This is a genomic window from Pseudomonas sp. GXZC (genome assembly GCF_026967615.1).
Classification (GTDB): Bacteria; Pseudomonadota; Gammaproteobacteria; order Pseudomonadales; family Pseudomonadaceae; genus Aquipseudomonas; species Aquipseudomonas azotoformans_A.
Genome location: NZ_CP114115.1, coordinates 4,222,419 through 4,277,457, shown reverse-complemented (window position 1 = coordinate 4,277,457; position 55,039 = coordinate 4,222,419). Strand labels below are relative to the sequence as shown.

Annotated in this window: 58 protein-coding genes and 1 pseudogene (1 of these 59 running past the window's edge); 35 read left to right on the top strand and 24 right to left on the bottom strand. The window is 61.6% G+C overall.

Annotated elements, in window-relative coordinates; translation table 11 throughout:
* Positions 1 to 3 carry the start of an AraC family transcriptional regulator gene (locus OZ428_RS19835; RefSeq protein ID WP_269131017.1) on the bottom strand. The gene continues 786 nt to the left of window position 1, outside the view, so only the first 3 of its 789 coding nucleotides appear in the window; it begins with the start codon at positions 1 to 3; its stop codon lies off the left edge, out of view.
* Positions 4 to 89: 86 nt separating this feature from the next.
* Between OZ428_RS19835 and OZ428_RS19830 the strand changes: the two genes are divergently transcribed.
* The 3 genes from OZ428_RS19830 (at position 90) to OZ428_RS19820 (ending at position 2,842) form a co-directional block, all read left to right on the top strand.
* A complete protein-coding gene (locus OZ428_RS19830; protein WP_038846999.1) occupies positions 90 to 1,088 on the top strand; it encodes a bile acid:sodium symporter family protein in 999 nt (332 codons plus the stop codon).
* Positions 1,089 to 1,174: 86 nt separating this feature from the next.
* Positions 1,175 to 1,534 (top strand): type 1 fimbrial protein, encoded by a 360-nt coding sequence (locus OZ428_RS19825; protein ID WP_269131016.1) that lies wholly within the window; start codon positions 1,175 to 1,177, stop codon positions 1,532 to 1,534.
* Between the two features lie 123 nt (positions 1,535 to 1,657).
* Entirely contained in the window at positions 1,658 to 2,842 is a 1,185-nt protein-coding gene (locus OZ428_RS19820) for a sugar transporter (protein ID WP_269131015.1), read from the top strand.
* A 29-nt stretch (positions 2,843 to 2,871) separates the two neighbouring features.
* Here the strand turns inward: OZ428_RS19820 and nadS are convergent, their stop codons facing one another.
* Together nadS and OZ428_RS19810 are read right to left on the bottom strand one after the other, a co-directional pair.
* On the bottom strand, positions 2,872 to 3,159 hold the full coding sequence (gene nadS / locus OZ428_RS19815) for a NadS family protein (RefSeq protein WP_177111810.1): 288 nt from the start codon (positions 3,157 to 3,159) through the stop codon (positions 2,872 to 2,874).
* A gap of 2 nt (positions 3,160 to 3,161) precedes the next feature.
* Positions 3,162 to 3,476 carry a type II toxin-antitoxin system RelE/ParE family toxin gene (locus OZ428_RS19810; RefSeq protein WP_269131014.1) on the bottom strand — a complete coding sequence of 105 codons (315 nt, stop codon included), beginning with the start codon at positions 3,474 to 3,476 and terminating at the stop codon, positions 3,162 to 3,164.
* A gap of 239 nt (positions 3,477 to 3,715) precedes the next feature.
* Between OZ428_RS19810 and aqpZ the strand changes: the two genes are divergently transcribed.
* Positions 3,716 to 4,417, top strand: coding sequence for an aquaporin Z (gene aqpZ / locus OZ428_RS19805; protein WP_206542892.1), 702 nt, complete (start codon positions 3,716 to 3,718; stop codon positions 4,415 to 4,417).
* A gap of 72 nt (positions 4,418 to 4,489) precedes the next feature.
* On the opposite strand, the gene OZ428_RS19800 is transcribed toward aqpZ, so the two are convergent.
* The 4 genes from OZ428_RS19800 to OZ428_RS19785 form a co-directional block, all read right to left on the bottom strand.
* Positions 4,490 to 5,689 carry an NAD(P)/FAD-dependent oxidoreductase gene (locus OZ428_RS19800; RefSeq protein ID WP_269131013.1) on the bottom strand — a complete coding sequence of 400 codons (1,200 nt, stop codon included), beginning with the start codon at positions 5,687 to 5,689 and terminating at the stop codon, positions 4,490 to 4,492.
* Between the two features lie 133 nt (positions 5,690 to 5,822).
* The gene (locus OZ428_RS19795) at positions 5,823 to 6,191 is read right to left on the bottom strand and encodes a response regulator transcription factor (RefSeq protein WP_269131012.1); all 369 of its coding nucleotides are present in this window, start codon (positions 6,189 to 6,191) and stop codon (positions 5,823 to 5,825) included.
* Positions 6,192 to 6,272: 81 nt separating this feature from the next.
* Complete coding sequence (locus tag OZ428_RS19790; protein WP_269131011.1) at positions 6,273 to 6,944, bottom strand: response regulator transcription factor; 672 nt, start codon at positions 6,942 to 6,944, stop codon at positions 6,273 to 6,275.
* A complete protein-coding gene (locus tag OZ428_RS19785) occupies positions 6,941 to 8,479 on the bottom strand; it encodes a sensor histidine kinase (RefSeq protein ID WP_269131010.1) in 1,539 nt (512 codons plus the stop codon). The genes OZ428_RS19790 and OZ428_RS19785 overlap by 4 nt, the downstream gene beginning before the upstream one ends.
* A gap of 419 nt (positions 8,480 to 8,898) precedes the next feature.
* On the opposite strand from OZ428_RS19785, the gene OZ428_RS19780 reads away from it, so the two are divergent.
* Complete coding sequence (locus OZ428_RS19780; protein WP_330911103.1) at positions 8,899 to 9,828, top strand: LysR family transcriptional regulator; 930 nt, start codon at positions 8,899 to 8,901, stop codon at positions 9,826 to 9,828.
* Entirely contained in the window at positions 9,828 to 11,246 is a 1,419-nt protein-coding gene (locus OZ428_RS19775; protein WP_269131009.1) for a mechanosensitive ion channel family protein, read from the top strand. The genes OZ428_RS19780 and OZ428_RS19775 overlap by 1 nt, the downstream gene beginning before the upstream one ends.
* Positions 11,247 to 11,460: 214 nt before the next feature.
* On the opposite strand, the gene OZ428_RS19770 is transcribed toward OZ428_RS19775, so the two are convergent.
* Positions 11,461 to 12,456 carry a GlxA family transcriptional regulator gene (locus OZ428_RS19770; protein ID WP_269131008.1) on the bottom strand — a complete coding sequence of 332 codons (996 nt, stop codon included), beginning with the start codon at positions 12,454 to 12,456 and terminating at the stop codon, positions 11,461 to 11,463.
* Between the two features lie 72 nt (positions 12,457 to 12,528).
* Positions 12,529 to 13,473 (bottom strand): aliphatic sulfonate ABC transporter substrate-binding protein, encoded by a 945-nt coding sequence (locus OZ428_RS19765; RefSeq protein WP_269131007.1) that lies wholly within the window; start codon positions 13,471 to 13,473, stop codon positions 12,529 to 12,531.
* Between the two features lie 245 nt (positions 13,474 to 13,718).
* Here OZ428_RS19765 and OZ428_RS19760 point away from each other — a divergent pair, with 245 nt between their 5' ends.
* The 5 genes from OZ428_RS19760 (at position 13,719) to OZ428_RS19740 (ending at position 19,056) form a co-directional block, all read left to right on the top strand.
* A complete protein-coding gene (locus OZ428_RS19760) occupies positions 13,719 to 14,657 on the top strand; it encodes an aliphatic sulfonate ABC transporter substrate-binding protein (protein WP_269131006.1) in 939 nt (312 codons plus the stop codon).
* A complete protein-coding gene (locus OZ428_RS19755) occupies positions 14,654 to 15,979 on the top strand; it encodes an LLM class flavin-dependent oxidoreductase (protein WP_269131005.1) in 1,326 nt (441 codons plus the stop codon). Before OZ428_RS19760 ends, OZ428_RS19755 begins: the two co-directional genes overlap by 4 nt.
* Before the next feature lie 260 nt (positions 15,980 to 16,239).
* Positions 16,240 to 17,298: an ABC transporter substrate-binding protein gene (locus OZ428_RS19750; protein ID WP_269131004.1), complete on the top strand. Its 1,059-nt coding sequence runs from the start codon at positions 16,240 to 16,242 to the stop codon at positions 17,296 to 17,298.
* Positions 17,285 to 18,274 (top strand): ABC transporter permease, encoded by a 990-nt coding sequence (locus OZ428_RS19745; protein WP_269131003.1) that lies wholly within the window; start codon positions 17,285 to 17,287, stop codon positions 18,272 to 18,274. Before OZ428_RS19750 ends, OZ428_RS19745 begins: the two co-directional genes overlap by 14 nt.
* Complete coding sequence (locus tag OZ428_RS19740; RefSeq protein WP_177112818.1) at positions 18,268 to 19,056, top strand: ABC transporter ATP-binding protein; 789 nt, start codon at positions 18,268 to 18,270, stop codon at positions 19,054 to 19,056. The genes OZ428_RS19745 and OZ428_RS19740 overlap by 7 nt, the downstream gene beginning before the upstream one ends.
* Positions 19,057 to 19,065: 9 nt before the next feature.
* On the opposite strand, the gene OZ428_RS19735 is transcribed toward OZ428_RS19740, so the two are convergent.
* Positions 19,066 to 19,908: an AraC family transcriptional regulator gene (locus tag OZ428_RS19735; RefSeq protein WP_269131002.1), complete on the bottom strand. Its 843-nt coding sequence runs from the start codon at positions 19,906 to 19,908 to the stop codon at positions 19,066 to 19,068.
* A gap of 108 nt (positions 19,909 to 20,016) precedes the next feature.
* On the opposite strand from OZ428_RS19735, the gene OZ428_RS19730 reads away from it, so the two are divergent.
* The 4 genes from OZ428_RS19730 to OZ428_RS19715 all read left to right on the top strand — a co-directional run bounded on the left by OZ428_RS19730 (position 20,017) and on the right by OZ428_RS19715 (position 22,676).
* Positions 20,017 to 20,427 (top strand): hypothetical protein, encoded by a 411-nt coding sequence (locus OZ428_RS19730; RefSeq protein WP_038846960.1) that lies wholly within the window; start codon positions 20,017 to 20,019, stop codon positions 20,425 to 20,427.
* A gap of 157 nt (positions 20,428 to 20,584) precedes the next feature.
* Positions 20,585 to 21,493, top strand: coding sequence for a glutaminase B (gene glsB, locus OZ428_RS19725; RefSeq protein WP_269134204.1), 909 nt, complete (start codon positions 20,585 to 20,587; stop codon positions 21,491 to 21,493).
* A 152-nt stretch (positions 21,494 to 21,645) separates the two neighbouring features.
* Positions 21,646 to 21,936, top strand: coding sequence for a hypothetical protein (locus tag OZ428_RS19720; protein WP_269131001.1), 291 nt, complete (start codon positions 21,646 to 21,648; stop codon positions 21,934 to 21,936).
* A gap of 86 nt (positions 21,937 to 22,022) precedes the next feature.
* Positions 22,023 to 22,676: a zeta toxin family protein gene (locus OZ428_RS19715; protein ID WP_269131000.1), complete on the top strand. Its 654-nt coding sequence runs from the start codon at positions 22,023 to 22,025 to the stop codon at positions 22,674 to 22,676.
* 39 nt (positions 22,677 to 22,715) lie between these two features.
* On the opposite strand, the gene OZ428_RS19710 is transcribed toward OZ428_RS19715, so the two are convergent.
* From OZ428_RS19710 to OZ428_RS19685, 6 genes are all read right to left on the bottom strand, one after another.
* The gene (locus tag OZ428_RS19710) at positions 22,716 to 23,000 is read right to left on the bottom strand and encodes a signal peptidase II (RefSeq protein ID WP_269134203.1); all 285 of its coding nucleotides are present in this window, start codon (positions 22,998 to 23,000) and stop codon (positions 22,716 to 22,718) included.
* Positions 23,001 to 23,148: 148 nt separating this feature from the next.
* Positions 23,149 to 23,934, bottom strand: coding sequence for a methanethiol S-methyltransferase (gene mddA / locus OZ428_RS19705; RefSeq protein WP_269130999.1), 786 nt, complete (start codon positions 23,932 to 23,934; stop codon positions 23,149 to 23,151).
* Positions 23,935 to 24,067: 133 nt separating this feature from the next.
* Entirely contained in the window at positions 24,068 to 25,336 is a 1,269-nt protein-coding gene (locus OZ428_RS19700; RefSeq protein ID WP_269130998.1) for an NAD(P)/FAD-dependent oxidoreductase, read from the bottom strand.
* Positions 25,333 to 26,085 (bottom strand): amino acid ABC transporter ATP-binding protein, encoded by a 753-nt coding sequence (locus OZ428_RS19695; protein ID WP_269130997.1) that lies wholly within the window; start codon positions 26,083 to 26,085, stop codon positions 25,333 to 25,335. Before OZ428_RS19695 ends, OZ428_RS19700 begins: the two co-directional genes overlap by 4 nt.
* The gene (locus tag OZ428_RS19690; RefSeq protein WP_034106261.1) at positions 26,082 to 26,750 is read right to left on the bottom strand and encodes an amino acid ABC transporter permease; all 669 of its coding nucleotides are present in this window, start codon (positions 26,748 to 26,750) and stop codon (positions 26,082 to 26,084) included. Before OZ428_RS19690 ends, OZ428_RS19695 begins: the two co-directional genes overlap by 4 nt.
* On the bottom strand, positions 26,747 to 27,529 hold the full coding sequence (locus OZ428_RS19685) for an ABC transporter substrate-binding protein (RefSeq protein WP_269130996.1): 783 nt from the start codon (positions 27,527 to 27,529) through the stop codon (positions 26,747 to 26,749). The genes OZ428_RS19690 and OZ428_RS19685 overlap by 4 nt, the downstream gene beginning before the upstream one ends.
* 215 nt (positions 27,530 to 27,744) lie before the next feature.
* On the opposite strand from OZ428_RS19685, the gene OZ428_RS19680 reads away from it, so the two are divergent.
* Complete coding sequence (locus OZ428_RS19680; RefSeq protein ID WP_269130995.1) at positions 27,745 to 28,524, top strand: IclR family transcriptional regulator; 780 nt, start codon at positions 27,745 to 27,747, stop codon at positions 28,522 to 28,524.
* Between the two features lie 135 nt (positions 28,525 to 28,659).
* Here OZ428_RS19680 and OZ428_RS19675 read toward each other — a convergent pair whose 3' ends face one another.
* The 3 genes from OZ428_RS19675 to OZ428_RS19665 all read right to left on the bottom strand — a co-directional run bounded on the left by OZ428_RS19675 (position 28,660) and on the right by OZ428_RS19665 (position 31,884).
* The gene (locus OZ428_RS19675; protein ID WP_269130994.1) at positions 28,660 to 28,899 is read right to left on the bottom strand and encodes a DUF6124 family protein; all 240 of its coding nucleotides are present in this window, start codon (positions 28,897 to 28,899) and stop codon (positions 28,660 to 28,662) included.
* 614 nt (positions 28,900 to 29,513) lie between these two features.
* Positions 29,514 to 30,758: a saccharopine dehydrogenase family protein gene (locus OZ428_RS19670; protein ID WP_038846952.1), complete on the bottom strand. Its 1,245-nt coding sequence runs from the start codon at positions 30,756 to 30,758 to the stop codon at positions 29,514 to 29,516.
* 28 nt (positions 30,759 to 30,786) lie between these two features.
* Positions 30,787 to 31,884: a carboxynorspermidine decarboxylase gene (locus OZ428_RS19665; protein WP_028616547.1), complete on the bottom strand. Its 1,098-nt coding sequence runs from the start codon at positions 31,882 to 31,884 to the stop codon at positions 30,787 to 30,789.
* A gap of 397 nt (positions 31,885 to 32,281) precedes the next feature.
* On the opposite strand from OZ428_RS19665, the gene OZ428_RS19660 reads away from it, so the two are divergent.
* From OZ428_RS19660 to OZ428_RS19625, 8 genes and pseudogenes are all read left to right on the top strand, one after another.
* Positions 32,282 to 33,301, top strand: a complete 1,020-nt coding sequence (locus tag OZ428_RS19660; RefSeq protein ID WP_269130993.1) for a LacI family DNA-binding transcriptional regulator — start codon at positions 32,282 to 32,284, stop codon at positions 33,299 to 33,301.
* Positions 33,285 to 34,289: pseudogene (locus OZ428_RS19655) on the top strand (ABC transporter substrate-binding protein). Before OZ428_RS19660 ends, OZ428_RS19655 begins: the two are co-directional and overlap by 17 nt.
* Complete coding sequence (locus tag OZ428_RS19650) at positions 34,290 to 35,108, top strand: ABC transporter permease (RefSeq protein ID WP_269130992.1); 819 nt, start codon at positions 34,290 to 34,292, stop codon at positions 35,106 to 35,108.
* Complete coding sequence (locus tag OZ428_RS19645; RefSeq protein WP_038846943.1) at positions 35,105 to 35,899, top strand: ABC transporter permease; 795 nt, start codon at positions 35,105 to 35,107, stop codon at positions 35,897 to 35,899. The genes OZ428_RS19650 and OZ428_RS19645 overlap by 4 nt, the downstream gene beginning before the upstream one ends.
* Positions 35,896 to 36,927 (top strand): ABC transporter ATP-binding protein, encoded by a 1,032-nt coding sequence (locus OZ428_RS19640; RefSeq protein ID WP_269130991.1) that lies wholly within the window; start codon positions 35,896 to 35,898, stop codon positions 36,925 to 36,927. The genes OZ428_RS19645 and OZ428_RS19640 overlap by 4 nt, the downstream gene beginning before the upstream one ends.
* Positions 36,928 to 36,936: 9 nt before the next feature.
* On the top strand, positions 36,937 to 37,770 hold the full coding sequence (locus tag OZ428_RS19635; protein WP_269130990.1) for a phosphodiesterase: 834 nt from the start codon (positions 36,937 to 36,939) through the stop codon (positions 37,768 to 37,770).
* Positions 37,771 to 37,777: 7 nt separating this feature from the next.
* Positions 37,778 to 39,097: an OprD family porin gene (locus tag OZ428_RS19630; RefSeq protein WP_269130989.1), complete on the top strand. Its 1,320-nt coding sequence runs from the start codon at positions 37,778 to 37,780 to the stop codon at positions 39,095 to 39,097.
* Positions 39,098 to 39,247: 150 nt separating this feature from the next.
* A complete protein-coding gene (locus tag OZ428_RS19625) occupies positions 39,248 to 39,856 on the top strand; it encodes a LysE family translocator (protein WP_269130988.1) in 609 nt (202 codons plus the stop codon).
* A 39-nt stretch (positions 39,857 to 39,895) separates the two neighbouring features.
* On the opposite strand, the gene OZ428_RS19620 is transcribed toward OZ428_RS19625, so the two are convergent.
* Positions 39,896 to 41,050 carry a DUF1624 domain-containing protein gene (locus tag OZ428_RS19620; RefSeq protein WP_269130987.1) on the bottom strand — a complete coding sequence of 385 codons (1,155 nt, stop codon included), beginning with the start codon at positions 41,048 to 41,050 and terminating at the stop codon, positions 39,896 to 39,898.
* Between the two features lie 129 nt (positions 41,051 to 41,179).
* Here OZ428_RS19620 and OZ428_RS19615 point away from each other — a divergent pair, with 129 nt between their 5' ends.
* From OZ428_RS19615 to OZ428_RS19600, 4 genes are all read left to right on the top strand, one after another.
* Positions 41,180 to 41,677 carry a sigma-70 family RNA polymerase sigma factor gene (locus OZ428_RS19615; protein ID WP_033896865.1) on the top strand — a complete coding sequence of 166 codons (498 nt, stop codon included), beginning with the start codon at positions 41,180 to 41,182 and terminating at the stop codon, positions 41,675 to 41,677.
* The gene (locus OZ428_RS19610; protein WP_269130986.1) at positions 41,674 to 42,627 is read left to right on the top strand and encodes a FecR domain-containing protein; all 954 of its coding nucleotides are present in this window, start codon (positions 41,674 to 41,676) and stop codon (positions 42,625 to 42,627) included. Before OZ428_RS19615 ends, OZ428_RS19610 begins: the two co-directional genes overlap by 4 nt.
* Positions 42,628 to 42,716: 89 nt before the next feature.
* On the top strand, positions 42,717 to 45,146 hold the full coding sequence (locus OZ428_RS19605; RefSeq protein ID WP_269130985.1) for a TonB-dependent receptor: 2,430 nt from the start codon (positions 42,717 to 42,719) through the stop codon (positions 45,144 to 45,146).
* A 59-nt stretch (positions 45,147 to 45,205) separates the two neighbouring features.
* Entirely contained in the window at positions 45,206 to 45,754 is a 549-nt protein-coding gene (locus OZ428_RS19600; RefSeq protein ID WP_269130983.1) for a DUF924 family protein, read from the top strand.
* Between the two features lie 3 nt (positions 45,755 to 45,757).
* On the opposite strand, the gene OZ428_RS19595 is transcribed toward OZ428_RS19600, so the two are convergent.
* Positions 45,758 to 46,453, bottom strand: coding sequence for a hypothetical protein (locus tag OZ428_RS19595; RefSeq protein ID WP_269130982.1), 696 nt, complete (start codon positions 46,451 to 46,453; stop codon positions 45,758 to 45,760).
* 177 nt (positions 46,454 to 46,630) lie between these two features.
* Between OZ428_RS19595 and yfcF the strand changes: the two genes are divergently transcribed.
* The 4 genes from yfcF to OZ428_RS19575 all read left to right on the top strand — a co-directional run bounded on the left by yfcF (position 46,631) and on the right by OZ428_RS19575 (position 50,347).
* Entirely contained in the window at positions 46,631 to 47,263 is a 633-nt protein-coding gene (yfcF, locus tag OZ428_RS19590; protein ID WP_269130981.1) for a glutathione transferase, read from the top strand.
* A 111-nt stretch (positions 47,264 to 47,374) separates the two neighbouring features.
* Positions 47,375 to 48,106, top strand: coding sequence for a GntR family transcriptional regulator (locus OZ428_RS19585; protein WP_016977148.1), 732 nt, complete (start codon positions 47,375 to 47,377; stop codon positions 48,104 to 48,106).
* A gap of 98 nt (positions 48,107 to 48,204) precedes the next feature.
* On the top strand, positions 48,205 to 49,485 hold the full coding sequence (locus tag OZ428_RS19580; RefSeq protein WP_269130980.1) for an MFS transporter: 1,281 nt from the start codon (positions 48,205 to 48,207) through the stop codon (positions 49,483 to 49,485).
* A gap of 28 nt (positions 49,486 to 49,513) precedes the next feature.
* Positions 49,514 to 50,347 (top strand): amidohydrolase family protein, encoded by an 834-nt coding sequence (locus tag OZ428_RS19575; RefSeq protein WP_269130979.1) that lies wholly within the window; start codon positions 49,514 to 49,516, stop codon positions 50,345 to 50,347.
* On the opposite strand, the gene OZ428_RS19570 is transcribed toward OZ428_RS19575, so the two are convergent.
* Positions 50,324 to 50,587: a hypothetical protein gene (locus OZ428_RS19570; RefSeq protein ID WP_061448853.1), complete on the bottom strand. Its 264-nt coding sequence runs from the start codon at positions 50,585 to 50,587 to the stop codon at positions 50,324 to 50,326. The genes OZ428_RS19575 and OZ428_RS19570 overlap by 24 nt on opposite strands.
* Before the next feature lie 131 nt (positions 50,588 to 50,718).
* Here OZ428_RS19570 and OZ428_RS19565 point away from each other — a divergent pair, with 131 nt between their 5' ends.
* Together OZ428_RS19565 and OZ428_RS19560 are read left to right on the top strand one after the other, a co-directional pair.
* On the top strand, positions 50,719 to 51,363 hold the full coding sequence (locus OZ428_RS19565) for an ATPase (protein WP_269130978.1): 645 nt from the start codon (positions 50,719 to 50,721) through the stop codon (positions 51,361 to 51,363).
* Between the two features lie 34 nt (positions 51,364 to 51,397).
* Entirely contained in the window at positions 51,398 to 51,739 is a 342-nt protein-coding gene (locus tag OZ428_RS19560) for a hypothetical protein (RefSeq protein WP_269130977.1), read from the top strand.
* A gap of 13 nt (positions 51,740 to 51,752) precedes the next feature.
* On the opposite strand, the gene OZ428_RS19555 is transcribed toward OZ428_RS19560, so the two are convergent.
* Positions 51,753 to 52,499: a creatininase family protein gene (locus OZ428_RS19555; RefSeq protein WP_269130976.1), complete on the bottom strand. Its 747-nt coding sequence runs from the start codon at positions 52,497 to 52,499 to the stop codon at positions 51,753 to 51,755.
* Between the two features lie 28 nt (positions 52,500 to 52,527).
* Entirely contained in the window at positions 52,528 to 53,241 is a 714-nt protein-coding gene (locus OZ428_RS19550; protein ID WP_016977141.1) for a murein L,D-transpeptidase catalytic domain family protein, read from the bottom strand.
* Positions 53,242 to 53,280: 39 nt separating this feature from the next.
* On the opposite strand from OZ428_RS19550, the gene OZ428_RS19545 reads away from it, so the two are divergent.
* The gene (locus OZ428_RS19545; RefSeq protein WP_269130975.1) at positions 53,281 to 54,876 is read left to right on the top strand and encodes a L,D-transpeptidase family protein; all 1,596 of its coding nucleotides are present in this window, start codon (positions 53,281 to 53,283) and stop codon (positions 54,874 to 54,876) included.
* Positions 54,877 to 55,039 lie beyond the last annotated feature (163 nt).

Here is a 55,039-nt window from a genome sequence, read left to right as displayed (position 1 = left end):
CATTTACTGGCTCATTGGCGTTAGTCGGTAACAAGCCGTTACGTTAGAGTCGCGACGACGCTCTTGGCAACCCCCGGAAGATCCTGCTTATGACTCGCCCCCGTTTTCTGCCCGACAACTTCACCCTGACGCTGATCGCCACGGTGATCCTCGCTTCCCTGCTGCCCGCCAGCGGCCAGACCGCCGTGGCCTTCGGCTGGGTCACCAACCTTGCGATTGCGCTGCTGTTCTTCCTGCACGGCGCCAAGCTGTCGCGCCAGGCGATTGTTGCCGGTGCCGGGCACTGGCGCCTGCATTTGTTGGTGTTCAGCCTGACCTTCGTGCTGTTCCCGCTGCTGGGCCTGGCGCTCAAGCCGGTGTTGTCGCCGCTGATCGGCAAAGACCTGTACATGGGCATGCTCTACCTCTGCGCCCTGCCGGCCACGGTGCAATCGGCGATCGCGTTTACGTCGCTGGCGCGGGGCAATATCCCGGCGGCGATTTGCAGTGCGGCGGCGTCCAGCCTGTTCGGGATCTTCCTCACGCCGTTGCTGGTGACCCTGTTGCTCAACGTGCACGGCGAGGGTGGTTCGACCGTCGACGCGATCTTGAAAATCAGCGTGCAATTGCTGCTGCCATTCATCGCCGGGCAAATCGCCCGTCGCTGGATCGGTGAATGGGTCGGCCGCAATAAATCCTGGCTGAAGTTCGTTGATCAGGGCTCGATTCTGCTGGTGGTCTATGGCGCGTTCAGCGAAGCGGTCAACGAAGGCATCTGGCACCAGATCCCGTTGTGGGAGCTGGGTGGGTTGGTGGTGGCGTGCTGCGTGTTGCTCGCCTTGGTGCTGGTGGCCTCGACCGTCCTGGGCAAGGCCTTTGGCTTCAATCAGGAAGACCGCATCACCATCCTGTTCTGTGGTTCGAAGAAGAGCCTGGCAACCGGTGTGCCGATGGCCCAGGTGTTGTTCGCCGGGGCAACCATGGGCGTGTTGATTTTGCCGCTGATGCTGTTCCACCAGATCCAGTTGATGGTCTGCGCGGCGTTGGCCCAGCGTTATGCCAAGCGGCCGGAAAGCATTCCAGAAATGATGGGGCAGGTGGATCCTTGATCTACGTCACAGCCTTTGCCGAATAAGCTCAAGTAAACGTCGGGCCAGACGACTACCTTCTTAACTACCCAAGAAGGAGCGTCGACATGAACGTTAAACGTTTGTCACTGGTTACCGGCGTTCTTGCGGTATGGGCGGGGGCCTGCCTGGCGGCGCCCTCAGGCGTCATTCAATTTCACGGCAGTATTGTCGAGCCCAGTTGTAATACGGTCGCGCCGGGCGGGTCGACGGTGGAACTCAAAGGCTGCCCCCAGGCCCTGCGTGGCAGCCAGTTGGCGGTGCAGCCCGTGCGCACGGTGAAGGCGCTGGGCACTGCGCAGGCTAACGTCAAGTTGGTCGCCGACAGCAGTGATGGGCGCTATTACGACCAACGGTATGTGCTGGTGGACGCCCTCGGCAAGCCCATTCAATCGGGGGCCTACGTGGTCACCCTGAGCGCGCCGTGATGGGGTTGAGGTTGTTTTGAGCCGGATCGGCGTCAACAGCCGCGCCAGAAACCTATAGAATGCTCGGCGGCGGCGCTTGTCCTGGGTGGCCGTCTGATCATCGTCCGAGTACCGCGCCCTTCAATGAGCATTTCAGCCGCAACGCCCCAAGCCAACTGGCAACCGGTCATCGCCCTCGCGTTGGCCGCCTTTGTGTTCAATACCACCGAATTCGTGCCTGTTGGGCTGCTCAGCGCCATCGGTGCCAGCTTCGACATGCCCGTGTCCAGCGTCGGCCTGATGCTCACCATCTACGCCTGGATCGTGTCCCTGACCTCGCTGCCGGTGATGCTGCTGACACGTAACGTCGAACGGCGCAAGCTGCTGATCGTGCTGTTTTGCATGTTTATCGTCAGCCACATTCTCTCCAGTGTCGCCAACAGCTTCGGCCTCCTGATGATCAGCCGCATTGGCATTGCCTTGTCCCACGCCTTGTTCTGGTCGATCACCGCGTCCCTTGCAGTGCGCCTGGCGCCGGAAGGCAAGCAGGTGCAAGCCCTCGGCCTTTTGGCTACCGGTACTTCCCTGGCGATGGTCCTGGGCATTCCACTGGGCCGTCTGCTGGGCGAAGCCATGGGCTGGCGCACCACATTCCTGGTGATCGGCGCATTCGCCGCCGCCCTGGTGTTCTGGCTGGCGCGCACCTTGCCGCTGCTGCCGAGCCAGAATTCTGGCTCCCTACGCAGCCTGCCGCTGCTGTTCAAGCGCCCGGCGCTGGTGGCGTTGTACGTGCTCACCGCCATGACCGTGACCGCGCAGTTCACTGCCTACAGCTACATCGAACCCTTCGTCGAAGGCGTCGCCGGCATGAGCGGCAGCGCGGTCACCCTGATCCTGCTGGTGTTCGGCGGCGCGGGCATCATCGGCTCGCTGCTGTTCAGCCTGGTGCACCGATTCAACCCGCACCTTTTCGTGGTCGGCGCGGTATTCATCCTCGCCGCGTGCCTGGCACTGCTACTGCCGTTGAGTGGCGCAGAATCCTACCTGGTGGTGTTGAGCGTGTTCTGGGGCATGGCGATCATGGGTTTTGGCCTGGCGATGCAATCCAAGGTGCTGGTGCTGGCCCCGGATGCAACCGACGTGGCCATGGCGATGTTTTCCGGTATCTACAACATCGGCATCGGCGGCGGCGCCTTGATGGGCAGTTGGGTCGGCAGCCAGTTTGGCTTTGCCTGGATCGGCGCGGCGGGCGGGTTGCTGGCGGCGCTGGCGTTGATTGGGTATTGCCTGGCGATCCGCCGGTTTGGGCAAGGTGTGTCGCGAGCCTGAGTCAAAAGCCCGCGCCAGCCACCGTTGGGCTAAGGCGCCAATGCATTCAACACATGCACAGGGTCATTGTGGATGGCCCTCAACAGCGCTTTGGCCGGCCCTGTTGGTTCCCGTCGCCCCTGTTCCCAATTACGCAGTGTGCCGATTTGAACATCGATCATCGCCGCGAATTTGGCTTGAGTCAGGCCGGTTGCCTTACGGATTTGTTTGACTTGAAGCGCGTCAACAATAAATTCGCGAGAGGGCTGACGCTCGCCTCGGACTATTTCGTCCATTTGTTGCACGCTTTCCATCAGCTCATCAAAAAATTTGCTCATGGTTATCTCCAGTGTTCGATGACGGCTTTCAAGGCTTTGCGTTCATCGTTTGTCAGATCTTGCTGTTCGTTTTTCGAATAAATCATCAGTAAGGCGATTTTTGACGCAGTGACAAAGTGGTAGTAAATCACCCGCGCACCACCGCGTTTGCCGTGGCCCTTTGAGGCGACACGTATTTTTCGGATGCCACCCGTACCTTCAATCACATCTCCCGCGCTTGGGTTCACCATCAACGCTACCTGCAAGCTCAAATAGGTATCGTGATTCATGAGTTCCGTTACACGCCGGGTAAAAATTGGGGTTTCAATAAAAATCATAGCAAATGTACGCCATTGACTCAGTCGTCGGCAATGCTAGTGCAGTCAGACAGCTGGATCATCTGTTCAGTTGTAAGCGGGTTTTAGATCAAAGACCCCCTATTCATTCTCCAGACGTTAAACGTTCAAAAGCATTAATCCAGACAAGTCTTACACAGCAATTTGATACCCATTGCTACCGTCCCCCACGACCGCCCACGGTCTGTGGTGACGGCACTTGAACAGCAATGGAGTCGATTGTGCAAAAGCGTTTGACCGCCGAGTTTATCGGTACTTTCTGGCTGACGTTTGGCGGCTGTGGCAGCGCCATCCTGGCGGCGGCTTTCCCGGAGCTGGGCATTGGGTTTGTCGGCGTTTCGCTGGCGTTCGGGCTCACGGTGCTGACCATGGCCTATGCGGTGGGCGGTATTTCGGGTGGGCATTTCAACCCGGCGGTGACCTTGGGTTTATGGGCCGGGCGGCGTGTGGCGGGCGGGGATGTGCTGCCGTATATCGCGGCGCAAGTTGCCGGTGCGATGGGCGCGGCGGCCGCCTTGTACCTGATTGCCAATGGGCAGCCGGATTTTACAGTAGGTGGTTTTGCCGCCAACGGTTATGGTCCATTGAGCCCTGGCCACTTCGACATGAAGGCCGCGCTGCTCGCAGAGTTCATCGCCACGTTTTTCTTCTTGTTCATCATCATGCGTGTGACCGCACCGGGCGCGGTACCTGGCTTTGCGCCGATTGCGATTGGCTTGGCGCTGGCGCTTATTCACCTGGTGTTGATCCCGGTGACCAATACCTCGGTGAACCCTGCACGCAGCACCGGGCCGGCGTTGTTTGCCGGGGGCGAGTACCTGGCGCAGCTCTGGCTGTTCTGGCTGGCGCCGATGGTGGGCGGGGTGATGGGGGCCTTGGCGGCGCGTTCGTTGGGTGAGGACGATAAAAAAACGCCCGCCTAAACATCATCGGCGGGCGCTCGGGAGTGACCGGGGCAGCAAGGAGTGAGCTGGCCGGTGTAGGACGTTCGGGGATCAGGCCACCGGGATCAACGGGTCAGCCGCCGCCAGCGCCACCACACGATCAGCGGCCGGTGGGTAGATCCACACGGTGTTGATCTGGTGCTTGAGGTCCTTGGCTTCCTGGCCGACCAGTTTCAGCTGGCGGTCCCAGCCTTCGGTGAACACCGCGCCCCAGGCACCAAGGTCGAGGCAGGTCACGTACTTGGGCTGGCTGTAGGTCATCGGCGCGACGCCGATCAGGTCGGCGGCCACGTTGTTGCCGGCATAACGGCCCAGGGCGATGGCGTGCTGGCAGGACATGCCGGCGAAGTTGCCCAGGTCATCGGTGGCGGCGTAGGCCACGTCGCCAGCGGCGAACACGTCAGCCTGGCCCTTGACCTTGAGGTTGCCGTCCACATGCAGGCGGCCCTGGGGATCGCGGGTGCCGCTGACCTGTTCGGTGAGCGGGTTGGCGCGAAAGCCGATGGTCCAGATCACGGTTTTGGATTCGATCCGTTGCCCATTCGCCAGGGTCACGCCGCCGGCATCCACCGAGGCGACCGAGGTGTTGAGCACCCAATCCAGGCCCAATTCCGTGCTCGCTTCGATGATCGATGGGCGAATGCCATCGCCCATGGACGCGGCGATCTGCGGGCCACGGTCGACCACCACGACGCGAATGTCAGCCTTGTCACCCAGTGCTTCACGCAGGCGCGCCGGCATTTCGGTGGCGGTCTCGATACCGGTAAAACCACCCCCGGCGACCACCACGGTATTGCGCGCTGCGCTGTCAGGCAGGTTCTTCAAGGCCTTGATATGCGCTTCGAGGCGCGTGGCGTCTTCGATCTGGTCTACATCGAAGACATGCTCGATGCCTGGCATCTGCGGGCGATTCAGACGGCTGCCAGCGGCCAGCACCAGGCGGTCGTACTGGATGGTGGTGGAGGTGCCGGCCGCGTTGCGGTAGGTCACTTGCTTGCCGTTTTCGTCGATGCTGTCCGCCGCGCCTTCAATGAACTTTACGTTCACCGCGTCGAACAACGGGCCCAGCGGCGCCATCATGGTGTGCACGTCGGGTTCGTAGAAACGTGGGCGGATGCGCAGTTCCGGTTGCGGGGCGAGCAGGCTGATCTGCACGTCGTTGCGGTCATGTTTGTCCAGCAGGCGGGCCGCGCTCAACGCGCTCCAGACACCACCGAACCCTGCGCCAATAATAAGAATGTGCTGTTTCATGGTTTGCTCCTGGAGAGGCGTTGTTGCGTGAGTGGGACTGTGTGGAGCCAGACTATCCAGGTGGCCTGCCTTGAACACTGCTACCTAGGGTCAGTGCAGGCATGCATAGGTGTGAGGCGGCTATACCAAGGTATTAGCGGCCCAGCACATCGGCGAGACAGGCCATCAGTTGGGCGCAGGAAAACGGCTTGGGAAAGAACGCAATCGGCGGCGGCAATGCCGGGTCGATGCTGGGCGGCGGGCCGGGGTAGCCGGTGATGAAAATCACCGGCAGTGAGACGCCATCGGCGTGCAGGGTTTCGTAGAGCTGGATACCGCTGAGGCCAGGCATCTGGATGTCGCTGATCAGGCAGGCGGTGGTGCGGGGGGCATCCGAGCCGAGGAAGGCTTCGGCATTCGCATAGAGCCGGACGCTGTAGCCGTTGGAGCGCAGCAACCCATCCAGTGCCAGGCGAACGGACTCATCATCATCGACGATGGCAATTATCTTCGTGTCGGACATTTCGTTACCTGGAGGCTATCGGGCTGCACATGGAAGCAACCCGCCATCACCCCACGATACGCCGTCCACACCGGCAACATACTATACGTGCGTATACCCAGCCTGCTGCTTGACCGGGATGCCGAGGGCCTGGGCCATACGCACCAGATCAGCGAAAGAGCGCGCGAGCATCTTGCGCATCGCCTGGCCGCGATGGATCTTCACGGTGATTTCACTCAGGCCGATCTCGCCGGCAATCTGCTTGTTCATCAGCCCGGAAACCGCCAGCGCCATCACCGTTTGCTCGCGGGGGGTGAGGGTGGCGTAGCGGCTGCGCAGTGCATCGTCACCGCGCTCGGCTTCACGCCGGGCCTTGTCCCTGGCGTGGGCGGCGCATACCGCGTCGATCAGGTCCTGCTCGCGGAACGGCTTGGCCAGGAAATCCACGGCACCGGCTTTCATCGCGCGCACGGTCATGGCGATGTCGCCGTGGCCGGTCATGAACACGATGGGCAGATTGATCCGCGCCGCCACCAATTCATTCTGAAAATCCAGGCCGCTGGTGCCTTGCAGGCGTACGTCGAGCACCAGGCAACTGGGCAGGTCGGGGCGTGGGAAATGCATGAACTCGGCGGCCGAAGCAAACAGCTGGACCTGCAGGCCCACCGAGCGCAACAGGCTGCCGAGGGATTCGCGCAGCGGGCGATCATCATCGACGATATACACCCAGGGTTCCTGGCTGATCACGCGGTTCATCGGGTGAAGGTCGTTCATGGGGCCTCCTTGGCCAACAGTGGCAGTGAGCAGGTGAATGCGGTGCCCTCGCCGGGCGTGCTGGCGGCCCAGAGGCGGCCGCCGTGGAAGTCGATGATCGAACGGCAGATCGACAGGCCCATGCCCAGGCCGTCGGGCTTGGTAGTGAAGAAGGGTTGGAACAAGGTCGGTAGGTCCTTGGCGTCAATGCCGATGCCCTGGTCGGCCACTTCGAGCAGGACATTGTCGCCGTCTACCCAGGTGCGCACCCGCAGCAGGCGCTGGCGCGGGGCGACGGTTTCCATGGCGTGGCAGGCATTGATGATCAAGTTGATCAGCACCTGTTGCAGCTGCACGCGGTCGGCGTTGATCTGTGCGTCGAGCACGCCCAGCTCCACGCGGCTGCGCACCTTATGGCGCGACAGTTCGTGCTGCACCAGGCCCAGGGTTTCATTGACGATGGCGTCCAGCGACTCGGGTTTGCGCAGCGGGTCGCACTTGCGTGACAGCGCGCGAATGCGGCTGATCACCTCGCTGGCGCGGCAGGCGCTGGAGACGATGCGGTCCAGAGACTGGCGGGCTTCATTGAGGTCGGGTTCGGCGCGGTCGAGCCAGCGCCGACAGGCTTCGCCACTGCTGGTGATGGCGGTCAGCGGCTGGTTCACTTCATGGGCAATCGAGGCGGCCAATTCGCCCAGGGAGGTGATACGGGTGACGTGAGCCAGTTGGCTCTGCGCATGGAACAACGCCTCTTCGGCGAGCTTGTCGGCGGTGACGTCCTTCACCGCGCCCAGGTATTCGAAATGCCCACGGCTCTCGACGGGGCTGGCGATCATATGGATATGCTTGACGCGTCCATCCGGCATCAGCAGGCGGTGCTTGACCTCGATCAGCGGCTCGCGGTTCAGGGCCTTGGCGAAGACCTCGCGGGCCAGGTGACGGTCGTCGGGATGGGTGCGCTCCAGCACCATTGCTGCCGTGGGCGTCTGCTGGTGTGGGTATTCGAAGATCCGCGCCAATTCCTCGGACCACGACATGGCATCGCTGTCGCCACGAAAGCTCACGCTGCCGGTCTGGCTCAGGCGCTGTGCGCCCACCAGGTAGGCCTCGTTGTGCCGCAGGCTGTCCGCTGCGTACTTGCTGCGCAGGGCAAGAAAAGTGATGGCGGAGAGTGCCGTGAGGCAACGAAAGAAACCGGTGATCGATTCCCAGCGCTCATAGTTGCCGTTGTAGAGAAACAGCGCAGTGAGCAGCGCGATGGAAAACAGCGCGACGCCAATCACCACATTGATCGAAAACAGGTTGGCCGCCATCAACAGCAGCGTGATGTAAAGCAGCGTCGGCGCCCAGTCGGTATGGGTTTCGGAATTGATCACGAAGATGCCGCTGGCCACGACCAGCCCGACCACCCAGCCCAGGGCGTTGATCGCCGGGGTCGGGCTGATGCCGAACGCTGCGCGTGCGTGGGTCTGTCGGGGGGTGAATACCAGCCGGTCCCAGAGGCCGGTCAACCACGACTGTTCGCGGCGCGCGCTCGCGGGAACGGTAGTTTTCATGGCGTTCGGGCACTCCATTGGTGTTATCGAGGGTGGAGCAGGGGTCACTCACTTTAAAAGCATCCGTTCTCACCGAGTAGGACACAAAACCCTGAAATCCTGCCAAGCCCTCTCTGTTGCAAGCAGCGCGGTCCTTGTGGTGAGCGAGCTTGCTCGCGCTGGGGCGCGAAGCGGCCCCAAAACCAGGCCCTAGGGTTTATCTGGAAAAATGCGGTGGTCTTACTGGGGCCGCTTCGCAGCCCAGCGCGAGCAAGCTCGCTCACTACAAAAAGCCCACTCACCACAGGGAGTGTTTTCCATCCAAAGCCCTATACGCAGGTATGACCACCTTGACCCCAGGTAGGAGAGACGCCCGGCCCGCGCCGCCATAACCTGAGGCCTCTCACTCCTCTCCAAGGCCCTGCGGCCGGGTGGCTAACATGATGAACAGAAATGACCTGCGTCGTGCTGACATCAATCTGCTGGTGGTGTTCGAGTCGATGATGCATGAGCGCAATGTCAGCCGGGTCGGCGAGAAATTGTTTCTCGGCCAGCCGACTATCAGCAGTGCCCTCGGCCGCTTGCGGTTGATGTTCGATGACCCGCTGTTCATTCGCGCTGGGCGGCTGATGCAACCCACGTCCCGTGCCGAGGAAATCTTCAGCAACCTCGGCCCGGCGCTGGACAGCATCGCGGCGGCGCTGAGTCGCTGCCAGGCGTTCAACCCGGCGACCAGCGAGGCCACTTTTCATATCGGCCTGTCCGACGACGTGGAATACGCCTTGCTGCCCAGCCTGCTGCGGCGCCTGCGCATCGAGGCACCCAACATGACCCTGGTGGTGCGCCGCGCCGATCACTGGCAGATGTCGCAACTGCTCACCAGTGGAGAGATCTCCCTGGGTATCAGCCACACCCTGGAACTGCCGGCCAATGCACGCCGCAAAAGCCTGCGGCCGATGCGCCCGATGCTGCTGCGCGCCGATCACCGGCCAGGGGACGTGGGACTGGACGAGTTCTGCCAACGGCCCCACGCGGTGGTGTCGTCCATGGGCAATGTGATCGATGACTCCGACCGTGCCCTGGGCCTGATCGGGCGCCAGCGCAAAGTGGTGCTCACCGTGCCGCAGTTCAGCGCGTTGCCGGTGCTGCTGGCCGACAGCGACATGCTCGCCATCGTGCCCGACTATGTGGCTCGCGCCATGGCCGGAGTGGGTGGCCTTCGTGCGCAGTGTGCGCCGCTGGATTTGCCTGAGCAGGAGTTGGCGCTGGTGTGGCGCGGCACCACCCATAACGATCCGGGGGAGCGCTGGTTGCGGGCGCGCTGCAGTGTGTTCCTGGGCGAACCGGTGGTGCTCGCGGTGGCCAGTTGATGAACCTCTACACCCATCCCTTGCTGCTCGGCGGCGTGCTGATCCTGCTGGACTTGGTATTGTGGCAAGGCCTTGGCCCGGCGCGGCGTACCTTGCGCAGCGGGTTGCGCGTGCTGGTGTTCGCGCTGTTTTGCTGGGTCATGGTGGCGGCCGGCATCAGCCCCTTGCAGCCACCGCCTTGGCCGGAAGACGCGGTGCTCAACCTGATGGCGACCGTGCTGGGCATCGGCTGGTGGTTGTTCGCCGCACGCACCCTGACCGTGATCCTCGGCCACGGCCTCACCACTCGTGTGGGGCAGAGCGCGCGCTTGCTGCATGACGTGCTGGGGGCGGTGATCTTCCTGGTCGCCATCGTCGGCGCAGCGGCCTATGTGCTGCAACTGCCGGTCAAGGGCCTGTTGGCGACCTCGGGCGCCATGGCGATCATCCTCGGCCTGGCGCTGCAAAGCACGTTGAGCGACGTGTTCAGCGGCATCGTGATCAACACCACCAAGCCCTATCAGATCGATGATTGGGTCAGCATCGATGGGGTTGAGGGCAAGGTGCTGGACATCGATTGGCGTTCTACTCATTTGCAGACGGAAGCGGGCAGCACCGCTGTGGTGCCCAATTCCCTGGCGGCCAAGGCCAAGATCCTCAACCACAGCCGGCCGGGCGGGGCGCATGGCGTCAGCGTCAGCCTGGCGGTGCCCAGCGGCATCGCGCCTCGCCTGGCACTGGAGGCCTTGGAAAAAGCCTTGCAGGGGACGCACGCCTTGCTGCCGGGGCCCAAAGTCTCGATCAAGAGCTCGCAACTGGAATTCAACGAATACGAACTCAAGGGCTTCGTCGCCTCACGCTCGGCGCGCAGCGGCGTGCGTAACTTGATGTTTGACCTGGCCCATCGACACCTTGAAGCGGCTGGACTGACCTGGGGTGAAGGCTCCAACACCAAGGCTTGGAGCCGCCAGCGGCAATTGCTGGAGGAAGTCCGGGTGATGCGTGCCCTCAGCCTTGAGGAGCGTGACCGCCTGGCCGAGGCCATGACCCCCGTGGACTTCCAGGCCAATCAGGTGCTGTTGGCCTTCGATGAAGTCGCCGATAGCCTGATGATCATCGCCACGGGCGTGGTGTCGGTAGCCATCCATGATGGTGACCGCGTGGTCGAAGCCGGTCGCATGGGCCCCGGCGAAGTGATGGGTGAGGAGGGCATCTTGGCGGACGGGCGTTCCCGTGGGCAATTTCGCAGCCTCACCAGCGGGCGGTTGTTCCGCATCGAAAAATCACTGCTGGGCGCGCAGTTGCAGCACAGCAGTGATTTGTTGATGGCATTGGATCGGTTGCAGCATCAGCGCGAAGACCTTCGCGAGGCGGTGGTGCTGAAGAAACCTGCGCCGGTCAAGAAAACTGGTTTGCTGCGGTGGCTCCAAAAACACTGATCCACTTGTGGTGAGCGAGCTTGTTGTGGTGACCTTTTTTGGGGGTGAGCGGGCTTCTTGTGGTGAGCGGGCTTGCCCCGCGCTGGGGCGCGAAGCGGCCCTAAAACCAGCCGCCTCGGTTTATCTGGAAAATGCGGTGATCTTATTGGGGCTGCTTCGCAGCCCAGCGCGGGGCAAGCCCGCTCACTACAACAATTCAGATCCCCTCAACAACCTAGCGGGAAAACCGCTCCCGATACTCCCGTGGAGAAATCGTCAGGTGACGGTGAAAGGTATACCGCATGCGCTCCTCATCGCCGAACCCACACAGCCGGGCGATCTGGTCGATATTGCGGTCCGAGTCTTCCAGCAGCCGGCGTGCCGCTTCCATGCGGAACAACTCGATGGCCTTGGCCGGTGTGCGCCCGGTGCGTTGCTTGTAGACCCGCGCAAAGTTGCGCGGGCTCATCTGCGCCTGGTGCGCCAGACGCTCCACGGACAGGTCCGAGTCCTGCAAGTTGTCGGCAACCCACAGGTGCAGTTCATCGAAACCCGCGCTGTCATCGGTCTGTGCCTGCAACAGTTGGCTGAACTGCGCCTGCCCGCCGGGGCGTTTGAGAAACACCACCAGCTCGCGGGCCACCTGCAACGCCACATCGCGGCCGCAGTCGATTTCGACCAGGGCCAATGCCAGGTCGATCCCGGCCGTCACGCCGGCCGAGGTCCATACATTGCCCTGCTGGATAAAGATCGCGTCCATGTCCACCACGATGGCCGGGAAGCCGTGCTTGAGCATGTCGCACATGGCCCAGTGGGTGGCGGCGCGGCGGCCGTCGAGCAAACCGGCCATGGCCAGCAGGAAGGTGCCGCTGCACACCGAGGCGGTGCGCCCGGCGCTGGCCGAGGCGATGCGCAGCCATTCGACCAGTTCTGTATTGGCCGCCATCGCCTGTTGAATGGCCGGCGCGCCGGGTACGATCAGGGTGTCGATGGGCGTGTCAGCCAATTGCCCGAGTGCCACCGTGTCTACGCTCAAACCTTCGGCGGTCTGCATCAAGCCTCCAGCCAGGCTGGCGGTGTGCATCACGTAACCCGGCAAGCCGCGTTCGGCCATGGCCTTGGTGGCGGCCCAGAACACGGTCTGGGCACCGGTCAGGTCGAGCAGGCCCATTTGCGGATAGGCCAGGAACACCAGGGTACGCGGCTGAACGAGTGGAGCGATCGGTGACATGGGGGCGGTATCCTGGAGACGGGGAGCAAGGCTCAGCCGTTGTACCACTTACCGCACTCCTTGCTCACCCCCTCAAGGCTTCCAGGTCTGCACATCCTTGGCATCCACTGCCTTGGGCAGCAGTCCTGCCTTGAAGAACGCATCGGCGATTTTCTGCTGCTCGCCCAGTTGGTCGAGCGTTACCGGTTGCACTTGGTAGCTGCGGTGCGCATTGGCCGCTTCAACGGTAGCCACATCCAGGTTGCCCCACAGCGGGCCGAGTATCTTGGCCGCATCCTGCGGGTTGGTTTTCACCCACTGGCCGGCTTTTTCCAACTGCTCATACACCACCTTCAACACCTCAGGATGCGCCTTGGCGTAAGGCGTGCCGGTCAGGTAGTAACGCTTGTAACTGGCCAAGCCGGCGCCGTCGGCCAGGGTCCGTGTCGGCAGTTGGCGCTGCACGCTGGTGAGGAAAGGTTCCCAGGTGACCCAGGCGTCCACCTTGTTGTTCTCGAACGCCGCCCGACCATCAGCGGGGGTCAGGTATGCCGGCGTAATATCCGAAAACTCCAGGCCCGCCTCGGCCAATGCCGCGATCAGCAAATAGTGGGTGCCCGCCGCCTTGGTCACGGCGATTTTCTTGCCTTTGAGGTCCGCCAGTTGCTGGATCGGCGAGTCCTTGCGCACCACGATGGCCTGGGCTGAAGGCGAGGGTGCTTCCTGGGCGAAGTAGGTGAGTTTGGCCTGGGCGGCCTGGGCGAAGATCGGCACGGTGTCGGCCACGTCGGCACTGATGTCGACGTTGCCCACGTTGAGCGCTTCGAGCAGCGGTAGGCCGCTGGGGAACTCATGCCAGCTCACATCGATATTGTCGGCCTTGAGGGCTTTTTCCAGGGTGCCCTGGGTTTTCAGCAGGGTGATCAGGGTCGAGGATTTCTGGTAGCCGATGCGCACGGTTTCCTGGGCGTCGGCGCTCACGGCGACAGAAAAGGCCAACAACCCGAGTACCGCGGCGAGGGGACGACGTATGGACATGGCGAGCTCGATCTTCAACGAAATAGTGTCGAGCTTAGAGTTCTAAAAACCATTCGTTAAATACTCTTTCGATCTTAGCTTAGGGCGCTTTTCCCTGGATCCGACGAATTGGGCATAACCATAGAATTATAAGATTCTTTCATCATTTCTCGTCGTTAATATAATCGAATGAGTTTTTCTGCCAGGCCTTACGCGGTTTTTTGGCATATGCAGCTCCTTCTATTTCTCTCACGCCAAGGCCTTCCATGACGTTCAAGAAACTTATCGTTGCCGCCAGTCTGCTGTTCGCCGCGGCGGCGGCCCAAGCCGAGCAAACCCTGGACATCAGCTACCAGCGTTCGTCCACCTTGTGGATCCTGCTCAAGCAAAATGGCCAGTTGGAACAGCGCCTCAAACCGCTGGGTTTCACCGTGAACTGGCATGAATTCAGCACCGGTTTGCTCAGTTCCTTGAACGCCGGCAGCGTCGACCTCCATGCCGATGTAGCCGATGCCTTTGCCCTGTTCACCCAGGCCGCCGACGCGCCGTTGACCTACTACGCCCAGGAAAACTCCTCGCCCGGTGCCCAGGCGATCATCGTGCAGGACACATCGTCGATCCACAGCATCGCCGACCTCAAGGGCAAGACCGTCGCCGTTTCCAAGGGCTCGGGCAGCAACTATTTGCTGATCTCGGCCCTGAAAAAAGCCGGCCTGACCCTGGCCGATATCACCCCCCGTTACCTGGAAGCGCCGGACGGTGGCGCCGCCTTCGCCAATGGCAGCGTGGACGCGTGGGTGATCTGGGACCCGTTCCTCGCCACCCAGCAACTGGACCACCACGTGCGGGTGATTGCCGACGGCAAGGACGGCCTGGCCGACTACAACCGCTTCTACCTGGCTACGACGAAATTCGCCAAGGCTCATCCGGACGTGTTGCAGGTGACCTTCGACACCCTGCGCGAGACCGGCCAATGGGTGAAGGCCCACCCCAAGGAAGCTGCCGAAATCCTCGGCCCGCTGTGGGGCAACATCGCCCTGGCCACGGTAGAGCGCGCCAATAGCCGCCGCAGCTACGACATCATCCCGGTCAAGCTGGAAAACCTCGCCGAGCAACAGCGCATTGCCGACACCTACTACGCCGCCAAGCTGATTCCCAAGCCGTTGAAGGTCAGCGCAATCACTGTGTGGACGCCAAAACCATGAGCCGTCAGATCCATTTATCCGCGTTCCTGTTGAGTGGGCCGGTGGTGCACAGCCACGCGGTGTGGCGTCACCCGGAAACGCTGGGCAATTACCTCGACCCCGAGTACTACGCACGGGTGGCCAAGGTGGTGGAGGAGGGGCTGTTCGACTTCCTGTTCTTCGCCGATCGTCTGGCCGTGGGCGACCAGATGGGCGGTTCCCGCGAGTTCGCCCTGCGCTACGGCGCCCAGGACGCCACGCGGCTAGACCCGTTGCCGATCCTCTCTTACCTGGTCGGCAAGACCTCCAAGCTGGGGCTCGGTGCGACCCGTTCCACCACCTATTACGAACCGGCGCACATTGCCCGTGAATTCGCCACCCTCGACCATCTGTCCAAGGGCCGTGCGGCGTGGAATATCGTCACCTCGATGAACGACAGCGAAGGGCGCCTGTTCGGCAAGGACAAGCACCTGGAACACGACCTGCGCTATGACCGCGCCGATGAGTTTGTCGAAGTCGCGCTCAAACTCTGGAACAGCTGGGGCAAGGACGCATTGAAGCTGGATCGCGAAAGTGGCGTGCTGGCGGACCCCGCGTTGATCCGTTCGGTGCAGCACCAGGGCGAGTGGTTCCGGGTTGAAGGCCCGCTGAATATTCCACGTACGCCCCAGGGCCGACCGGTGCTGATCCAGGCCGGTTCGTCCGGGCGTGGTCGGCGCTTCGGTGCGCGGTGGGCCGAGGCGATTTTCACCATTCACCCGCATTTGGCGGCGATGCGTGCGTTTCGCGATGACGTGCGTGCGCAGGTGGTGCAGCAAGGCCGTGAGGCTGACAGCTGCAAGGTGCTGACGGCGGTGATGCCGTTCATTGGGGGCAACGAGGCCGAAGCCCGGGCCAAGCGCGATAAACACAACGCTTTGGCGCGGCCTGAGTTGGGGCTGGTGACATTGGCTTCACAGTTGAATGTCGACCTGTCGCCATTCCCGCTTTCGGCGACGCTGGCCGAGATCGCCCAGTCGCCGCTGATTCACCCGGCCGCCGCCGAAAAGCTGTTGATGCAAGGCCCGGACACCACCCTGGAACAACTCGGGCGCATCTTCGCCAGCAGCGTGCGCGTGCCGCAGTTGGTGGGCACGGGGGCGCAGGTGGCCGATCAATTGGCCGAGCTGTTTGAGCAGGGTGGATGCGATGGGTTTGTGATTTCACCGGGGTACCTGCCGGGCTCGTTCACCGAGTTTGTCGAGAGCGTGATTCCGCATTTGCAGCGCAAGGGATTGTTTCGCACGGCGTATGAAGGGGCGACGTTGCGTGAGCACCTAGGCCTTGCCGATCTCAACCACTGACGTTGTCGCAGGCGGACTTCTGTGGTGAGTGGGGCTTGTTGTGGCGAGCGGGCTTGCCCCGCGTTGGGGCGCTAAGCGGCCCCAAAACCAGGCGCCAAGTTTCATCTGATAAAACGCGGTGAGGCTGAAAGGGGCCGCTTCGCAGCCCAACGCGGGGCAAGCCCGCTCGCCACAACAAGCCTGCTCACCACAACAAGTCCGCTCACCAGAAAACCGACTCTCCAAGGCATTAAGTACATTCAATTAAAGGGATATTTCGCATGGCTGATTTCGATCATTTAACCCGCCGCCGCCTGCTCGGCCTGGCCGGTATCACCCTGGCCAGCCTGTCGCTGCCACGCCTGGGTTTCGCCGCTGACGAACACGCTGGCCACAACACTTCACAGGAACCCGCCGGCACCGGTGAGTTCATCCGCCTCGACGCGCCACGCAAGCTGAAACTGGCAGTCAACCTCAACGCCGTATGCCTGGCTCCGGTGGTGATCGCCCACGGCCAGGGCTTTTTTACCAAGCACAATCTGGACGTGGAGTTGGTCAACTTCGGCAACTCCACCGAGGTGCTGCTGGAGGCCATCGCCACCGGTAAAGCCGACGCGGGCGTGGGCATGGCGCTGCGTTGGCTCAAGGCCCTGGAGCAGGGCTTTGATGTGAAACTCACGGCGGGCACCCACGGTGGCTGCCTGCGTTTACTCAGTGCGGCGAATGGCGGCGTGACCAAGCTGGAAGACCTTAAAGGCAAGGCCATCGGCGTGACCGACATGGCCAGCCCGGACCGCAATTTCTTCTCGATCCTGCTGAAAAAACACGGCGTGGACCCGGTGCGCGACGTGGAGTGGCGCCTGTACCCGGCCGACCTGCTCGGCACGGCCCTGGAGCGCGGCGAAGTGCAGGCGGTGAGTGGCAGTGACCCGTTCATGTATCGCCTGATCAAATCCGGCGTGGCCCGTGAACTGTCCACCAACCTGGTGGAGGAATACGCCAACCTCAGCTGCTGCGTGGTCGGCGTCACCGGCAAACTGGTGCGCGAAGACAAACGTGTGGTCGCGGCGCTGACCCAAGCGATTCTGGAGGCCCACGATTATTCCGTGCAGCACCCCGAAGAAGTCGCCAAAGGCTTCCAGGCTCATGCGCTGAATACTTCGGTGGAGGAAGTGCAGGCGATCCTCCATGACCATACCCACGGCCACCACGCGGTGGGTGCGGCGCTGACCCAGGAAATCCTCACCTACGTGACCGACTTGAAAACCGTCGAAGTGATCAGCAAGAGCACCGACCCGGTGGAGTTTGCCAAGGAGATCACCGCCGATGTCTTCAGCTGATGCAACAACTCTGGCGCCAGCCCTGGCCTACAAAATCGGGTGGCAGGATGTGGCAGTGGTCGGGGCCTGGCTGGCTGTCGCGTTGCTGATCAGCTACTGGCCCAACGCGACGCGCAACTGGCCAATGACCCAGGGCCTGGCCAATCTGTGTGTGGGCATCGCGGCGCTGTTCATCGTATTGAGCCTGCTGGGGCGCAAGCTATCGAAGCTGGGCCTGCGTCTGCGCAACGCGGGTCCCTGGCTGATTGCCTTGCCGGTGCTGCTGGGTATCTGGGAATTGCTCACCGCCAAATTGGCGTTGTTGCCGGTGCCGTTTTTTGCGCCGCCCCAGGCCTTACTGGCGGTGTATATCGAAGACTACGCACGCCTGGCCGACAGCCTGTTGCACTCGGCGTTGCTGCTGGGTTCGGGCGTGGCGCTGGGGGCGATCACTGGTTTCATTGCGGGGGTGGCGATCGGGTGGTCCACGCGCATCGGCTACTGGCTGCACCCGGTACTGCGCATCCTCGGCCCGGTGCCGTCGACGGCGTTGTTGCCGCTGTGCTTTTTCCTGTTTCCGAGCAGTTGGAGCGCCAGCGTATTCCTGATCGCCCTAGCCACTTGGTTTCCGGTCACGGTGCTCACCTGGTCGGGCGTGGCGAGCGTGGACAAAGCTTATTACGATGTGGCCCGTACCCTCGGCGCCAAGCAAGGTTTCCTGATTTTCAAGGTGGCGATTCCCGCTGCCTTGCCGCATGTATTTGTCGGCTTGTTCATGGGCCTGGGCGCGTCGTTTTCGACCTTGGTGGTGGCGGAGATGATGGGCGTCAAATCCGGCATCGGCTGGTACCTGCAATGGGCCCAGGGCTGGGCCGCCTACGCGAATATGTACGCCGCCTTGCTGATCATGGCACTCGCCTGTTCGGGGTTGATCACCGGGTTGTTCCTGGTGCGTGACCGGTTATTGGCCTGGCAGAAAGGATCGATGAAATGGTAGCCCTGGCACACGCTGTATCGGCGTCGGAAGGTTTGGCGTTGCGCATAGAAAACCTCAGCCATGGCTTTGCCCTGGACGGCCAGCATCTGCCGGTGCTGGAGCGGGTTTCGCTGGACGTGGCACCCGGCGAGTTCGTGGCCTTGCTCGGGCCTTCGGGGTGCGGCAAGTCGACCTTGCTGCGCCTGGTGGCCGGCTTGGAACCCGCGGACTCCGGCCGCTTGCTGGCCGACGGTGCCGCCATCACCGGCCCGGACCCGAGCCGTGTGGTGGTGTTCCAGGACCCGACGCTTTACCCATGGCGCCGGGTGTGGGACAACGTCGCCGTCGGCCTGGAAGCCCAGGGCCTGCTCAAGAGCCATTCGGCCAAGGTCGATGAAGCTTTGGAGAAAGTCGGCCTTAGCCAGTTCGCGCGCGCGTATCCACGGCAGTTGTCCGGTGGCATGGCGCAACGGGTCGCCTTGGCTCGCGCACTGGTCAATCAACCACGCCTGCTGATCCTGGATGAGCCTTTAGGCAAGCTCGACTCACTGACCCGCATCACCATGCAAAAAGAGCTGATCGACCTGTGGCAACGCCAAGGCTACACGGCGCTGCTGGTGACCCATGATGTGGAAGAAGCCTTGCTGCTGGCCAACCGGGTGATCGTGTTCAGCGACCGTCCGGCGAAAATCCAGGCGCAGTTGACCATCGAACGGCCGTATCCTCGGCATCGGGATGATCCATATCTGGTGGACTTGCGGCGGCAGATCCTGGGTTTGCTGGGGCTGGGCGAAAACTGGTAACCCGCCGGCTTAGTTGAGCGCAATCGCCGCCGGCGCAAGGGCGTTCAAGGCCCCGGCACGGTCTGCCAGGTAACGCGCTGGCGGCTGGCCCATGGTCTTGCGGAACATGGTGATAAAGCCGCTGGCGTTCTCATAGCCCAAGTCCAGCGCCACACGTTGCACACTCTCACCTTTGGCCAGCCGTTGCAGTGACAAGATCACATGCAACTGCCGGCGCCAGCGGCCAAAACTCAGCCCCAGTTCTTCCAGCAACAGGCGGGTCATGCTGCGCTCGCTCATGCCGATGCGCACGGCCCATTGACCGAGCGTGGCCTTGTCCGCCGGTTCGGCCAGCAGGCTATCGGCCAGTCGGCGCAACCGTGGGTCCTGAGGCATCGGCAAGTGCAAGGCTTCGACAGGTGCAGCGGCCAACTCATCCAGCAAGGTGTTGATCAAGCGGCCCTGGGCGCCGCTTTCGTCGTAGAGCAGCGGGAAACTCACGGCCTTGCTGATCAGCTCGTGCAACAGCCCTGACACGGCCAGAGTGCAGCATTGCGGGGGCAGGGCGCAGGCGGCGTCGGGGTCGATCAACAGGCAATAGACTTCCGCTTCGCCAGCCCCGCGTGCCGCGTGGGACATTCCGCCGGGAATCCACAGTGCGCATTGCGGTGGCACGATCCAGATGCCCGCCTCAATCTCGCAATGGATGACCCCGCGCAGGGTGTACAGCAACTGGCCCTTGCGATGGGCGTGTTGCGCATGCTCCCAGGTGTCCGACGTGCTGGTGGCGCCCACGGCTACCACCGTACGCGGGAACAGGTCGGCATCCTTGACCATCGAGCGGTCATGCATTTGAAGGCGATGGTGTTTCATAGGGGGTCGCAGGTTGGCTGAATTGCGAAACAGTCTGGCTATTCTGTGCAATGCCGTCCAGTGGGTGGATCGATAAAGTGAGAGCCATTCTCAACAAGGAGCTCTGCCATGCGACTCGACAGCACAACATTCCCCGTGGTGAAAATCGTTTTCGACGCGCCCAACGAGGGCGGGCCGGAAGATGCCTTCCTGGTCTTCGAAAACCTGCTGGCCCGCCAGCAACCCTTCCTGCTGCTGCATGAAAAATCCGTGGACGAAAACAATCACGAACACTCCCACGAAGAGCGCAAGCAAGCCTCGATCTGGATGAAGAAAAACAAACAGGCGCTGCGCACCTACGTCCGAGGCATGATCCAGGTGGAACCCAGCGCTGCACAGCGCCTGGCGCTCAAGCCGTTTGCCGTGATGTTCGGCAAGGCCTGGGGCTATCCGCTGTTGGTGGTGGAATCCAAGGACCAGGCCTGGGCGCTGGCGCGGGATGTGCTGGATGAACGGGTGTCGGATGTGGCGCACTTTTGAACGCCCGCACGGTCGTGCTGTGACGAGGAAGTTCCCGCTCGCCACAGGGGGGGAGGGGGAGGCTGCACGTTCTGTAGTACGCCACCTGACCTGGGTGTTTCAGGTATCCTCCGCGCCTCGTTTTCCACCGATTCAAAGACAAATGACCGGACAAGACATGCAGGCGATGCTCTCCTCGATCCTCGACGAAGTGCGCCCCCTGATCGGCCTTGGCAAAGTTGCCGACTACATCCCCGCGCTGGCCGACGTGCCGGCCAACCAACTGGGCATCGCCGTTTACGGCAACGATGGCACGGCCTATTGCGCCGGCGACGCCGACACCTTGTTTTCGGTGCAGAGCATTTCCAAGGTGTTCAGCCTGGTGCAAGCCATCGACCACGGCGGTGAAACCATCTGGGAGCGCCTGGGGCATGAGCCTTCCGGACAGCCGTTCAACTCCATGGTGCAGCTGGAATTCGAGCGCGGCCGCCCGCGTAATCCGTTCATCAATGCCGGTGCGCTGGTGATCTGCGACATCAACCAGTCGCGCTTTGCCGTGCCGATCTTGTCGATGCGCGACTTTGTGCGGCGCCTGTCGGGTAACACGCAAATCTTGGTCAATAGCATCGTCGCCGAGTCCGAAGCGCAACACGGTGCGCGTAACGCGGCCATGGCCTATCTGATGAAATCGTTCGGCAACTTCCACAATGACGTGGATGCGGTGCTGCACAGCTACTTCAACTACTGCGCGTTGCAGATGAGCTGCCTGGATCTGGCCCGCGCGTTCAGTTTCCTCGCCAACGAAGGCATAAGCGCCCACAGCGGCGAGCAGATCTTGACGGCGCGCCAGACCAAGCAGGTCAACTCGATCATGGCCACCAGCGGGTTGTATGACGAGGCGGGCAATTTTGCCTATCGCGTCGGGTTGCCCGGCAAGAGCGGGGTAGGGGGCGGGATTGTTGCAGTGGTGCCGGGGCAGTTCACGGTGTGCGTGTGGTCGCCGGAGTTGAACGCGGCGGGGAATTCGCTGGCGGGGATGAAGGCGTTGGAGTTGTTGAGTGAGCGGATTGGGTGGTCGGTGTTTTGAGAGATCGAATGGGAAGAGCGTAAACACCGGGTCGCACGGTGGGAGTGAGGACACGGGACACACATTGAGGTAAAGTCGGGTCTGCGTTCGACGCTTGAGGTGATCTATGCTAACCGCCATTGATCCGCCCCCGTCCTGAGCCGGAGACCAGCATGTCACGTAAAAAAGTTAAGCCACAGATCACCGAAGCGCAGATTCTTGCTCAAGAATCGAGTATTCCTTCTATTGCAGCCAAGGCATTCAGAGATGCCTACGAGGTTGCCCTTTCCAAGGGCGAATCTGTGCTTGTGGTCCGTGCCGGGCAACTGGTGAAAGTCTCAAATACAGAAACGCTGGTTATCCGACCCGTGGAAACCTATGGCACTCTCAAGGCGGGCACCCGCTTGAAAACCAGGAAGTCTCTCTTGGATCGACGGTCCACCCAGGCGCAGATTCAAGCTTGAGTACCACCCCCAGGGTCCGGATGTTCGCCGGACCGAACGGGAGTGGAAAGAGCACGTTCAACTCGAAAGTTCCGGCTCATTTGTTGGTGAACTACATCAACCCTGATGCAATTGAGTTGAGCATCCGCGAAACGGGAGTGTTTGAACTCGCTGCGTTTGGCCTTGATCAACATGCCAGCCGGGCACTTCTGTTCTTACGCGGTCATACGCTACTTTTAAATTCTCCCGATTCTCTCGCCAAGCTGGAAGGGTTAGTCGTGGACGGCGATCAAATCGCTTTTCCCTCAAGGCAGGTGGACTCCTATATAGCCTCTGCATTGTCTGACTTTATTCGAGTTTCTTTGATTGAAGAACGGGTGAGTTTTACCTTTGAAACCGTCATGTCAGATAGCAGCAAGATAGAGTTGCTGCGGCAGGCGAAAGCAGCGGGGTATCGGGTATACGTCTACTACGTTGCTACTGCAGATGCTGATATCAACGTTGCGCGGGTTGCGTACAGGGCATCCATCGGGGGGCATGATGTTCCCGCCGACAAAATTCGCTCTCGTTACAAGCGCTCGCTGGAGAATCTCTCCGAGGCTGTTTTGCTTTCAAACAGAGCTTATATCTTTGATAACTCGCAAGACGGTGAGCCTAGTTTCGCTCAGCTGGCGGAAATCACCGAAGGTGAGGATATCGATATCGTTTCGGACACGCAGCCCGCTTGGTTTCAGCAATACGTGATCGATAAGTTGACGTAGAAGGTGAGACGCCTTCTTTTACATAACATGCTCATACAACTATGCCTTTCGCGGTTGTACCAACAAGTCGATCATTAAATAGATTGCACCAGCTGTAATTGCGATATCAGCAATATTGAACACGCCAGTGTGCGTCGGCCCAACATTCAGCACCATGTAGTCAACCGCATGCCCGTCGCGAAACACGCGGTCGATCAGGTTGGCGATACCGCCCAACGCAATCGCATACAGCGGCAAGACTTTACGCAGCGGTTGGTTCCAATTGGAAAGCGACCACCCCAACGCCCAAGCCACCACGACCGCCACCCCCACGATAAAGATCAGCTGTTTGACCTGCGACGGTAGCGCCGCGCCCAGGCTCAGTCACTTCCTGTTCCGGGTCGATCGATAAGGCGTCCGAAGATAGCTCAGGCGCCTTATATCGTCTACGTTGATTCGGCAAGCTCTCTCGCCACCGGGGGCTCAGGGGCGATCAAGTGTCTGTGCTCCGCCCCTTGGACCGTTTCTTCGGCACCGGCAAAATCATGCTGGTCTCTCCCTGATACTGCCGATATCTATCACCAAACAACACCACCAGGTCCTTCTCTTCAAAGTAGGCACCGATAAAGAGATAGACCGTCAGGCCCATCGAAAACAGTAAATGCCCGACCGTCATGTCAGGCGTAGCCCAGAAGGCAATCAAGAACCCCAGGTACAGCGGGTGGCGAACGATCTTGTACAGCAGCGGCGTTCTGAATATCGGCGTGTGCGGTGCCGTGTCGCGCCAACGATCAAAGGCTTGCTTGAGGCCGAACAGTTCGAAGTGGCTGATCAACAACGTTGCCAGCAAGACGATGCCCCAGCCCAGCCAGAACAACCCAGCCAACAAGGCCCTTGCCCAGGCGGCGTCAACGCTCCACACCGTGTGCGGCATAGGTTGCCAAAGCCAAAACATCAACATGAGTACCCAACTGCTGATCAACACATAGGTGGAGCGTTCAACCGCCGGAGGAATGAACGCGGCCAGCCTGTTCTTGAAGTTTTTACGCGCCATGATGCTGTGTTGCATGCCGAACAGGATGACCAGCAAACCGTTGATCAATGTTGCCAATGACCAATGGATGAAGGGGCCATCGTTGATGGCTTTTGGCACACTGACGCCACCCAGAAAACCTATCAGGTATAAAAAGGTGGCCAGGAAAACCAAGTAGCAGACCAGGCTGTATGCCAGCCCGGCCAGCCGCGCCGGGAGGCTGCTCGGGTTATTTTGCGGGTTCATGGACGATTCCTTTCGCGCATGGTGAATAGGTAGGCCAGTCGAAGTGTCAACTCGACTGGCTAAAGCTAGCAGCCATTGCGTGATCGGCAACCTGTAAAAAATGACAGTGGTATAGATTGTTTGGCGATGGATCTCAGCTGATATTGAGTCGATCCAACAAGCTATACCACGCCACCCCCGCCCCAATGTAAAACCGCTGCAACCCATGCATCGGCAAGCGCTGCAACGCCGTCACCGGGTAGGCAAACTCTGCCTTGCGGTCACACAACCGCTCCGCCAGTTGCTGCCCCAGGCTGGTACACAGCGCAATCCCCCGACCATTACAACCCAGCGCCAACGTGAGGCCTGGCGCAGGTTCGTGGACATGGGGCATGAAGTCCCGCGTGATCGCTATACGCCCAGCCCAGCGGTATTCGAATTCCAATTGCCCCAACTGCGGAAACAGCAGCGCCAACGAACGCTCCAGGTGAGCAAAGTCCGTGGGCGAGGTGGGGTCGTTGAACAGCCCGCGTCCGCCCATTAACAAGCGGCCATGGCTGTCTTTGCGAAAGTACAGCAGCAGTCTTTGTGCGGTGGAAACGGTTTCCTGGCCCGGCAAAATGCTTTCGGCCGCACGCCCCGTCAGAGGCTTGGTGGCGACGATAAAACTGTTCGCCGCCAAGATGCTTTGCGCCATGCCCGGCCACAGGTTGCCGCTGTAGCCGTTGGTGGCGAGCACCACTTGGTCAGCGGTCACCTGCGCACCGGAGGCGGTCTGCAATTGCCAGCCGAACCCCTGACGCTGCAACCCCGTCACCGCACTCTGCCCATGAATCCTTACACCCGCCGCCAACGCTGCGCCCACCAACCCACGGGCATACGCCAACGGCTGAATCGCGCCGGCGCGGCCGTCCAGCCAACCACCGGCAAACGCGTCACTGCCCATCCGCGAAGCCACCGCCGCTGCATCCAACCGCTGCACCGGCACACCCCGCCGGGCCCACTGATCTGCTCGCGCATGCAATCCGGCGACGCCTTTTCCGGTGTACGACACCTGCATCCAACCCTTGCGTACCGGGGCGCAATCGATGCCGTGTTTTTCGATCAGCTTGAACACCAGGTCCGCCGAGTTCGACACGGTTGAGATCAACGGCTCGGCGCGTTCCGGTCCATACATCTGCACCAGTTGTTCCGGGTCATATTTGAGGGTGGGGTTGACCTGCCCACCGTTGCGCCCGGACGCCCCCCAACCCGGCTCATTGGCTTCCAACACGCAGACGCTCACGCCGCGCTCGGCCAAATGCAGCGCCGTGGACAAGCCGGTATAGCCCGCACCGACAATCGCCACATCGACCTTCACCGATTCACTCAACGCAGGCGTCGGCACCACCGACGGTGCGGTCGCGGACCACAATGATTTCATGACAGGCTCCGCGTATCGCCAGTGGGATGCAGCACACGGCGCAGGAAGTCCTGGGTGCGTGGATGCTGCGGATTGCCCAGCACCTGCTCCGCCGCGCCGCTTTCGACGATGTAGCCGCCATGCAGGAAGCACACGCGGTCGGCCACTTCGCGGGCAAAGCCCATTTCATGGGTCACCACGATCATGGTCATGCCCTCATCCGCCAGGGTGCGCATCACCGCCAGCACATCACCGACCAGCTCCGGGTCGAGGGCCGAGGTGGGTTCGTCGAACAACATCGCTTCGGGTTTCATCGCCAGGGCGCGGGAGATGGCTACGCGTTGTTGCTGGCCACCGGAGAGTTGCTCCGGGTAGGCGTCGGCCTTGGCACTCAAGCCGACCTTTTCCAGCAACACCAAGGCTTCTTCGCGGGCTTGTTGCGCAGGTTCGCCTTTGACATACACCGGGCCTTCCATGACATTTTCCAGCACGGTGCGATGGGGGAACAGGTTGAAGCGCTGGAACACCATGCCCATGCGGCTGCGCAGGGCGTGCACGGTCTTGCTGCCGCGTTGTACGGTTTGGCCGAACACGGTGATGACGCCGCCGTCATAAGCTTCCAGCGCATTGATGCAGCGCAGCAAGGTGGACTTGCCTGAACCCGAAGGGCCGATCAGGCACACCACTTCGCCCTTGGCCACGTCCAGGTCGACGCCGTGCAGCACGCGGTGGCTGCCGTAATGTTTTTGCAGTTGGCGAATTTCGATCATGCTTTTTTCCTCCGGCCCAGGTGCTGTTCCATACGACGCAGGCCATACACCAGCGGCAGGCTCATCAGCAGGTAGAGCAGGGCGACCAGGGTGTAGACGGTCATGTTCTGGAAGGTGGACGAGGCGATGAGTTGGCCCTGGCGGGTCATCTCGGCCACGGTAATAGTCGATACCAGCGACGAGTCCTTGAGCATCATCACCAGGGTGTTGCCGTAGGGCGGCAGGGCGATGCGAAACGCTTGCGGTAGGATCACCCGGCGCATCATCAGTGCCGAGCGCATGCCCAAGGCTTCGGCGGCCTCGCGCTGGCCCTGTTCGACGGCAATGATGCCGGTGCGGAAGTTCTCGGCCTGGTACGCCGAGTAGGCGATGCCCATGCCGATCACGCCCGCGTAGAACGCGGTGAGGTGCACGCCCATGTCCGGCAGCACAAAGTAGATGTAGAACAGCTGCACAATGATCGGCAGGCCACGGATCACGTTGATGATGGTGCTGGCCGTCCACGACAGCGCGCGGATCGGCGACAGCTTGAGCAGCGCCAGCACCAGGCCGATCGCGCTGCTGAGCAGGAACGACAGCACCGTGATCTGGATCGTCACCCAGGCACCTTGCAGCAGGATCGGCAAAAAGTCCTGGGCGTTTTGCAGGAACTCGGCCGGGTTCATGGGCGCACCTGGGTATCAAGCCCCCACTTCTTGAGGATGCTGTCCAGGGTGCCGTCGGCCTTGATGCTGGCGATGGCGGTGTTCAGGCGCTCCAGGGTTTGCGCGTCACCCTTGCGCACCACCAGGCACACTTCGCCGACATGGGTGGGCTTGTAGTCCGGGGCGAGTTTCACGCCTTTGAACAGCTTCTGGCGGATCTGGTAGGCCACCACCGGCTGGTCGCCCACGGCGGCCTTGATGCGGCCCAGGGACAGGTCGCGGACCATCTCGCCGATGGAGTCGTAGGTGCGGATTTCCTTGAAGATGCCGAGCTTGTTCAGTTGGTCATAGAAGACGGTGCCGGCCTGTACGCCGACCACCTGGTCCTTGAGTGGCATGAGGTCGGGGTAGGCGGTGTTGTCATCGGCATTGACGATCAGGCCCTCACCGTAGGCATATACCGGCGCGCTGAAGTCGACCACCTTGGTGCGCTCTTCGGTCTTGAGCATGCCGGCGGAAATGAAGTCCAACTTGCCCGAGGTGAGCGACGGAATCAGCGCGGCAAAGTTGGTCTGTTCGATCTGGCTGGTGAACCCGCCAGCCTTGCCCACGGCCTCAGCCACATCCACCATCACGCCCTGGATGCTGTTGCTCTTGATGTCAAGAAAGGTAAACGGCGAGCCACTGGCCGTTGCACCGACTTTGTACGAGGCCGCACTGTCTGCGTGCGCGGCGCTGACACAAACGGTGGCGCACAGACCGAAGGCAAGGCGGCGAAACAAGGGCGAAAGACTGTTCATCGGGTTACTCCAGAAGGAAAACGGATCGTCAGTACCGCAAGCGGTTATTGATGAAATCGCAAGCTCTGTGCCATTTCGATTGATAAGAATCGGTATACGCTATTAAAAATCGACAAAATGAACTCTTCGTATCGATATGCGATATTTAATGGTCTATTTTTGTGATTTGAGGTAGAAATAACGCCACGCCTGATCGACCTGACCGCGAGTCCGCCATGTCCGAAGAACGCAACAGTCTGCACAACCAATCCCTGGAAAAAGGCCTGTCGGTGCTCAAGGCATTCAGCGCACAGCGCCGCAGCATGAGCCTTGCAGAGGTGGCCGAGGCTGCTGGCATGACCAAAAGCTCGGCCCAGCGCATGGTGTTTACCCTGGAAAGCCTGGGTTACCTTCGGAAACACTCCCGCACACGGCATTACCAACTCACACCCCGGGTGCTGGAGTTGGGTTTCAGTTACCTGGATGCGCATTCGTTGATCGAGGTGGCCAACCCGTTTCTGTCGGAACTGACGCGGTTGACCGGCGAAACGTCATGCCTCACCGAGCCCGCGGGCTACGACATGACCTATATCGCGCGGTTCGTCAGCTCAGGGTTCGTGCCGGTGCATATGCCGATCGGTTCGCGGGTGCCGATGTATTGCACGGCGTCGGGGCGCGCGTATTTGAGCGCGTTGCCGCAGGAGGAGGCGTTGGTGTTGATCGAGAACAGCCAGCGCATTGCCCACACCAGCCAGACGCTGACTGACATCGAGCAGATTCTGAAGTCGTTGCAACAGGTGCGCGAGCAGGGCTACGCGGTGAATGGCCAGGAGCTGTTCCTGGGCGACATGACCATTGGTGCGCCGGTGCTGGGTGCCAATGGCCGTCCGGTGGCCGCGGTGCATGTGGTGGCGCCGACCAGTCGGTGGAGCAGGGCGGATGCAGAGAAGCAGTTGGCGCCGGCGTTGTTGCAGTGTTCGCGGGCGTTGAGCAATTCGGCGCGGAACTTGGAATAACAGGCACTGATACTTACATGTGTGGCTTGCCTGCGATCACAGTGTGTCAGCCAACGCATTCGGTGCTGGAAGACCGCTATCGCAGGCAAGCCAGCCCCACAGTTGAGTTTCATTGGTTTCGAGAGTGATGTTCGGTCAGGCCGCCGGATGAGCCTGGTCCAACGCCTTGTCCACCAACAATTGCATACCTTCAAGCATGCGGCAGATACCCAGCGCTACGTTGCGTTGAGCGCCCTCGACTTCAAAGGCGAGGTGGGCGGCGATGTCGTTGAGGCAGGCCAGGTCTTGCGAGGCATTGGCCAGCAGGGTTTCGGTGCCCAGGTTGGGGTGGAGGGTGAAGGGGGTTGCGGGGGGATTTGGACTGTCTTTGATCATGGTGGCATTCCTAAGATTAGTGGAGCTGCCAGCGTTCGCGGTCAAACGAAGAGGGTGGCAGCTGTACGCGGGTTGACCGACCGGCAATCAAAGGAAATCCGGCATACCCGAAGGTATCCCGCGTACAGCCGCCGCGACACGATACCTCAGGCATAAAAAAAACGCCTGAAATAGGTTTTGGCGCAACAGTACTTTAATTAATCGGACGGTCAAATCCGGTCACTGAATGGGCAGCGACGGCGAGGAGGTTAGCCAGCGAAGTTCCTAGAGACAACCTGAAAGCCTTGTGGGAAATCTCTGAACACAGCAATGAGCCATGTGGAAGGGGGCTTGCTTTGATGCCAGCCAGTTAAGGAAACGACAGGCAGCCACATTCTTGTGGTGAGCGGGCTTGCCCCGCGCTGGGCTGCGAAGCGGCCCCAAAGCCAGGCAACTGTGGGCTTCCTGGAAGAACGCGTCGGCCGAGTTAGGGCTGCTTCGCAGCCCAGCGCGGGGCAAGCCCGCTCACCACAGAGGTTGTATTGCGCTTAACTGCTTGGCATTAGAGCAAAACCCCGTCCAACAAAAAATGCGCCCCTGGAGGCGCATTTTTTTGTTCGGATCGCTATCGCCTATCAGGCAATCGCATCCCACGCACGATCACCGTTCTCGTCTTTGATCCGAGTCGGCAACCCCATCACGTCCAGCGCTTTCAGGAACGGCTCAGCCGGCAGTTCCTCGACGTTGGCCATGTGCTTCACATCCCACTCGCCACGGGCAACCAGCAGCGCAGCGGCCACTGGTGGCACGCCTGCGGTGTAGGAGATGCCCTGGCTGTCGGTTTCGGCAAAGGCTTCTTCATGGCACGCCACGTTGTAGATGAACATCTCGTGGGGCTGGCCATTTTTGGTGCCTTTGACCAGGTCGCCGATGCAGGTCTTGCCGGTGTAGCCAGGCGCGAGCGACGACGGGTCGGGCAGCACGGCCTTGACCAGTTTCAACGGCACGACTTCCAGGCCTTCGGCGGTGGTGACCGGTTTTTCGGAGAGCAGGCCGAGGTTTTTCAGCACGGTGAACACGTTGATGTAGTGTTCGCCGAAGCTCATCCAGAAACGCACGTTGGGCACGTCGAGGTTTTTCGACAGCGAGTGCACTTCATCGTGGCCGGTGAGGTAGAGGTTCTGCGAACCGACGACCGGCAGGTCATCAGTGCGTTTGACTTCGAACATGGTGTTGCTGGTCCACTGGCTGTTCTGCCAGCTCCACACCTGTCCGGTGAACTCGCGGAAGTTGATTTCCGGGTCGAAGTTGGTGGCGAAGTATTTGCCATGGGAGCCGGCATTGACGTCGAGGATGTCGATCGAATCAATGCGGTCGAAATGCTGTTGCTGCGCCAGCGCGGCGTACGCGTTGACGACACCCGGGTCGAAGCCCACGCCAAGGATGGCCGTGATGTTCTTCTGTTTGCACTCTTCCAGGTGGTTCCATTCGTAGTTGCCGTACCACGGCGGGGTCTCGCAGACCTTGCCCGGCTCTTCGTGGATGGCGGTGTCGAGGTAGGCAACGCCCGTATCGATGCAGGCACGCAGTACCGACATGTTGAGGAACGCGGAACCTACGTTGATGACGATCTGCGATTGTGTCTCGCGGATCAGAGCCTTGGTCGCTTCCACGTCCAGGGCGTTCAGCGCGAAGGCTTGGATGTCGGCGGGAACCTTGAGGCTACCCTTGGCCTTGACGCTGTCGATGATGGCCTGGCATTTGGAGATGTTGCGCGACGCGATAGCAATACGACCGAGTTCGTCGTTGTGCTGCGCGCACTTGTGGGCCACCACCTTGGCGACACCTCCTGCACCAATGATAAGAACGTTCTTTTTCAATTGCTTTATCTCTCCTTTATCCGCCAGCTTACGAAAGGCTGGACAGGTAGTCGTCGTAACCAAATTCACGAACCACCTCGACTGTACCGTCGAGTTGTTTCACTACGATGGACGGCATTTTCAGGCCGTTGAACCAGTTTTTCTTGACCATGGTGTAGCCTGCGGTGTCGATGAACGACAGCCGATCGCCGATGGCCAGCGGACGATCAAATTGATACTCGCCGAAGATGTCCCCGGCCAGGCAGGATTTGCCGCACACCATGAAGGTGTGTTCGCCGTCGCTTGGCGCCAGCTTGGCGTTGAGGCGATAGATCAGCAGGTCCAGCAAGTGGGCTTCGATGGAGCTGTCTACCACGGCGAGGTGCTTGCCGTTGTAGAGGGTGTCGAGCACGGTGACTTCCAGGGAGGCGCTGTTGGTGATCGCCGCTTCGCCGGGTTCCAGGTACACCTGCACGCCGTATTTCTCGGAGAACGCCTTCAGGCGCGCGCAGAACGCGTCCACCGCATAGTCTTCACCGGTGAAGTGGATGCCGCCGCCGAGGCTGACCCACTCGACCTTGTGCAGCAGCGCGCCGAAGCGTTCTTCGATGGTGCCGAGCATCTTGTCGAACAGGCTGAAATCGCCGTTCTCGCAGTTGTTGTGGAACATGAAGCCGGAGATCTGCTCGATCACGCCTTCGATCTTCACCGGGTCCCATTCGCCCAAACGGCTGAACGGACGCGCCGGGTCGGCCAGCAGGTAGTCGGAGCTGCTCACCTGCGGGTTGACGCGCAGGCCGCGGGTCTTGCCTTCGGAACGTTCGGCAAAACGCTGCAGCTGGCTGATCGAGTTGAAGATGATCTTGTCGCAGTTATCCAGCATCTCTTCGATTTCATCGTCGGCCCAGGCCACGCTGTAGGCGTGTGCCTCGCCTTCGAACTTCTGGCGACCGAGCTTGAGCTCATACAACGACGACGAGGTGGTGCCGTCCATGTATTGCTGCATCAGGTCGAACACCGACCAGGTGGCAAAGCACTTGAGCGCCAGCAACGCCTTGGCGCCGGACTGCTCGCGCACGTAAGCAATCTTCTGCATGTTGACCAGAAGCTTCTGTTTATCGATGAGGTAGTACGGCGTTTTGATCATTTTTGAGAGCCTGCGGCGGTGCCTGCCAAAAAAGGACACGCATTGTGCCCGCACTTGGATCGAATCGAAAGGTTAGTGGGCGGATTTTGCTGCCCTGGGTTTACGAGCGTAGCGCTGGAGTGTGACTGTTCAGGGGCTGACACCGTTTTTTTGTAGTGAGCGGGCTTGCCCCGCGCTGGGGGGCGAAGCCGCCCTAAATCCAGGCACCACGATTTTTCTGGAGCTGCGCGACGTCCTTATTGGGGTGGCTTCGCCACCCAGCGCGGGGCAAGCCCGCTCACCACAGGTGCATAGCAGCAGTCCTTGGATGACATCAAATCGTCATGTTCTCGGCACTGAACTGCCACATTCCCCCGCTACTGTCCTCGCCAATGAGATCGATCTCAAGCGAGTGACAATGACTGACCTGAAAGACGTAGCCAGGCTGGCGGGCGTATCCCGCGCCACCGCCGCCCGCACTTTTGCTTCCCCCGACCAGGTGCGCCCGACCACCCGTGAGCAAGTGTTCGCCGCCGCCCGTGAGCTGGGTTTTCGCCCCAATCTGCTGGGCCGCCAGCTGCGCCTGCAAACCACCCAGTTGATCGGCGTAGTGGTGCCCAACCTGCTCAACCCGGTGTTCGCCGAACAGTTCCAGGCCATGGAGCGCGCCGCTCGGGCGCGCGGCTACAGCCTGTTGCTGGCGACCACCGATTACAGCAGCGAGCGCGAATGCATCGTGGTGGAAGAACTGCTGCGCCAGCGCGTCGACGGCCTGGTGCTGACGGTCACCGATGCCGAGAGCAACAGCGTGCTCAGCAGCTTGAACACCGAGCAAACCCCGTTCGTGCTGGCTTATCACCAACCGAGCAATCCCAACTACAGCGCCGTGTCGGTGGACAACCGCGCGGGCATGGCGCTGGCCACGCGTTACCTGCTGGAAGCCGGGCACCGACGCATCGGCATGGTCGCCGGCCCTGCGTTGCAGTCCGACCGTGCCCGCCTGCGCTACGCCGGTTATTGCGACGCCATGCGCGAATACAGCCTGGAACCCCGCGCGGTGATCGAAATGCCGGCCCACACCCAGGCCGAATTCGCCGCCATCGAACCCTTTTTGCGAGGCGCCCAGGCCCCGACTGCATTGGTGTGCTCCAACGATTTCCTGGCGATCAGCCTGATCGCCGAACTGCGTCGCAACGCCTGGAACGTGCCCGAGCAATTGTCGGTGATGGGCTTCGACGGCATCAGCCTCGGCACCCAGATGCACCCGACCCTGTGCAGCGTGGTGCAGCCCATCGCCTTGCTCGCCAGCACCGTGATTGACCAACTGCTGGCGCAGATCGCCGGCAACGCCCCGACGTCCCATTGCCTGCCTTGCCATATCCGGCCGGGCGACAGTACTCAACCCCACGAGGAAACCCTTGATGCGCGCACTCAGTAAAACCCTGGCAGCCGTGCTGCTGTGCGGTGCGGCCAGCCTGGCCCAGGCCGCCGAAACCGCGATCTGCTACAACTGCCCGCCGGACTGGGCCGACTGGGGCACCCAGCTCAAGGCCATCGCCGCCAGCACCGGCGTGCAAGTACCGCTGGATAACAAGAACTCCGGCCAGTCCCTGGCGCAGTTGGTGGCGGAATAAGCCGCGCCGGTGGCCGACGTCGTGTACTACGGCGTGACCTTCGGCCTGCAGGCGCAAAAAGCCGAGGTGGTCGACACCTATAAACCCAAGGCCTGGGAGCAGATTCCCGCTGGCTTGAAAGACCCGGCCGGCCACTGGTTCGCGATCCACTCCGGCACCTTGGGCATCATGGTCAATGTTGATGCGCTGGGTGGTTTGCCGGTGCCGCAAAGCTGGGCCGACCTGCTCAAGCCCGAATACAAAGGCATGGTTGGTTACCTCGACCCGTCCAGTGCCTTCGTCGGCTACGTCTCGGCCGTGGCGATCAACCGCGCCCTGGGCGGCGACCTGGACAACTTCGCACCGGCCATCGACTACTTCCAGAAGTTGGCGAAGAACGCGCCCATCGTGCCCAAGCAAACCGCCTATGCGCGGGTGCTGTCCGGTGAGTTGCCGATCCTGGTGGACTACGACTTCAACGCCTACCGCGCGCGCTACAAAGATAAGGCCAACGTCGCCTTCGTGATCCCGAAGGAAGGCAGCATCAGCGTGCCCTACGTGATGAGCCTGGTGGCCAACGCACCGCACCGCGCCAATGCGCAAAAGGTCCTCGACTTCGTGCTGTCGGACGAAGGCCAGGCGCTCTGGGCCAAGGCCTACCTGCGCCCGGTGCGCCCGATGAAAATGCCGGCTGACGTGGCCGCACAGTTCCTGCCCGACAGCGACTATGCCCGCGCCGGGGTAGTGGACTACGAAAAAATGGCCGCTGTGCAGGAAGCCTTCGCCGCCCGTTACCTGAACGAGGTCAAGTAAGTGGCAGCATCGGCAAAACATGCCGCCTGGGCACTGGCCCCGGCCTTTGCGGTGCTGCTCGCCTTTTGGCTGCTGCCGCTGGCGCACTTGATGGTGCTCGGCGCCGAGAGCCGCGACAGCAATGGCAGTGGTTACTGGCAGGTGCTCAGCAGCGCGCAGTACTTGGGCAGCCTTGGGCAAACGCTGATCCTGGCCGTGGTGGTGACGCTGGTGGCCCTGGTGATCGGCGGCATCAGCGGCGTGTTCCTCGCCCGGCACCAGTTTTTCGGGCGCTCGGCGCTGGTGGCGTTGCTCACCTTTCCGTTGGCCTTTCCCGGTGTGGTGGTGGGCTTCCTGGTGATTCTGCTGGCCGGTCGTCAAGGCCTGCTGGCCTCGCTGGGCCTGCAACTGGCTGGCGAGCGCTGGATCTTTGCCTACTCGCTGGCGGGGTTGTTCGTGGGCTATCTGTACTTCTCGATTCCACGGGTGATCCTCACGGTGATGGCGGCCTGCGAGAGCCTTGATCGCAGCCTGGAAGAAGCCGCGCATTCCCTGGGCGCCGGGCATTGGCGCGTGGTGTGCGACGTGATCGTGCCGGGCCTGGCGCCCGCATTGGCGTCCTGCGGGGCGATCTGTTTTGCCACGTCCATGGGCGCCTTCGGCACGGCGTTTACCTTGGGCACGCGACTGAATGTCACCCCGGTGGCGATCTACAACGTATTCACCAACTACGCCAACTTTGCCGTCGCCGCTGCGCTGTCAGTGGTGTTGGGCGCGGTGACCTGGGCGGTGTTGCTGCTGACCCGGCGCCTGGTGAAAAACGCGGGGACTGTGCTGTGAAACGCTCATCGCTGTTTGTGCTGCAACTGCTATTTACCCTGCTGGTGTGCGCCTTCATGTTGGTGCCGGTGGTGATGTCGTTGCTGGCGGGTTTGACCCGCAACTTCTTCGTCGGTCTGTCCAGTGGCTTGACCTTCGATTGGTTGGTCCAGGTGTGGCAGGCCTATTCGCCCACTGTGTGGTTGTCGCTGCAATTGGCGCTGGCCTGCGCGGTGTGTGTCTGCGTGATTGGCGTGCCGGCGGCCTACGCCCTGGTGCGGATGAACAACCGCTTCAGCCGCGCCTTCGAAGAACTGATGGTGCTGCCGGTGGCGATGCCGGGGTTGGCCAGTGCACTGGCCTTGCTGCTTACCTACGGGCAGTTCGGCAGCTTTCGCAGCAGTTGGCTGTTCATCCTGGTCGGGCATGTGCTGTTCACCTTGCCGTTTTTGGTACGCCCGGTGATGGCGGTGATGCAGCGCCAGCAACTGCCGGTGCTGGAAGAGGCGGCGGCCAGTTTGGGCGCCGGTCCGATCAAGCGCTTTTTCAGTGTGGTGGTGCCCAACTGCCGGGCGGGAATCCTGGCCGGCGTGCTGATGGTGGTGACCTTGTCCCTGGGTGAATTCAACCTGACCTGGATGCTCCACACGCCCATGACCAAGACGCTGCCCGTGGGCCTGGCCGATAGCTACGCCTCGGCGCGCCTGGAAATTGCCAGCGCCTACACCCTTATCTTTTTGCTGATGATCGTGCCGCTGCTGATTGCGTTGCAGGCCATCAGCGCCCGTTTGTCCCGTGGAGAGCGTCGATGACCGCTATCACTATCCGCCTGCAAGGCTGCCGCAAGGCGTTCGCCGACGGCACCGTGGCCGTGCATGACTTGAACCTGACCGTCGAGGGCGGCGAAACCCTGGCGATTCTCGGCCCGTCCGGCTGTGGCAAGACCACCACCTTGCGCCTGATCGCCGGCCTGGAGCGCCCGGATGTGGGCCAGGTGTTGTTCGGTGACCAGGACGTGACGCGCCTGCCCATCGAGCGCCGTGATGTGGGCATGGTGTTCCAGAACTACGCGCTGTTTCCCAACCTGGATGTGGCGGGAAATATCGTCTACGGCTTGAAGATTCGCGGGATGTCGGTGTCTGAGCGCAACAAGCGCTGCGACGAGTTGCTGGAGCTGGTGGGCTTGCAGCATCACGGCAAGCGCAGCATTCACGAACTCTCCGGCGGCCAGCGCCAGCGCGTGGCATTGGCCCGTGCCTTGGCGCCGCGTCCGAAAGTGCTGTTGCTGGACGAACCCCTGGCGGCCCTCGATGCGCAATTGCGCGAGCGCCTGCGCAGCGAACTGAATGACCTGCTGCGCGGCCTTGGCATCACCTCGGTGTTCGTCACTCACGACCAGGGCGAAGCCATGGCCCTGGGCGACCGCATCCTGGTCATGGAGCACGGCCGTGTCGCGCAACTGGCCAGCCCGCGTGACATCTACCAGAAACCCGCCAACGCCTTCGTCGCGGGCTTCGTCGGCAACCTCAATGCCTTTGAGGTAATCGAGACTTCGGCCCATGGCTTGAAAGTCTGCGGCGGCGAGTTGCCGTGGCAGGCCGCCGAGCAGCCCAGCACGGTCTATTGCCGCCCGGAACACCTGAAGGTGATGGAGGGAGAAGGGCACCTGCACGGCCATCTGCTGGCGCAGTTTTTCCAGGGCGCACAAAGCCGCCTGCTGGTGGATGTGGGCGGCCCGCAACCGCTACTGGTCGACAGCAGCGACAACCAGCTGTACGCCGTCGGCGCGCCGATCGCCCTGGCGATTGCGCCGCACATGTTGTTCACCCTGAATACTTGAGAATCTACTGTGAATCGTCCGTTTCTTGTCGCGCAGATCAGCGACCTGCACCTTAAAGCCGGCCAGCGCCTCACTTATGAAGTGGTGGATACCTTGGGCGCACTGCGCCGCGCCGTGGATCACCTCAACGCCAGTTACCCACGCCCCGATATCGTGGTGATCAGCGGTGACCTGGTGGACTTTGGCCGCGCCGATGAATACGCCGTGCTGCACCCCGAACTCGCCCGTTTGCACATGCCGTGCTACCTGGTGCCGGGCAACCACGACACGCGCGGGCCGATGCTGGAGGCGTTCCGGGATCACGCGTATTTGCCTGTGTCCGCAGAGGGGCCCTTGGACTGGGTGGTGGACGAGCATCCGCTGCGCCTGATCGGTCTGGACTCCACCATCCCCGGCGGCCACGGCGGCCAGTTGCTCGACAGCCAATTGCACTGGCTGGACGCGCAATTGTCGCTGCGTCCGCAGGCGCCGACCTTGCTGATTTTGCATCACCCGCCGTTTATCAGCGGCATCGGCCATATGGACCGCGAGCCCTTCATCAATGCGGCGGCGCTGGAGCAGGTCGTTGCCCGTCATCCGCAAGTCGAGCGCCTGCTGTGCGGGCACTTGCACCGTCCGATGCAGCGCCGTTTCGGCGGCAGCCTGAGTTGTGTATGCCCCGGCACCTCGCACCAGATCGTGTTGGACCTACAAGAAGCGGCGCCCGCGCATTTCAACCTGGAGCCGGCGGGCTATCTGTTGCATCGCTGGGAGGCGCAACAGGGTTTGATCAGCCACAACGGCGTATTCGGGGAGTACCCGGGGCCGTATCCGTTTTATGACGCTCATGGGTTAATTGACTGAGGTTGTGATGAAAGCCACTTTGAATATGTTAAGCGTGTTGACCGGCGGCCTGGGCGTTGCCCTGAGCCCTTTGGCGTCGGCTGATTTCTTGAGCGACAGCAAAGCCAACTTGAGTATGCGCAACTTCTACTTCAACAACGACAACCGTGACGGCGCCGCCGCACCGTCGAAGACCGAAGAGTGGGGCCAGGCGTTTATCCTCAACTACCAATCGGGCTTCACCGACGGCACCGTCGGTTTTGGTCTCGACGCGATCGGCATGCTCGGCATCACCCTGGACAGCGGCGCCGGCCGCCACGTGGGCAGCTCGATGATCCCCAACGACGACGGCAAGGCCACCGACAACTGGGCCCGTGGCGGCGCCACGGCCAAGGCGCGTTTTGCCAAGAGCGAACTGCGCTACGGCTACCTGCGGCCGAACCTGCCGATCCTGGTGAGTAACGACGGCCGCCTGTTGCCGCAGTCGTTCGAAGGTGGGCAAATCACCAGCAAGGACATCGACAACCTGACCCTGATCGGCGGCCAACTGCAACACACCACCGGCCGTGGCTCCAGCGACCGCAGCGGCCTTGCGGCGGCGGGCGGCACCCAGGAAAGCAACAAATTCAACTACGCCGGTGCCGATTACCAAGTGACCAAGGACCTGATGGTCCAGTACTACTACGCCAACCTCGAAGACTATTATCAACAGCACTTCGCCGGGCTGATCCACGTATTGCCGCTGGGCGACTACGGCTCGTTGAAAACCGACCTGCGCTACTTCAAGACCACCTCCGACGGCAAGAATAGCAGCGCTTCTGGCCGTGCTGAAGGTTACAAGCTCGGCGGCTATACCAAGAATGGCACCGGTGAAATCGACAACAACACCTGGAGCGCGGCGTTCATCTACTCCCTGGGCCCGCACGCGATCACCGCCGGCTACCAGCAAGTCTCGGACGACAGCAACTTCGCCCAGCTCAACCAGGGCGGCCTGGTGAACAAAGGGGAGGGCGGTTCCAGCCTGTACCTCTACACCGACCGTACCGTGCAAACCTTCATCCAGGCCGGCGAGCGCACTGCCTTTGCGCAATACGCCTACGACTTCGCGTCACTCGGCGTGCCGGGGTTAAAGGCCTCGGTGATGTACTTGAAGGGCGACCACATCCTCACCGCCAGCGGCAACGACGCCAGCGAGTGGGAGCGTGATATCTCGCTGGATTACGTGGTGCAGAGTGGCACGTTCAAGAACGTCGGGTTCGGCTGGCGCAACGGCGTGTCGCGCAGTGAAGTGGCGCGGGACCAGGACCAAAATCGGGTGTTTGTGAACTACTCGATTCCGTTGATGTAAAGCCCTCGCCGGAGCGAGCTTCCTGTGACGAGGGAGCTTGCTCCCGCTGGGATGCGCCGCCTCCCCAAATCCTGCCCCACCACAAACGTACAAGAATCCCCCCAACCCCCCTCAGTAGACTCGCCGCACTCCCTCTACTGCAGGTCTTCCATGGACATCTTCCTCTACGCCTTCAGCGTCATGTACAGCCCCGGCCCCGTGAACTTCATGGGCCTCAACGCCGGGCTCACCGGTCAGTTCCGGCGCTCCACCGGGTTTTTCATCGGCGTCGGCTGCGCGATGCTGGTGTTGTTTGTGCTGTTCGGCTACACCGGCGAGGCGATCATTTCCCAGGCGGTGTTGCCCTATATTTCGTTGATTGGCGGCGTGTACACCTTGTACCTGGCTTATCAGGTGTTCACCGCGCGCACGGTGGTCGATGAAAAAGTCTCTACTGCACCGGCCAAGACGCTCACGTTCTGGAACGGCCTGGTGATCCAGTTGCTCAACCCCAAGGGCATCATGGCGGTGCTACCGATCACCAGCGTCATGCTGCCGGCGGCGCATATCACTGGGGTGTCGATTGCGCTGGTGTCGGCGTTGCTGGCCTTTGGCGCGTTGGGTGCGCCGTGGATCTATGCGTTGCTTGGTGCACTGCTGGGGCGGCGGATCAACGGGACGTCGGCGTTTACCGTGTTCAACCGCTGCATGGGCCTGGCGCTGGCGGTGTGTGCGTATTTCATGTTTCACGCGTTCTATGTGCACCTGGTCGCCACATGAGTGGAGCTTGTCACCTCGACTCACGCATAGATCGAGCTTCTACAGGTACTTGAGCCAGGCCAGGTCGCGGCGTCGCGTCTTGAGCCCGGCAAACCAACGTACCGGCGGATACAGCGCCAGCGGCAGCAGCAACGCCACCAGCCAAATGGCGCCCACGCCGTCGACGCCGAAGTAGTTGCCGTGATTCAGGCCGAACAGTGCCACGCACGCGACGTAGAGGATTTTCAACACGTACAGGTGCAGCAGATAGAAGAACATCGGCGCTGCACCGAAGGTGGCGAGCAGGCCGATCCAACGCTTGCTTCCCGCCTTCTCGAACGCCAGCAACAACAGCAAGCCGATCCCCAGCGTCAGTGCCAGAAACAACAACGAAGGCGGGTACTTGGTGATGTTGAAAAAGCTCATCAGGGTCTGCACGCCATTGTCATAGGCTTGCCAGGGTTTTTCGCCATACCCATTGACCGCTCGCACTACCACGAACCCTACCAACGCACTCATACCGCCGAGCAACAGATAACGCTGACGCAGCGCCGGCGGCATGCCTTGGGCAAACCACGGGCCGAGGCTGTAGCCCAGGGCAATCACACCGATCCACGGCAGCACCGGATAGGTGATGCGCAGGCGCAGCGAGTCGCCCACTTCGATCCAGCTGCGCTCATGCAGGATTGCCCACGGAATGTGCAGTGCCGAACCCGCGTCGAAGTGCAGCCCGTCCAGCAGGTTGTGCCCGGCAATGATCACCACTGCCAACATGATCAGCAGCGAACGCGGCAACCACACCAGCGCCGCGAGGGTGATCATGCTCACGCCAATCGCCCAGATCACTTGCAGATAGATCACGCTGGGCGGCAGCTGAAAGGTCCAGGCGAAGTTGACCAGGGTGAACTCCAGCACCACCAGGAACAGCCCACGCTTGAACAGGAACGCCGACACATCGCGTCGGCCCTGATATTTCTGGCCGTACAGCCACGCCGACAAACCCGTGAGCAACACAAACACTGGCGCGCACAGGTGGGCGAGGGTGCGGCTGAAAAACAGCGCGGGCTCGGTGCTGTCGATAGTCATCGGATCGCTGACCTGACGGTGCAGCAGGAAGGTTTCACGTACGTGGTCCAGCAACATGAACAGGATCACCAGGCCGCGCAGGGCATCGATGGAGAGCAGGCGTTGGCGCAGGGGAACAGCATCGGTCATGGGTGAGGGTCACAGGGCAGGGCGGAAGTGGGTTGTTATCCTATAACATTAATTAACGCGTTGCCGCGATTCGTTGCCCAGATTAGAATGCGATCAATTCTTAATTACTACCGGGTTCGGGTGATCGGCATGTCGTCTTCGCTCCATCTGCCTGTCCAGGCGTTGTACTGCGAACATCATGGTTGGCTGTACCGCTGGCTCGACCGCAAGCTGGGCAATGCCAACGATGCGGCGGACCTGGCCCACGACACCTTCATGCGCCTGCTCACCCGCCAACACAGTGCCGGTTTCGGCAGCGAGCCGCGCGCGTTGCTCACCCATATTGCCAAGGGCTTGATGATCGACAGCTGGCGTCGCCAAGAGGTCGAACGTGCCTACCTGGAAACCATCGCGCACCTGCCCGAGCAGGCAGTGCCGTCGCCGGAAACCCGCTGGCTGATCCTCGAGGCGTTGTACCGCATCGAAGCCATGTTGCGGGATTTGCCGGAAAAGACCCGCCAGGCCTTCCTGATGTCACAGCTCGACGGCTTGACCTATCAGCAGATCGCCGACGAATTGAAGGTGTCGCTGGTCTCGGTCAAACGCTACATGCGCGATGCGTTCCTTGCGTGCCTGAGCGTGGCATGAACCCGTCTATCGACCCGCTGATCCTCGGTGAGGCCGCCGACTGGATGGTGCAGTTGCAGTCCGGCAGCGCCACCGACGAAGACCGTCGCGCCATCGCCCAATGGCAAGGCCGCAGCGCCCAGCACGCCCAGGCCTGGCAACGGGCGCAGGCGATTCTGGGAGATTTCAACAGCGTGCCGGCGGCGATTGCGGGCGACACCCTCAAGCGTATCGGCCGCAAAAAATCCCTCGGCCGCCGCCAGGCGCTTGGCCTATTGCTGCTGGCGGGCCCGGCGGCCTGGCTGGCCTACCGGCAAAAACCGTGGCAACCGTGGACCGCCGACCAACACACCGCCGTTGGCGAGCAACGCAACCTCACTTTGCCGGATGGCACACGCCTGCTGATCAACACAGCCAGCTCATTGAATATCGCGTTCACCGACCAACTGCGGCGTCTCGAGTTGCTGCAGGGTGAAGTGATGATCACCACCGCCAAGGACCCCGCGCCGACCCATCGTCCGTTTGTGGTGCAGACCCGCCACGGCACCGCCCGCGCCCTGGGCACGCATTTCAGCGTGCGGGTGGACGAGCAGAGCAGCCGCGTGGCGGTGCTCGACGGTGCGGTGGAAATGCTGCCGCAGCACGCCCGTCGTGGGCTGATTCTCAAGGCTGGCGAGCAGAGCGCATTCGGCAGTGACAGCGTGGCCGCGGTGCAGCCGCTGGAGGCCGGCGCCACCACCTGGGAAAGCGGCATGCTGCTGGCCCAGCAGATGCGCCTGGCGGACTTGCTCGATGAGTTGGGACGCTACCGCCACGGCGTGTTGCGCTGCCACGACAGCGTCGCCGGGCTGAGCGTGTCCGGGGCGTTCCCCCTGCGGGACACCGACGCCAGCCTGCGTTTGTTGCAGGAAACCCTGCCGGTCAAGGTCAGCAGCTTGACCGGCTACTGGGTGACGATCGAACCGCGCTGAATTTTTTTCCCGTTTCGCTGATACCTTTTCAGTTGTCGCTCGGTGTAGGGGAGAACCCTCAACTCTGCACCGCGTCGACAGGAATCCCCATGACCTTCACCCCGCACCCGATCCGCCCCTTGAAGGCCTTGAGCCTGGCTATCGCCCTGGCTGCCATCGCGCCGCTGCACAGCGCCGTGGCAGCCGACGCCCCGTCGAGCAGCGCGTCACGCAGCTACCACCTTGCGCCGGGGCCGTTGGGCAATGTGTTGGCGCAATTCGCGGCGTTGTCCGGGGTGCCGTTGTCATTTGATTCCACGCTGCTCAACGACCAGCAAAGCGCCGGTTTGCAGGGCAGCTTCACCGCGCAGGCGGGCTTCATGCAACTGCTGCAAGGCAGCGGCTACGCACTGCAAAGCACCGGCGCCAATGGCTATACCTTGGTGCCTGAAGCAACGGGTGACGCCGTGCAGTTGGGCGCGACCACCATCAGCGGCGAGAGCGGGGCGCAGGCGGATACCTATACCGGTGGCCAGGTCGCCCGTTCGGCGCGCCTGGGTGTGTTGGGCAATCGTTCGATCAATGACGTGCCGTTCAGCGTGGTCAGCTACACCGCCAAGACCATCGCCGACCAACAGGCGCGCACCGTCGGGGATGTGCTGCTCAATGATGCGTCCGTGCGCCAGTCGGCAGGCTTCGGCAACTTTTCCCAGGTGTTTACCATTCGCGGCCTGCCGCTGAACACCGATGACATTGCCTTCAACGGTCTGTACGGCGTGCTGCCGCGACAGATCATCACCACCGAAGCCCTGGAGCGGGTCGAGTTGTTCAAAGGCCCCAACGCCTTCGTCAACGGTGTATCGCCAGCCGGCAGCGGCATTGGCGGCAGCGTCAACCTGGTGCCCAAGCGCGCCGAAGATGTGCCAACCCGTAGCGTCAGCCTCGACACCACTACCGATGGCCAGAGCGGCGGCCACCTCGACCTGGGCCAGCGGTTCGGTGAAGACAATCGCTTCGGCGCGCGGATCAACCTGGCCAAGCATGGCGGCGACACGGCCATCGAGGACGAATTCAAAAGCTCGCAACTGGTGGCCGTCGCCCTGGATTACCGGGGCGATCGCCTGCGCGTGTCCACCGACTTCGGCTACCAGAAAGAGCGCATCAACAGCGGTCGCTCGGTGGTCTATCCCAACGGCACACAGGTGCCGAAGGCGCCATCGGCCAAGCACAACTATGCCCAGGACTGGAGCTGGTCGGAGCTGGAAGACACCTATGGCATGTTCAATGCCGAATACGATTTGAATGACAGCTGGACTGCCTATGTCGGTGGTGGGGCCAAGCACACACGGGAGAACGGGCAGTATTCGTCGCTGTACGTGGGCAACGATGGCAGCGGCCGTGTGGGCTTTTTGTACTCGCCTCATGACGAGGACAACAAGAGCGCCATGGCCGGCTTGAACGGGCGCTTCAACACCGGCCCCGTGAGCCATCAGGTGAACTTCGGTTTGTCCGGCATCTGGGGTGAGCAACGTTCGGCGTTTGAAGCGATCCTGCAAGCCAACCGCCGGCCGGGCAACCTCTATAACCCGACCCAGATCCCACGTCCGTCCGTTACTTACTTCGGCAGCGACATCCACGACCCGCGCATCGTCGGCAAGAACCGCATCAAAAGTGCGGCAGTGTCCGACACCCTGGGCTTTATCGACGATCGCGTGCTGCTGACCCTGGGCGTGCGGCGCCAGACCATTGAGGTAGACGCGTGGAACACCACCACGGGCGTGCGCAACGCCAACTATGCCGAGAGCATCACCACACCGGTGTATGGCCTGGTGGTCAAGCCGTGGGAGCACGTGTCGTTCTACGCCAACCGCATCGAAGGCTTGGCCCAAGGGCCGACCGCGCCGTTGACCAACGTCACCAACCCCGGCGAGGTCTTTGCGCCTAACCGCAGCAAGCAGACCGAAGCCGGGGTCAAGCTGGATTGGGACGGTTTTGGCGCGACCTTGGGTGTCTACCGAATCGAGCAGCCCAGCAGCGCCACCAACACCAACCCGAATGGCACCAATACCTTCAGCGTCGATGGCGAGCAGATCAACAAAGGCGTAGAGCTGAACGTGTTCGGAGAGCCGGTCGACGGCCTGCGCCTGCTGGCCGGTGCGACCTGGATGAACACCGAACTGAAGAACACCTCCAATGGCCTCAACGACGGTAACCGCGCGGCTGGCGTGCCACGTTTCCAGTACAACGTCGGCGCCGACTGGGATATTCCCGGCCTCCAGGGCGCCGCCGTCAACGCGCGGATGCTGCGCACCGGTGGCGAGTACGTCAATGCGGCCAATAGCCTGAACATCCCCGCCTGGACCCGTGTCGACCTCGGCGCTCGTTATGGCTTCAAGGCCGATGACAAGTACATCACGCTGCGCGCCAACGTCGAAAACGTGGCGAACAAGGCGTACTGGGCGTCGGCGTCGACGGCCAACAACTACCTGACCCAGGGTGAGCCGCGCACGGTCAAACTCTCCGCAACGGTGGACTTCTAGCGGGTAAACACGGTCAACTGTAGGAGCCGGCAAGCCGGCTTCTAAAGGAGATAGTCCCCGTGAGTGCGACCGAACACACCCCACAATCTGTCCTCGACTTCTGGAAACACGCTGGCCCCAAACACTGGTTCGCCAAGGATGACGCCTTCGACGCCACCTTCCGCGACACCTTCCACACCGCCCACCTGCAAGCCGCCCGGCGCGAACTGGAACATTGGCTGGACTCGGCGCAAGGAGCCCTGGCGCTGCTGATCCTGCTTGACCAATACCCGCGCAACGCCTTTCGCGGCACCGCCCACATGTTCGCCACCGACCCACTGGCCCGCCTGTATGCGAGGCGCATGGTCGATGTCGGATTGGATCAGCAGGTCGAGCCGGCATTGCGTGCGTTCTGCTACCTGCCGTTCGAACATTCTGAAGACTCGGCGGATCAACAACGCTCACTGGTCCTGAACCAGCAGTTGGACGCCAACACTTACCGTTGGGCCAAGGAGCACGCGCGCATCATTGAGCAGTTTGGGCGCTTTCCCCATCGAAACGAGGTGTTGGCCAGGGCTACCACCGACGCCGAGCTTAGGTTTCTGGACGCGGGCGGGTTCTCTGGCTAGCGGCTATTGAGCGTCCCGGTCGATTTCCAGGCGTTTGCGCGCGTTGGGGCAGCCGTTGGTTGCCAGCGCTTTCTCAAGGTATTCAATACGCAACGGCCGGGCGGTTCTGCGATTGGTTCGGCTGGCGAGCACTTTATAGAGTTCGGCGCGGTAATCGTTTTCGCTGCCTGATTGCAGCTCGACGCCCTTGGGCGGCGCGCCGCAGGTCAACCAGACGGCGGGCTGCGGGTAGTAAGGTGCAAAGTCGTCCATTTTAGCCAGGGCGTTTTGCAGCGCCGGCATGTACTTGGGGCCCATCACATAGTCCAGGCAAGTGTTGTCGACGTAAAGTGCGGCCGGGGCAAAGCCGTGCTCCAGGCTTGAGATTGCCAGTTGGCACATCTCTTGTTCTTTGCCGGGCACCAAATAGATCTGATACAGGAGCATCAGGCGGTATTCGGCAACGGGATGTCCTGCCTGCGCTGATTCGCTCAAGCGTTGTTGGGTGAGCGCCAGGTTCGCTTTCTTCTCGTCCACATCGGCAGGTGTTTTCTTGGCCAGTACTGAGCGCATCAGGTCGGCGTACTCAGCGTCGCTTTTCTTCAACAGGGCGGCGGCTTGCTGATACTGCACTTCACCGGGCAGCGCGGGGAGATCACTGGCCGACGCCACGTAGGAAACACAGGAGAACGACAAAAACACGGCGAAGGGAAAGCGCAAGACGAACATCCTTTTTCAGTGCTACGCAGGTGCGCGCTGGGTGGAAAGTCTACCTTGGCAGGCGTTGCCGTTACAGCGGGTGCGGCTATTCCCACCAGGAATGCCCCCATAAAAACAGCGCATTGTCTTTCTCGCCGCACATCTCGTAGCGTGGTGTTCCACTCACGGAGAATCGTTATGAGCCAGCGTCCGTTGCGCCTGTATGTTGATCATTTGTATACCAGCCCCTACGCGATGTCGGTGTTCGTCACCCTGCGGGAAAAAGGCCTGGTGTTCGACACCTTGACCCTGGACCTGGATGCTGCCCAAAACCAGACCGCCGACTTCGCCCAACTGTCCCTGACCCAGCGCGTGCCGACGCTGGTAGAAGGAGACTTTGCGCTGTCGGAGTCTTCGGCAATCACGGAATACCTGGAAGAGGCTTACCCCGAGACCCCGGTCTATCCGGCCGACCCCCGGCAGCGGGCGAGGGCGCGGCAGGTGCAGGCGTGGTTGCGCAGTGACTTGCTGCCGATCCGCCAGGAGCGTTCGACGATGGTGGTGTTCTACGGGCAGAAGATGCCGCCCTTGTCCCCTGTGGCCGAAGCGGCGGCGCGCAAGCTGATCAACGCGGCCCAGGCGCTGTTGGCGGGTAACCGGGCGTGTCTGTTCGGCGCGTGGTCGATTGCGGATGTGGACTTGGCGGTGATGCTCAATCGCCTGATCCTCAACGGCGACAGCGTGCCCGCCGAGTTGGTGGGATACGCGCAGCGCCAGTGGCAGCGGCCGTCCGTGCAGGCGTGGGTGCAGCAGCAACGCCCAGTGCTGTAACCGACCATTCATCCTCCAGATGTGGTGACGCGCTTGACAGCCGTCACCCAGCGGACAAATACTCTCGCCATATTCATATATATGACTAAATAACAAAGTGAATGTGGCCCCATGAATACCTTGTCCAGTGATGCCCGTCTGCCGCTTTACCAACGCCTGCGCGACCATCTGGTCGAGCAGATCGCCAACAATCGCTGGCGCCCCGGTGAAGCCATTCCCACCGAAGCGGTGCTGTCCGCCGAGTACGAGCTGTCCACCGGCACGGTGCGCAAGGCCGTTGATGCGTTGGTGAGCGAAGGCATTCTTGAGCGCCAGCAGGGCCGGGGCACCTTTGTGCGCCGCCCGCAATTCCAGTCCTCCCTGTTTCGCTTCTTCCGGTTTCAAGGTCCTGCGGGCGAGCGCCAGGTGCCGGAGAGCCGCATCCTCACGGTTGAATCCCTGGCCGCGCCGTCGGCGGTCAGTGAGGCGTTGGGCCTGGCGCCCGAAGCCCAGGTAATCCGCATCCTGCGTACCCGTTTGTTTGATGTGCAGCCGCTGCTGGCCGAAGAGATCTGGCTGCCGCGCACGCGCTTCCAGGCGTTGCTGGATATCGATCTGTCCCAGCAAGGCCCGTTGCTGTATCCGGTGTATGAAGACGTCTGCGGGCAAGTGGTGGCCTCGGCCGAGGAGACCCTGACCGCCGAATCGGTCAACGAGGTGTACGCGCGCTTGCTGCAGGTGCCGGTCAACAGCCCGGTGGTGGTGATCGAGCGCCTGGCCCGCGATTACGCCGGCCAGCCCCTGGAGTGGCGACGCTCCCGTGGCCACGCCGAGCACTTCCGCTACCGCGTGGACATTCGCTGACCCGACACCCGCACCGTTAATTGTTTGCCCAACACTGGCCCGGCTGCGGCACGGTTCGCGCCCGGCTGCCTCCCGTTTGACCTATAAGGATAAAAATCATGTTCAGTTGGTATCGCCAAGTCACTCCTCGGGAGCGCAAAACGTTCTGGGCCTGTTTCGGCGGATGGTCCCTCGACGCACTGGAAGTACAGATGTTCGGCCTGGCGATCCCGGCACTGATCGCCGCCTTCGCCTTGACCAAGGGCGATGCAGGGTTGATCAGCGCCGTCACGCTGGTGACCTCGGCCATCGGCGGTTGGGTCGGCGGCACCTTGTCCGACCGCTACGGCCGGGTGCGTACCTTGCAGTGGATGATTCTGTGGTTCTCGTTCTTCACCTTTTTGTCGGCGTTTGTCACGGGCTTCCACCAGTTGTTGATCGTCAAGGCGCTGCAAGGCTTTGGCATTGGCGGTGAGTGGGCGGCGGGCGCGGTGTTGATGGCCGAGACCATCAACCCGAAGTATCGCGGCAAGGTGATGGGCACCGTGCAGAGCGCCTGGGCCGTGGGCTGGGGCGTCGCGGTCGGGGTGTTCGCGCTGATCTATTCGTTTGTGCCGCAGGACATGGCCTGGCGCGTGATGTTTGTAGTGGGCCTGCTGCCGTCGTTCCTGATTATCTGGGTGCGCCGCAATGTTGAAGAGCCCGACAGCTTCCAGCGCCTGCAAAAAGAACAGGCGATTCCACAGAGCTTCTTCAAGTCGCTGGCGGGCATCTTTCGTCCGGAGCTGATTCGCGTCACGCTGTTCGGCGGTCTGTTGGGCCTGGGGGCCCACGGCGGTTACCACGCGGTGATGACCTGGCTGCCGACCTTCCTCAAGACCGAGCGCAACCTGTCGGTACTCAACTCCGGCGGCTACCTGGCGGTGATCATCTTTGCCTTCTGGTGCGGCTGCATCGCCAGTGGTCTGCTGATTGATCGCATCGGCCGACGCAAGAATATCGTGCTGTTCGCGCTGTGCTGCGTGATCACCGTGCAGGCTTATGTGTTCCTGCCGTTGACCAACACGCAGATGCTGTTCCTTGGCTTTCCGCTGGGCTTTTTCGCGGCCGGCATTCCGGCCAGCCTCGGGGCGTTGTTCAACGAACTGTACCCGGCGGATGTGCGCGGTGCCGGCGTGGGCTTTTGCTACAACTTCGGGCGCGTCTTGTCCGCAGTGTTTCCGTTCCTGGTGGGGCATATGAGCGACTCCATGTCCCTCGGCTCGGCCATCGGCATCGATGCCGGGATTGCCTACGGCGTCGCGGTGATCGCCGCATTGTGCCTGCCGGAAACCCGTGGCCGCGTGCTGGAAGCAGCGCCCGCCGACAACGTGGTGACCGGCCAGCGCGCCCAGGCTTGACCCTTTTTACTCTTGAAAGACGAACCCCATGCTCGATAACTGCTCCATCACCGGCATCGACGCCCACGCCCATGTGTTCAGCCGCACGCTGACCCTGGCCGGCGAACGTCGCTACACCCCTGGCTACGACGCCACGCTGGCGGATTACCTCGGGCACTTGCACACCAACGGCTTGAGCCATGGCGTGCTGGTGCAGCCCAGCTTCCTGGGCACTGACAATCGCTACCTGCTGTCCGCCTTGCAGCAGGCACCTGATCGGTTGCGCGGCGTGGCGGTGGTTGAACGCGATATCCCTCGCGACGCCCTGGATGCCATGGCCCTCTCAGGTGTCGTGGGCGTGCGGCTGAACCTGGTGGGCCGGGCGCTGCCGGACTTTGCCGAGTCGGGTTGGAAGGCGTTCTTCGAGCACATCGTCGAGCTGGGCTGGCATGTGGAATTGCACCGCGAGCTGGACGACCTGCCGCAGTTAGTGCGGCAACTGCTGCCGTTCGGGGTGAAGTTGGTGATTGATCATTTCGGGCGACCCGACGCACGATTGGGCGTCGAGCAGCGCGGCTTTACCGAGTTGCTGGCGCTCGGGCTCGGCGGCCAGCTGTGGCTGAAAGTCTCGGGTATCTATCGCCTGGCCGGCAGCGCGGCGCAGAACCTTGAGTTTGCCCACCAAGCCATGCCGTTATTGCAACAGAGCTTTGGCCTACATCGGTTGGTGTGGGGCAGTGACTGGCCGCATACCCAGCATGAAGCGTGTATCGGCTATGGCGCAGTGATTGAGCAACGCCAAGCCCTGGGCTGGTCGGCAGCAGTCGCGCAGGCTTTGTTGATCGACACGCCACGCCAGTTATTCGGCTTCCACCACGCGTAGCCAATCCTCCTCCACGCGGCGGTCGAGGTCTTCCCAGTCCGCCATGCCGAGCACCCGTGTGGTGTTCAAACCCCGCAGGTAACCCCGCAGTTGCTGGGCGCTGGCGCTGATTTGATCGGCGTCGGCTGCCTCGTCCTGCAGCACGTGTTCATAGTCGACCAGGTAATCGGCGACCCGCTCGCGAAACTCCGGTAGTACGGCTTCGCGGATGCGGTCGAAGGTTTTCTGGTGGGGCTTCATGGCGTGGTCCTTATAAGTTTTATGTCAGCACTATCGGTTCAGATAATAGTCACCATCAAGGATCGCAAGTTCTGTTTTTGCGGGAAAAGCGGAAAATCACGCCATCGAGACGCTGTTCAAGGAAATGCGCGATGAGGACGTTTATTCAGCTGGCGTTGATGGCTTTGATGCTGGGCACGGTTGCCATCAACAACGCGGCAATTGCCGATGATCTGCCCATGAGCCATTTGCTACCGATCAACGGTAGCGTAGACTCCCTGCAGCACGCGCAGTCGGTGGGTGTATTGCTGAGTGACAACACCCGCGACAACCTCAGCTACCTTGAACGCTACCACGACATGGCCTTGAATGGCGCCAAGGATGCCCTCGACGGGCGTATCCGCCAGGCGTTCGTCAACAGTTCCGACCCGGAACTGGCCATCGATTGGTTGATGAACTCGCTGCAAGGCACGTTTTTGTCGGTGACGGTCTACGACAACCTGGATGCCTTGGTGCATGCTCACCCCGATGTGGTGGTGATGCTCGATACCCATAACCAACTGCTGACCCAGCGCAACGACCAGGTCGAGGCGCGTTTTATTGCGCGGTTCTATGATGCGAACCTGCAATACATCGCCAAGGCCGAAGGCTCGGTACACAAGCAGGTGCCGTCGGTGTGGGTACATGACAAGGCAGCGCCGGAAATTGCCGCGCAGATCGAGCAGCAGCGCGATGTGCAACTGGATGCCCTGAAGCAGTTCGATGCGTCGCTCAAAGCGCTGGTCCGTGCCGGTTGATGTGAACCTTTATTTTTATAATCAGGAATTTTTCATGCGCGCTTTTTTCGCCCCGGCCTTGGCCTTTGCTTCCCTGTTGCTGGCCGGTTGTGTGTCCGCCCCCAACGCTCCCACCCTGACCTTGCAGACCAGCAAAACGCCTGAAGCCTATGTGCAGTGCGTGCTGCCGAAGCTGGAGAAACACGGGATCACCTCCACCGTGACGCAGAACTCACGCCATGCCAAGGTGGTGTTGACCAGCAAGATTGCCGCCGATGATGTGCTGGAAGCCTACAAGTCCCAGGACGGCGGCAAAGTGTTCCTGTATGAGCGCAAGCCGCTGGCGTCGACGATTACGCCGTCGCGGCTTGAGCTTGCCGCCAAGGAATGCCAATAATTTTGCGTATGGCCTAGGGCTTGGCTTCGTTGCTGAAGGCATTCACCGTCTTGACCAGCCCTTGCGCCGCCAACGCCACCAACGCCCCACCTTTTTCTACCGTCGCCAGCGCCGGATCCGAGCCCATGCGCCCATCCGGGAAGCGCGCGCGGAAGTCCAGCGCTTCACGGATCGGCCCGGTGTTGGCGATCTGCGGCGAATAATCGGCCGTCTTGACCGAGTCCGGATAGGCCCACTGCGTCACCGCAATCTCCGACGGCGTGGCATGGCTGCCATGGCCCACCGGGAATTGGCGTTGCGCCAGGTCGTTCACGCCTTCCAGGTCCCACCAGTTCACCAGTTTCAAGGCAAACCCGGCCGGGCGGCGGGCGAAGCTGGCTTCGGCGTACAGCTCGGAAAACGCCGCTTCGATGGTGGCGATATTGCCGCCATGGCCGTTCAGAAACAGGATTTTCTCGAAACCATGCCCGGCCAGCGAACGCACCCAATCGCCAATCGCGGCGATAAAGGTGGAAGGGCGCAGGGAAATGGTGCCGGGAAAGCCTAGGTGATGCTGGGCCATGCCGATGTTGAAGGTGGGGCCGATCAGCAGGTCGGCGTTCTTCTGCGCTTCATGGGCGATGATTTCCGGGCACATCCAGTCGGTGCCCAGCAGGCCGGTAGGGCCGTGCTGTTCGTTGGAACCGATGGGAATCACCACTGTGCGGCTGCGTTCCAGAAACTGCCCGATCTCGATCCAGGTGGACTTTTGTAGAAGCATGCGAGGTTCTCTTATCTATGGGGACAGGCTATCCGCCACGGATTGTACGACTACTCGCCACCTGTTGGGGTTTGCAATTGAGGTAGGTCGAGGACTTCAGCCAGCGCTGGTCCGGGTACCAGGAAAACATGAACTGCCCATCCTTGAGCTTGTCCACCACTTGGCGTGCCACCTGCGGGCGCACGGCCGGGCAACCCTGGCTGCGGCCGATACGGCCTTCGCGCTTGCTCCACAAGGGGCTCACGTAGTCGGCGGCGTGAATCACGATGGCGCGGTCGCGGGCCTGGTCATTGAAACCTGGCTCCAGGCCGTCCATGCGCAGTGAGTAGCCGTGGGTGCCCAAGTAGCTTTCCTGGGTGCGGAACAAGCCCAGGCTGGACTGGTGGCTGCCTTCCAGGTTGGAGAACTGGGTGGCGAAGTTCTCCCCGGATTTGGCGCCGTGGGCGACCAGATCGCGTAGTACCAGGGTCTTTTTGCGCAGATCGAAGATCCACAGCCGACGGGCGGTCGAAGGCTGGGAGTAGTCAATAACCGCTAGGCGCTCGGAACGTTCCTCGCCGTTATTGACCGCGCACTGCACCGCGTTCAGGGCGCTTTTGAGTACGGTGGGATTGAGTTCTGGAGCCGAGCGCGCCAGGCTGCTATACAAGTTAGGAGAGGTCTGATTGGCGGCGAGCGCAAAATTGCTCAAGGTAGCCAACGCCACGGTCATCAAACCGAGGCGGCGCATGAAAGTCAGCATCTACAAAGTGTCCCCCGGTGTGGATTGGAGCCTGGTCAATTGTTCAAAAAACACGCATGTTACTTGAGCATTTGCCTGCTCGTTGCACCATTGGTCGCGACAGCCGACGCCCTGCCGGTCGAGCCGTTGCCGGTGACCACGCCGGCGCCGGTCGATCTGGCGCCTGTGCAACAGGCGTTGGCGCAACTGCCGAGTGTCTGCCCCGGCCTGGCGCCGCAGCTCGACCCCGCTGCGCAACTGCGCCTGCAAGCCTTCTACCAACAGCAAGGTAATGTGCCGCTGTGGTCCGCCGATGAACGCCGACAAGCCCTGCAATCTCAGTTGCTGATGCTCGCCGATGACGGCCTGGACCCCACCCACTATAGCCTGCCTTTGGCGGATGCCACGGCCAACGTGCTGTGCAGCGATATAGCCACCAGCCAGCGTTACCTGCAAGCCTTGCAGGATCTGCATTACGGCCGACTGCAACAGTCACGTTTCGAGCCCTTGTGGCATTCGCAACCGCCTACGCGCGACCCCAATGTCGAGGTGCTGGCGTTTGCCGCCACAGGCCTGCAAGACATGCCCCAGGCATTCGACCAGGCGCGGCCCAGTGCCGATTTGTATCGCAGCTTGCGCAACGTCTATTCCACCGTGCGCCAGCAGCCGTTGCCGCATTGGGATCCGGTCGCCAGCGGCCCGCTGCTGCGCCCCGGCATGGAAGACCCCCGCGTGCCGGAGCTGGCGCGGCGCCTGATCAGTGGTGGCTACCTCGCCAACGCGCCCAGCGGCAAGCAGTACCGCGATGAACTGGTCAAGGCGGTCAAGGCCTTCCAGCTCAGCCACTCGTTGCAGGCCGATGGCGTGATCGGCGCCGGCACCGTGGCCGAATTGAACATCAGCCCGTTGGTGCGCCGCGAACAACTGCGTATCAACCTCGAACGCTTCCGCTGGCTGGCCCAGGACCTGGAGCCCGAAGGCGTGCTGGTGAACGTCGCCGCCGCGCAACTGAGCGTTTACCAGAGCGGCATCCCCGTGTGGCAAACACGCCTGCAAGTCGGCCGCGCCGAACGCCAGACGCCGTTGCTCAAATCCCGCATCACCCGGCTGACCCTCAACCCCACCTGGACCATCCCGCCTACCATCATGCGCGAGGACAAGCTCCCGGCCATCCGCCTTAACCCCGAGTACCTGCGCCAGCAGAACCTGCAAGTACTCGACGCCGAAGGTCACCCGCTGGCGCCCGAGCAAATCGACTGGGCTCGCCCTGGCAACATCCTGCTGCGCCAGGAAGCCGGGCCGCGCAACCCGCTGGGCAAAATCGTGATGCGCTTTCCCAACCCCTACTCGGTGTACCTGCACGACACGCCGAGCCAGCCGCTGTTCACCAAAGGGCCGCGGGCGTTCAGCTCGGGGTGTGTGCGGGTCGAGCAACCGTTGTTGCTGCGGGATTTGCTGGTGAGCCCGGCCGAACGTACTCGCACCGATGAGCTACTGGCCACCGGCGTGACCCATGAATTCAGGCTGGCCACGCCGGTTCCGGTGCTGTTGAGTTACTGGACGGTGGAGGTCAATCGCGAGGGCGGGTTGGTGTATGCGCCGGATATCTATGGGCGGGACCTGGTGTTGATGAAGGCGATGGGGAGTGTGCTCTGAAGCGTGCTTCTGTAGTGAGCGGGCTTGCTGTGGTGGGCGGGCTTCCTGTGGTGAGGGGCTTGCTGTGGTGAGCGGGCTTCCTGTGGTGAGCGGGCTTGCCCCGCGCTGGGTGGCGAAGCAGCCCCAATAAAAACGCCGCATTCTGTCAGGCAGAATGCGGCGT

Excerpts from the sequence above, each read along its gene's own strand:
- OZ428_RS19730 (WP_038846960.1), top strand. The coding sequence starts at position 20,017 with ATGCGACTCGACAGCACAACATTCCCCGTGGTGAAAATCGTTTTCGAC.
- OZ428_RS19775 (WP_269131009.1), top strand. The coding sequence starts at position 9,828 with ATGAACCTCTACACCCATCCCTTGCTGCTCGGCGGCGTGCTGATCCTG.
- OZ428_RS19695 (WP_269130997.1), bottom strand. The coding sequence starts at position 26,085 with ATGATCGAAATTCGCCAACTGCAAAAACATTACGGCAGCCACCGCGTG.
- OZ428_RS19825 (WP_269131016.1), top strand. The coding sequence starts at position 1,175 with ATGAACGTTAAACGTTTGTCACTGGTTACCGGCGTTCTTGCGGTATGG.
- nadS (WP_177111810.1), bottom strand. The coding sequence starts at position 3,159 with ATGAGCAAATTTTTTGATGAGCTGATGGAAAGCGTGCAACAAATGGAC.
- OZ428_RS19795 (WP_269131012.1), bottom strand. The coding sequence starts at position 6,191 with ATGTCCGACACGAAGATAATTGCCATCGTCGATGATGATGAGTCCGTT.
- OZ428_RS19830 (WP_038846999.1), top strand. The coding sequence starts at position 90 with ATGACTCGCCCCCGTTTTCTGCCCGACAACTTCACCCTGACGCTGATC.
- OZ428_RS19680 (WP_269130995.1), top strand. The coding sequence starts at position 27,745 with ATGTCCGAAGAACGCAACAGTCTGCACAACCAATCCCTGGAAAAAGGC.
- OZ428_RS19770 (WP_269131008.1), bottom strand. The coding sequence starts at position 12,456 with ATGTCACCGATCGCTCCACTCGTTCAGCCGCGTACCCTGGTGTTCCTG.
- OZ428_RS19640 (WP_269130991.1), top strand. The coding sequence starts at position 35,896 with ATGACCGCTATCACTATCCGCCTGCAAGGCTGCCGCAAGGCGTTCGCC.
- OZ428_RS19765 (WP_269131007.1), bottom strand. The coding sequence starts at position 13,473 with ATGTCCATACGTCGTCCCCTCGCCGCGGTACTCGGGTTGTTGGCCTTT.
- OZ428_RS19555 (WP_269130976.1), bottom strand. The coding sequence starts at position 52,499 with ATGCTTCTACAAAAGTCCACCTGGATCGAGATCGGGCAGTTTCTGGAA.
- OZ428_RS19585 (WP_016977148.1), top strand. The coding sequence starts at position 47,375 with ATGAATACCTTGTCCAGTGATGCCCGTCTGCCGCTTTACCAACGCCTG.
- OZ428_RS19660 (WP_269130993.1), top strand. The coding sequence starts at position 32,282 with ATGACTGACCTGAAAGACGTAGCCAGGCTGGCGGGCGTATCCCGCGCC.
- yfcF (WP_269130981.1), top strand. The coding sequence starts at position 46,631 with ATGAGCCAGCGTCCGTTGCGCCTGTATGTTGATCATTTGTATACCAGC.
- OZ428_RS19605 (WP_269130985.1), top strand. The coding sequence starts at position 42,717 with ATGACCTTCACCCCGCACCCGATCCGCCCCTTGAAGGCCTTGAGCCTG.
- OZ428_RS19735 (WP_269131002.1), bottom strand. The coding sequence starts at position 19,908 with ATGAAACACCATCGCCTTCAAATGCATGACCGCTCGATGGTCAAGGAT.
- OZ428_RS19565 (WP_269130978.1), top strand. The coding sequence starts at position 50,719 with ATGAGGACGTTTATTCAGCTGGCGTTGATGGCTTTGATGCTGGGCACG.
- OZ428_RS19720 (WP_269131001.1), top strand. The coding sequence starts at position 21,646 with ATGTCACGTAAAAAAGTTAAGCCACAGATCACCGAAGCGCAGATTCTT.
- OZ428_RS19630 (WP_269130989.1), top strand. The coding sequence starts at position 37,778 with ATGAAAGCCACTTTGAATATGTTAAGCGTGTTGACCGGCGGCCTGGGC.
- OZ428_RS19550 (WP_016977141.1), bottom strand. The coding sequence starts at position 53,241 with ATGCTGACTTTCATGCGCCGCCTCGGTTTGATGACCGTGGCGTTGGCT.
- glsB (WP_269134204.1), top strand. The coding sequence starts at position 20,585 with ATGCAGGCGATGCTCTCCTCGATCCTCGACGAAGTGCGCCCCCTGATC.
- OZ428_RS19800 (WP_269131013.1), bottom strand. The coding sequence starts at position 5,689 with ATGAAACAGCACATTCTTATTATTGGCGCAGGGTTCGGTGGTGTCTGG.
- OZ428_RS19560 (WP_269130977.1), top strand. The coding sequence starts at position 51,398 with ATGCGCGCTTTTTTCGCCCCGGCCTTGGCCTTTGCTTCCCTGTTGCTG.
- OZ428_RS19740 (WP_177112818.1), top strand. The coding sequence starts at position 18,268 with ATGGTAGCCCTGGCACACGCTGTATCGGCGTCGGAAGGTTTGGCGTTG.
- OZ428_RS19580 (WP_269130980.1), top strand. The coding sequence starts at position 48,205 with ATGTTCAGTTGGTATCGCCAAGTCACTCCTCGGGAGCGCAAAACGTTC.
- OZ428_RS19785 (WP_269131010.1), bottom strand. The coding sequence starts at position 8,479 with ATGAAAACTACCGTTCCCGCGAGCGCGCGCCGCGAACAGTCGTGGTTG.
- OZ428_RS19760 (WP_269131006.1), top strand. The coding sequence starts at position 13,719 with ATGACGTTCAAGAAACTTATCGTTGCCGCCAGTCTGCTGTTCGCCGCG.
- OZ428_RS19625 (WP_269130988.1), top strand. The coding sequence starts at position 39,248 with ATGGACATCTTCCTCTACGCCTTCAGCGTCATGTACAGCCCCGGCCCC.
- OZ428_RS19690 (WP_034106261.1), bottom strand. The coding sequence starts at position 26,750 with ATGAACCCGGCCGAGTTCCTGCAAAACGCCCAGGACTTTTTGCCGATC.
- OZ428_RS19810 (WP_269131014.1), bottom strand. The coding sequence starts at position 3,476 with ATGATTTTTATTGAAACCCCAATTTTTACCCGGCGTGTAACGGAACTC.
- OZ428_RS19615 (WP_033896865.1), top strand. The coding sequence starts at position 41,180 with ATGTCGTCTTCGCTCCATCTGCCTGTCCAGGCGTTGTACTGCGAACAT.
- OZ428_RS19675 (WP_269130994.1), bottom strand. The coding sequence starts at position 28,899 with ATGATCAAAGACAGTCCAAATCCCCCCGCAACCCCCTTCACCCTCCAC.
- OZ428_RS19780 (WP_330911103.1), top strand. The coding sequence starts at position 8,899 with ATGATGAACAGAAATGACCTGCGTCGTGCTGACATCAATCTGCTGGTG.
- OZ428_RS19755 (WP_269131005.1), top strand. The coding sequence starts at position 14,654 with ATGAGCCGTCAGATCCATTTATCCGCGTTCCTGTTGAGTGGGCCGGTG.
- OZ428_RS19750 (WP_269131004.1), top strand. The coding sequence starts at position 16,240 with ATGGCTGATTTCGATCATTTAACCCGCCGCCGCCTGCTCGGCCTGGCC.
- OZ428_RS19745 (WP_269131003.1), top strand. The coding sequence starts at position 17,285 with ATGTCTTCAGCTGATGCAACAACTCTGGCGCCAGCCCTGGCCTACAAA.
- OZ428_RS19665 (WP_028616547.1), bottom strand. The coding sequence starts at position 31,884 with ATGATCAAAACGCCGTACTACCTCATCGATAAACAGAAGCTTCTGGTC.
- OZ428_RS19820 (WP_269131015.1), top strand. The coding sequence starts at position 1,658 with ATGAGCATTTCAGCCGCAACGCCCCAAGCCAACTGGCAACCGGTCATC.
- OZ428_RS19620 (WP_269130987.1), bottom strand. The coding sequence starts at position 41,050 with ATGACCGATGCTGTTCCCCTGCGCCAACGCCTGCTCTCCATCGATGCC.
- OZ428_RS19790 (WP_269131011.1), bottom strand. The coding sequence starts at position 6,944 with ATGAACGACCTTCACCCGATGAACCGCGTGATCAGCCAGGAACCCTGG.
- OZ428_RS19610 (WP_269130986.1), top strand. The coding sequence starts at position 41,674 with ATGAACCCGTCTATCGACCCGCTGATCCTCGGTGAGGCCGCCGACTGG.
- OZ428_RS19685 (WP_269130996.1), bottom strand. The coding sequence starts at position 27,529 with ATGAACAGTCTTTCGCCCTTGTTTCGCCGCCTTGCCTTCGGTCTGTGC.
- OZ428_RS19575 (WP_269130979.1), top strand. The coding sequence starts at position 49,514 with ATGCTCGATAACTGCTCCATCACCGGCATCGACGCCCACGCCCATGTG.
- OZ428_RS19570 (WP_061448853.1), bottom strand. The coding sequence starts at position 50,587 with ATGAAGCCCCACCAGAAAACCTTCGACCGCATCCGCGAAGCCGTACTA.
- mddA (WP_269130999.1), bottom strand. The coding sequence starts at position 23,934 with ATGAACCCGCAAAATAACCCGAGCAGCCTCCCGGCGCGGCTGGCCGGG.
- OZ428_RS19700 (WP_269130998.1), bottom strand. The coding sequence starts at position 25,336 with ATGAAATCATTGTGGTCCGCGACCGCACCGTCGGTGGTGCCGACGCCT.